Source organism: Ensifer sp., from assembly GCF_035999185.1.
Taxonomy (GTDB): domain Bacteria; phylum Pseudomonadota; class Alphaproteobacteria; order Rhizobiales; family Rhizobiaceae; genus Ensifer.
The window spans coordinates 1-54,245 of the sequence record NZ_DASYHB010000023.1 but is presented as its reverse complement, the minus strand read 5'-3'; the positions used below and the strand labels follow the sequence as shown (position 1 = coordinate 54,245).

Sequence of the window (54,245 nt, the reverse complement as noted above, 5' to 3'; positions counted from 1 at the left end):
GAAGATCTGCCAGTCGGTCGGTATCGGCGTCATGGTCTATAACCGCGACAACTCCGTGCTGCAGGCCGATACGCTCGCCCGTCTTTGCGACGAGTGCCCGAACCTCATCGGCTTCAAGGACGGCACCGGCGACATCGGTCTGGTGCGCCAGGTTACCGCCAAGATGGGCGACCGGCTGACCTATCTCGGCGGCATGCCGACGGCGGAACTGTTTGCCGAGGCCTATCTCGGCGCCGGCTTCACCACCTATTCCTCTGCCGTCTTCAACTTCGTGCCCGGCCTTGCCAACGAGTTCTATTCGGCACTTCGCGGCGGCGACCGTGCCACCTGCGAGCGCATCCTCAACGATTTCTTCTACCCGTTCATGGCCATCCGCAACCGCGCCAAGGGCTATGCGGTTTCGGCGGTCAAGGCCGGCGTGCGCCTGCAGGGCTTCAAGACCGGCTCTGTGCGCCCACCGCTCAAGGACCTGACCGGCGCGGAAATCGAGATGCTTGATGCGCTCATCGGCGCCCACAAGCGCAAGGCGTGATGGGAGGACGGAGAGCCATGAAGATCACCGCCGTCCGAACCCATCTCCTGGAACACCGGCTTGCCGTACCCTTCGAAAGCGCTTCGATGCGCTTCGATCGTCGTGCGCATGTGCTGGTCGAGATCGAATGTGATGACGGGACGGTGGGGTGGGGCGAATGCCTCGGTCCTGCGCGGCCGAACGCGGCTGTGGTGGCGGCGTATTCCCCCTGGCTGATCGGGCAGGACCCGCGCCAGACGGAAAAGCTCTGGGCAATCCTCTACAATGCCTTGCGCGATCAGGGGCAGCGTGGTCTGGCGGTTACGGCGCTGTCCGGCATCGACATCGCGCTCTGGGATATCAAGGGAAAACACTACGGCGCATCCGTTTCGATGATGCTGGGTGGCCGTTGGCGCGAGAGCGTTCGGGCCTACGCGACCGGCAGCTTCAAGCGCGACGGTGTCGACCGTGTCTCCGACAATGCGACGGAGATGGCCGAGCGTCGAGCGCAGGGGTTTCACGCCTGCAAGATCAAGATCGGTTTCGGCATCGACGAAGACCTGCGTGTGATCCGCGCGGTGCGTGAGGCGATCGGCGATGACATGCGACTGATGATCGACGCCAACCACGGCTACACGGTCACCGAGGCGATCCGCCTCGGCAAGGCGGCGGCGGACTACGATATTGACTGGTTTGAGGAACCGGTAGTGCCGGAACAGCTTTCCGCCTATCGCGAGGTGCGCGCCGGACAGCCGATCCCGGTTGCCGGCGGCGAGACATGGCATAGCCGCTACGGCATGTGGCCGGCGATCGAAGGCCGCGCCGTCGACATCCTGCAGCCGGACCTTTGCGGCTGCGGCGGCTTTTCCGAGATGGCGAAGATCGCAAGCCTTGCGACCTTGCACGGGGTTCGCGTCGTGCCGCATGTCTGGGGCACTGGCGTGCATCTTGCCGCGGCGCTGCAATTCATGGCGTCGATGACGCCAGACCCGGTGCGGCTCAATCCGATCGAGCCGATCATGGAGTTCGACCGGACGGAGAACCCGTTCCGTCAGGCGGTGCTGACAAGACCGATCGAGGCCGTCAACGGCGTCGTTGCCATCCCGGACGCGCCGGGCCTCGGCATCGAGATCAATCGCGATGCGCTCGCCGAGTTCAAGATGCCGGAGCTCGCGCGATGATCGAGCGCATTCTGAGCGGCCGCCCGCCGGAGCCACGCCTGCCGAGGGGCACGGTGGACACGCAGATGCATATGTATCTGCCTGGCTTTCCGTCGCTGCCCGGTGGTCCGGGTCTTCCGGTCGAGCCGCTGCCGGACGCCGGGGCCTATCGCCAGGTGATGGATTGGCTCGGCATCGACCGGGTGATCATCACCCAGGGCAATGCCCATCAGAAAGACAACGCCAATACGCTTGCTTGCCTTGCCGAGATGGGTGCCGCCGCCCGCGGCGTCGTCGTCATCGATGAGACCACGTCGGATGCCGAGATGCGAGGGCTGTGCGAAGCCGGTGCTGTCGGCGCGCGCGTCATGGATCTGCCAGGCGGCGCGGTGCGGCTCGACGCGCTCGAGGCCGTTGACGCGCGAGCGTTGGCCGCGGACTGGATGATCGCCGTCCAGTTCGACGGAAACGGGCTGCTCGACCATTTGCCGCGGCTAGAGCGCATCAGGTCCCGCTGGGTGTTCGATCACCATGGCAAGTTCCTGGGCGGCGTCGACCCGGACGGGCCGGAGATCGCAGCGCTCCTGAAACTGATCGACCGGGGCAATGTCTGGTTCAAGTTTGCCGGTGTCTATGAGAGTTCAAGGGACGCCTGGCCGTATGCCGACGTCGCCGCCGTTTCGCGCCGGATCGCCGCACATGCGCCGGAACGCATCGTCTGGGGCAGCAACTGGCCGCACAACATGATCAGGAAGACCGAGGACTATCCCGATGATGCGCGGCTTGCCGAGCTGGTGCTTGGCTGGCTTGCCGACGAGCGTTCACGGCATCTGGCCCTCGTCGAGAACCCTGAACGCCTGTTCAAGCTGCCGGCCTTCGTGGCCGCGTGATTTCAGCGGTCGACAGGGAGCTGGGAGGCTTCCTGTCGGGCTCAACGATACGAGGATTTCGCATGCCGGCCCGGACGGGCAGCAACTTCGGCCTTGGGAGAGGCCGCAGCACGATCACTGGAGGAGGAAAACATGAAGAAAATTGCAGGCATTCTTTGCGTCGCAATGGGGCTGGCGTTTGCCGGCACGGCGGCGCAGGCGCAGGAAATCACCCTGCGTTCGGCGGATATCCACCCGGACGGCTACCCGACGGTCGAAGCCGTCAAGTACATGGGACAGCTGCTCTCCGAGCGCACCAACGGGCGGATCAAGATCGAGGTCATGAACAATGGCGTGCTTGGCGGTGAAAAGGACACCATCGAGCAGACCCGCTTCGGCGTCATCGACATGAACCGTGTCAATGCCGCGCCCTTCAACAACCTCGTCAAGGAGACGATGGTTCTCGGCATGCCCTTCCTGTTCCGCTCGACGGAGCACATGCACAAGACGGTCGACGGCCCGATCGGCGAGGAAGTGCTCGCGGCCTTCGAGCCACACGGCCTGATCGGTCTTGCCTTCTACGATTCCGGCGCCCGCTCGTTCTACACCACCAAGAAGCCGATCGAGAAACTGGCCGATCTCAAGGGCCTGAAGATCCGGGTGCAGCAGTCCGATCTCTGGATCGCCATGATGCAGGCCTTCGGCGCCAACCCGACCCCGATGCCGATGGGCGAGGTCTATTCCTCGCTGGAAACAGGCGTTGTCGACGGTGCTGAAAACAACTGGCCGTCCTACGAGTCCGCCCGGCACTTCGAGGTGGCCAAGAACTATTCGCTCACCGAACATTCGCTCAATCCGGAAATCCTGGTGATCTCCAAGGTGAGCTGGGACAAGCTGTCTTCCGACGACCAGGGCCTGATCCGTCAGGCGGCAAAGGACTCCGTCGGCAAGATGCGTGAACTCTGGAGCGCACGCGAGAAGGTCTCGGAAGAGAAGGTCCGCGCCGCCGGTGCAAACGTCATCAAGGTCGACAAGGAAGAGTTCGCAGCCGCCATGGGGCCGGTCTACGACAAGTTCGTCAGCGATCCGAAGCTGAAGGACCTCCTCGAGCGGGTGAAGGCGGTCAAGTGATGGCAGCGGCAAGACCGGCTCCGACATCGGGGCCGGTCTTTGCCACTCTCCACCGGATCGCTTTGCCGAAGGAGGCAGGGAAATGCGTCGTTTCATGCGGGCGATACGCCCGTTTCTTGGGTGCCTGAGCCGCGCGTCGCTCTATATCGCCGGCATCGGCATGGTCGCCATGACGTTGATCGTCGGCTGGCAGGTCTTTGCCCGCTACGTTCTCAATGACTCTCCAAGCTGGTCGGAGCCGTTATCGCTCCACCTCATGGCGTGGTTCATCATGCTTGGTGCCGCTGTCGGCGTGCGCGAAAGCGTGCATCTCGGCCTCGATGTCGTCAGGCACGTGATGAAGCCGTCGGTGCAGCTGGCCATGGACCTGACAAGTCTCGGCCTGATCGCCGTCTTCGGTCTGGCGATGGCGTATTACGGTGCCCTCCTTTCGGCCGGAACCTGGACCGCATCCATACCGGTGCTCGGATGGCCCGGTGGCGTCGACTTTTTCCCGCTCATCGTCGGTGGCGCGATGATCGCGCTGTTTGCCGCGGAGCGCTTTATCGACCAGCTTCTTGGCGTCGAGCTCGCCGCCGACGTCGCCGTGCAGGAGATGGCCTGAATGGCTTACACAATTCTTTTCGGGGTCTTTACCCTGCTGATGTTCATCGGCATGCCAATCGCCTTCTGCCTTGGCATAGCATCGTTTGCGACCGTGCTCTATCTGGGGCTGCCGCCGGTGGTGGTGTTCCAGCAGCTGAACTCGGGCATGAACGTCTTTGCCATGATGGCCATCCCGTTCTTCATCTTTGCCGGCGACCTGATGGTGCGCGGCGGCATCGCCAACCGGCTCATCCGGTTTGCCGCCGGCCTCGTCGGGCACCTGCGCGGCGGTCTCGGCCAGGTCAACATCGTTGCCTCGACGCTCTTTGGCGGCATTTCCGGCTCGGCGGTGGCAGACGCGTCGGCGGTCGGCGGCCTGATGATCCCGCAGATGGCCAAGCGCGGCTATGACCGCGACTATGCGGTCAACGTCACCGTCAACGCGGCGATCATTGCGCTGATGATCCCGCCGTCGCACAACATGATCCTCTATTCGATCGCCGCCGGCGGCAACGTCTCGGTCGCCGATCTCTTTACCGCCGGCATCATTCCCGGCCTGTTGTTGGCGCTAGCGCTGATGGTCACGGCCTATGTCGTCGCGCGGCGTCGCGGCTATCCGGCCGAACCGTTTCCGGGCTTTTCCAAGGTCTTTTACTACCTGCTCGCATCCTTCCCCGGCATCGTTCTGATCGGCATCATCTTCGGGGGCGTGCGCTCCGGTGTGTTTACGGCCACCGAAAGCTCCTGCATCGCTGTGCTCTACGCTTTCCTCGTCGCCATGCTGGTTTACCGCGAGCTGGACTGGGCGGGCTTCGTCGAGGCCGTGATGGGTGCGGTGCGCACCACCGCCATGGTGCTGCTCGTGATCGGCATGGCGGCGGCTTTCGGCTGGCTGATGGCATTTCTGCAGGTGCAGGCGCTGATGATCAGCGCGATCGGCGCGATCTCGGAAAACCCGATCATCGTGCTGCTTGTCATCAACATCATCTTGTTGATCCTTGGCACCTTCATGGACATGGCGCCGATGGTGATCATCTGCACGCCCGTGCTCCTGCCGGTCGTCAAGGCTTTCGGCATCGACCCCGTGCATTTCGGCGTGGTGATGATCCTGAATGCCGGCATTGGCCTCAACACGCCGCCGGTCGGAACGGTCCTCTTCGTCGGCTGCGCCGTTGGTGGCATCACCATTCGCGAGGCGATGCGCACCATCTGGCCGTTCTTCGGTGCGAGCATCGCCGTCCTGATGGCGGTCACCTACATCCCGGCGCTGTCGCTCTGGCTGCCATCGGTCTTCAAGTGATCTGATCTGCCGAAAGGTCTGAACCGGGCCCGGTCGCACTGGCCGGGCCTGGCAACATTCGCTCATTTGTTATGGTTCGCCGCGGTGCACTGGCGTTCCAGCCGCTTCAGGAACACACCGATCTCGCGTGCGGCCTGCAGGTCGCCCTTTCGTTCCGCGACCGTCCGGCCTTCGCGCCAGACCTGAAGGGCCTCTTCGAACCGTCCCATCTTGTGCAGGATAGCGCCGCGCAGTTTCCAGGCGGCCGAATAGTCCGGGTTGAGCGCGATCGCGCGCTGCACGTGCGCGAGGGCGGTTTCGCACTCGGCGTCCTGCAGGCAGACGTTCGCCAGTGTGAAGCGCAGCAGGGGATCGTCCTTTCCCTCCAGCAACAGTTTCTCGAGAACTTGCCGCATGGCTGGCGTTCCTCCCGTGGTCACCGCCTCAAGCCGCGGGCTTGGCTGCCGCGGAGGACTGGTGGTTCCTGCCCGGCAGCGCAAGCAACGGCTTCGTCTTGTCGAGAGATTGATATTGCCGCCGGCTCCAGATCAAGGGGGCGACATGGTCTGAGGCCTCGGTTGCGACAATTGTTCCGACGAACAACATGTGGTCGCCAGCCTCGATCGCGGCGCTGACCACGCAGTCGAGAGCCGCGGCAGCGCCCAGGAGCCGTGGACGCCCGCTGGGCCAATCGGCCCAGATGCCGACAAGAAAGCGTTGGGCGGCGTCGATCTTGCCGGCAAAGGCGTCCGCGATCATCTCCTGTCCCTCGGCCAGCATGGCGAGGGAGAAACCGTTGTCCGTCGCAATCAGCGTCGCAAGCGGGCTGTCGGCCTTGATCGAAATCACGATCGATGGCGGGTTGGCGGAAAGCGAGAAGGTCGCGGTCACCGTGCGGCCGAGACTGTCGGCGCCCGCGCCGGCGCTCGCCACGCAGACGGTGGCGGCGAGATGCGACAGGGCGTCGGCGAACTCCGGTTTCGACACGGCCAATTCGGCATGGGTGTCGATGTCGACGGAAAGCGGAGGTGTCTGGCGCATGGGACGTGTTCCAACTGAGAATGGCCCGTGGCGACGGGGAGGCGCCACGGGGGTTGCGGAAGCCCCGGTCCAGGCGGGGCGGGGGCTACCACACATTCTTGACCAACCGCGTCGCGAGCCGGTTGCGGATCGCGGCGATCTTCAAGCGGTCAGGCGGACTGCAGTTCCGCTTCGGCAAACTCGTAGTTGGCGAGCTTGTCGAGGAAGTTCGTCGTGTAGTCCGGCCGGCGGTTGCGGTAGTCGATGTAATAGGCATGTTCCCAGACATCGAGGCCGAGCAGGGCCTTGCCTTCGCCTGTTGCGACCGGATTGGAGCCGTTGGCGGTTTTCGTCACTTTGAGCTTGCCGTCCGTTCCGAGCACGAGCCAGGCCCAGCCCGAGCCGAACTGGCCGGTGGCGGCCGCCTTGAAGGCATCCTTGAAGGCAGTCACGCCGCCGAAGTCTTCGGCCAGTTTCTTTTCGAGCGCGCCGGGGATCTGGCCGCCCTTGGGCGAAAGGTTGTTCCAGAAGAGGATGTGGTTCCAATGCTGGCCGGCATTGTTGAACACTGGCGCCAGTTCAGCCTTGCCATGGCTGAGGCGAATGATGTCCTCCAGCGACAGGCCCGCGAGCGACGCGTCCTTCTCGACGAAACCGTTGAGCGCCGTGACATAGGCCTGGTGATGCTTGCCGTGGTGGAACTCGATCGTCTCGGCGCTCATGCCGTTGTCAGAGAGTGCTGTGGCTGCATAGGGGAGGGCGGGAAGTTCGAAGGCCATGGTGATATCCTTTGCGGGCGGGGCACTCTCGATGGATCGCTTGTCTAAGATCGACCGAGAGTGTATTTAGCAAGATAATTCTTTGTAAATCCGTGCGCAGGAATATGTCAAGCGATCACTTGTTAAATCCAGGGCAAAGCAGCGGCCGCACGCCAGGAGAACGCATCCTGCTTGCGCTGAAACTGCATGGGCCGCAGACCGCGGCGGCGCTCGGTAAGCGCCTGGCGATTACCGGTGAGGCGGTACGCCAGCAGCTTGTCCGCCTTTGCGAAGATGGCTCCGTCATCTCGTGGTCGGAGGCAAAAGGCGTTGGTCGTCCGTCACAGTTTTGGGGCCTGACCGCTCTTGGTCACGGAGCGTTTCCCGATACGCATGCCGAACTGACGGTCCAGCTCTTAAGGACAATCCGGCAAACGCTCGGCGAGGACGCAATCGATCACTTGATAGCGGCGCGGGAAGACGAGACCCGGCAGACCTATCGTGCAGCGATGGATGGCAAAAGGAACCTGCGCGAACGACTGGATGAGCTCGTGCGGTTGCGCTCGCAGGAAGGCTACATGGCCGCGTGCGAAGATCCCGGTGACGGCACGTTTCTGTTCGTCGAAAACCACTGCCCGATTTGCGCGGCGGCAACGAGCTGTCAGGGCTTTTGCCGCGCGGAGTTGAACGTGTTTCGCGACGTGCTTGGCCCTGATGTCGATATCGAGCGCGCCGAGCATATTCTCGCCGGCGCGCGCCGTTGTGCCTATGTGGTCAGGATGGCCGATCGGGTCGCCTGACAGGCGCTGTTGCGGCGTGACGCCCCCGTCAGCGCGCGCCCATGCGCAGGGCGCCGTCGAGACGGATGACCTCGCCGTTCAGCATGCGGTTTTCGCAGATGTGCTGCACAAGTGCTGCGAACTCGTGCGGTTTGCCGAGCCGCTGCGGGAAGGGCACGCTCTTGCCGAGCGAGTCCTGCACCTCCTGCGGCATGCCCGCCATCATCGGCGTTTCGAAGATGCCGGGGGCGATCGCAACAACGCGGATGCCAAATCGCGCGAGTTCACGGGCGACCGGCAGCGTCATAGAGACGACGCCGCCCTTGGAGGCGGCATAGGCCGCCTGGCCGATCTGGCCGTCGAAGGCGGCGACCGATGCGGTGTTGACGATCACACCGCGCTCGCCGTCGTCACCTGGGTCTTCCCGTTGGATCGCTTCGGCGGCCAGCCTCAGCATGTTGAAGCTGCCGATGAGATTGATTCCGACCGCGCGCGCGAAACTCTCGAGGCGATGTGGTCCATCGCGACCGAGCACCTTTTCTCCCGGCGCGATGCCTGCGCAGTTCACCAGCCCATGCAGATGGCCGAAGCGGCCAAGTGCTGCCGCAACCGCAGCAGCGCCATCGGCCTCGTTGGTGACATCGGTCTTCTGGAAGAAGGCATTGCCGCCGAGTTCATCGGCCATCTTCTGGCCGGCCTCGGCGTTGACGTCGGCCAGGACAACGCGCCCGCCCGCCCCGTGAAGCTGCCGTGCGACAGCCGCGCCGAGGCCCGAGCCGCCACCGGTCACGATAAAGACTTTTCCATCGATCAGCATCTGAGGCTCCTCCCGCACTGGATCGTGTCGCTGCTAATCGACATAGCGTTGCTGCCCGTCGAAGCCAAGATGGGAAGCCGACCTCGCCGGGCGCGCTCGGGCGTCAGTGGGCGCCTATCGGCGAAATTTCGATGATCTTGATACCGACGGCGTTGGTGGCCTCGTCGAAGACGATTTCGCCCCTGCCGATCACCATGCCGTTGACCTTGAGTTCCACCGGTTCGCCGAAATTGCGGTCCAGGTGGATGGTGTCGTTCTGGTGTAGTTTTGAAATCTGCGACACCGTCAGCTTGGCCCGCCCGATCACGGCTTCGATCGCCAGCGGGATCCCCTGCACGGCGCGCTCGCTCATGACGGAACGGCCTTCGAACGCAGGGCTTTCGTCGAGCTCGACCAGCTCATTCTGTAGCTTGTTGTTAATCATCCTCTACCATCCAAAGCACTGATTCACGACTCTTTAACAAAGAGTTGCGCCAGTTCGCCTCAGGTGGCAACCGTGGCTAAATGGGGGTTCTCGGTGCCTTGCGAGCCAGCGTTAACAAAGTGTTAACATCCACAATCGGGAGAGCGCGGAAGCCCTCAAAGTGTTACCGCCGCCCAGTTTCCGTCCCGTTTCTGGAATCCGATCGTGCGCTTGCCGTTCGGCAATTTGTCGCCGAGGCGGACGACATAGACATAGCCTTCGTAGACCATCAGCCCGCGATCGCCATCGCTGAACAGGATCTCGAAATTCGGCCCGGCGCCTATGGCAGCGTCGATACCGGTTTCGAGCCCCGGCGTTGCGATCGCGGCCATCTCGGCGGGAGGGCCTTTCGGGGACATTAGGAAGTATAGGGTGGACCCGATGGCTGTAATGCCCACAAGAACAGCCGCCGCCCATGGCAGTAGACGGCGCTTGGAACGTGCTGGGCTCGGTTGAGGCGTGGCAACACTCAAGGTCAAATTCCCGATTCGCTGTATTTACCAATCGGAACCGATCGTACTCGGAAAGCGACAGACGCACTCTTATGGGCGCAATCGCCCGAGATGCTGTCGATTTTACTTAGTGGAACCGTTCCGGACTTCAAGCTGCAAAGACGCTCGCTTTGCAGCTTGAAGCAGCATGCCCATTCGCTTGTGGGAGCAACATATGTGCTTGAGCGTTTCCACACCTTTTGAGTGTCGCACCAGAAAGGACCGTTGTGCCTCTGATCGCGCGTGTCACGCGCGATCAGGCTGGCCACGGCTGAAATCGATCAATCTCAGCCAGGGGACGAGATGAAAGGCGGCCATCAGGAGATACATGGCGCTCATCCCGCCAAGCGCTGCTGCACCATCGGCGCAGATCATCGGACCCGCATCGCTGCCCCCGTTGCTGGACAGAAGCGCCATGAGAGTGAAGGTCGGGGCTGCCGCAAGCGTCATCACCGCGGCCACCACCCGCATGAGGCCGCGACGAGTAAGCCGCTCGCCCGGTGGTGCGGAGCGGCCGTCCGTCCTCATGGTGTGGTGCTCGTATCGGCGGTGCGCATGGCCGCTTCGCCGGTGTCCGACACTTCGACCCATTTCTTATCGGGGGCGGCGCCTTCGATATAACTGTCGTTCCAGTTCCACCACTTGTAGCTCGGGGTCTGCGGGTAGCCGGCCGGCGAGTTCTCCCAGACCTCCTGGCGACCAAGCGGCGTAATATCCAGATAATTCCAGGTGCCGCCCATCTGCTCGTCGCCGCGATTGTTCACCAGATAGGTGCGAAACAGCTGGTCGCCGTCGCGGAAGAACACGTTGTGGCCGTGCCACTCGTCGACGCCGAAATCCACGTCGAAGCTGTCGGTGATGGTGTACCACGGCATGGTCCAGCCCATCCGCGCCTTGAGCCGCGCGATATCCGCCTGTGGCGCGCGGGACGCAAAGATGAGGGTCGTATCGCGGGCGTTGAGATGGGAAAGATGCGCGACCTGGTCTGCAACCATCGAGCAGCCCCGGCAGGCATGATCGGGCCAGCCGTAGACGCCGGGCTCATAGAACGCGCGGTAAACGATCAACTGATGCCGGCCATCAAAGAGCTCAAGGAGGCTCTTCTTGCCGTCCGGGCCTTCGAACGCATAGTCCTTGGCAACCGCCATCCACGGCATGCGCCGGCGCTCGGCCGCCAGTGCGTCGCGGGCACGGGTATGGGTCTTCTCCTTGACGAGCATCTCCTGCCTGGCCGCTTCCCACGCCTGCGGTGAAACGACCGCTGGCCTTTGCATCGCCGGTTCGCCGGTCGTCCGTCCGTTCTCGACTGTCTTGTCCATGGCCTTGAACCTCCTCGTTTCTGGCTCGATCCCACGACGTTGGCGCGCCCTTGAGCGCCCATCGTCGCGGCTTTTCAGTCGAGGATAGCTTGGCATTGCCAACCGAATGGCGGGAGTAACAAGTGTGACGGCATTGCGATCGAGCTGGCGTTAGCGTCTGCGCATGGCCGGCGGCCGCGGGGGCGTGAGGCGGCAAAAAACGACGTCAGTTGCCGTTTTGAACCCAAGGACCGGGCACAAGGGCATAGTCTCGACGCTGCGATCGCATGAAGTCGGGCGTGATGTAGGAAACCGCACGGTCGATCGATCGGGTCGTGGTTTTGTCGACACCTGGCAGCAGTCTTTGCTTGAGAGCGGCTACCCTTTTTGCCGCGCGTGCTATCGCTGCCTTGATCTTGGGATCTTGGGCAGCCTCTTGCACAAGGATGTTTGTGACCTTGACGTCGATATCGGGATCAACCGTCTTCGAATTTCCGAAAACAAGCAGATCGTTCCCGGCCAGCACGGAGCTGACGACCGCCTCCCGCAAAGGGAAACGTCCTGCCACGGCGGCCATCTGCAGGTCATCTGTAATGACGGGGCCCTTGTAGCCGATCTGATTGCGGAGGAGCGCCCTTACGATTTGCGCATCCAAGGTCGCCGGCAGCTTGCCGTTGGGCTGGTACTTGGCGTCGAAAGTGTGGCCGACCATGACAAGGTCGGCGAAGTCGTCATCGATCAAGCGTTCAAATACGGTGAGTTCCGAAGGTTTGGACGTCCGGCTCACGTCGACAAAACCGTCGTGGCTGTCAGCGCGCGCCGATCCGTGCCCGGGAAAATGCTTCAGTGCGGTGAGTACACCATGTTCGCGATGCGCATCGACGAATGCCGCCGCGTATTGAACCACCGTTTCCACGTCACGGGAGAAGCTCCTGCCGAGCCTGCCGATAGCCGGGCTCTGCGGGTTGACGTCCAGGTCTGCCACCGGCCCGAGATTGAGATTGAACCCCCATTGGCTGAGAGCAATCGCGAGCGACGAGTATGCTTCATAGGCACGGCGCGGCGACATTTTCGACGCGACGGTTTTTGCCGGAGGAAGTGCGGGAAATCCGAGTGACGGCGGGATGCGCTGGATAGCCCCGCCCTCCTGGTCAATTGCGATCAGAACCGGCGAGGGCGCAACCTTCTGCATGGCGTTGTTCATCGCGGCGGTCGCTTTTTTCGAAGCGATGTTGCGCTGAAGGTAGAGGACGCCGGTTATCTGGCCGTTCTCGATTTTCGTCAGCAGCCGCCGGATGCTGGGGTCGCTGACCCTGGAGCCCTCGAAGCCGATGATGATCATCTGGCCGATCATCTCTCGCAGCGCGACGTCGTCGCCTTTTTTCGCGGCGCTGGCCACAACTGTCGGCTTGGCGGCAGAAACGGTGGCCTGCTGGCGAATGCCGTTGCCGGCTGTCGCCTCAGGCAAATGCGTCTCATGTGGAGCCGCCCGCAATTGATACGGGAAGATCGACAGCGTGAGCAAGGCTATCCCGACGATGGTGCGCAATATCGCCTCCCGTTGGACTGGCTCCTTCACCATAAAGGGATGGTCTTAATCTTGTGTTAACCATGTTAGCCTTTGGGAGTGGCCGGAAGGACCAGGGAAGGGCTCACGGTTTGATTGATGCGACGTGCGGAAAGAACACCCTTCCTCGCCTGCATGCTTTGATTGTACCCCGTCTTCAGCCAGCAGCGATTGCGCTTGAGTTTGCTCGCGAACGAAACGGCCTCGCACTGGGAATTGTTGCGGCAGCTGCGGAAGCACGAAGGGTAGTCAGGATCGTTTGTCGAGCCGAGATCCTGTGAGACGATATCGCCCGCAAGGATAAATTCCCACTCGGCCCTTATGGCGCGCGGCGTGTCGCTTCTCCGTCCCTTGTAGAAAAGCCCTCCGACGACTTCGTTCGCCCGCTGTGCCAGCTCGTAGTCGCCTTTTATGTAACAGCGGTTTACGCGCGCATTGTAGGTGAAGACCCGGCAGGCGAGGTTGTTCCCGCAGGCAGCGGCGCACTGTTCCACGGACGCAACGCGTATGCCTTCCGCGACGAGATCGCCGCCAAAAAAATCGAGGTTCGGATAGATGGCCATCAGCCACTGTTCGGGCTCCAGGCTTTCTTGTGTGGGCATCGCCGCGCGGTCCTGGTCGCTGAGCGAACTGACCTCGGTCTCCGCGACAGGCTCGGTTGTCATCTCCCTGATCCGCCCCTCGGCAAGGGTTGCGTAGATCGTGCCCGGAAACAATCGGACAATGGTCTCAAGATCACTTTTCGACTGGCTGTCTTTGACGGCATTCCACGCTTCCCGGGCAGGTTCGTTCTTGTCGGGCGCCGCGCCGGTCGGTTCGGACGCACGGGCGTCGTTCTTCTCCGCTTGCCCGGCACCGACGACGTTCAAGCTGATCGTTTCTGCCGGCAAGGAGCCATAGTCGAACGGCTCCTGCTGGTTGTTGGTGTCTTTGCGGACGTCATCGCGCACCTTTCTCAGGAGCATGTCCACGTCGAGGTTCGGTGCCTTGATGTACTTGAGCAGCGCCTTGGTGTAGGGGCTGTTCCTGCCCGTTCCGTCGCTGGCGGTGGTGCCGCCCTTCGCGGAAAACGCCACGACCGTTCCATCGGCGGGTTCGACGCCTGCGAGCCCTCGGCCGACAACCGACCTCTTGCCGCCCGAGCGGGACTGCAGCCGCTGTGCAAACGGGTTGTTTCGGCAGGCATCCAGGAAAACCATGCGCAGCCTGGTGGCGCGGCTAACCGCCTCTTCCATGGACTCGAGCTCGATCGTCTTGTAGCGGATCTGGCTCTCTTTCTCCAACGTCGCGTCCGTTGGAATGAGATAGTTCCGGTTGTTGAACTCAATTCCGTGTCCGGCGTAGAAGACGATGGCTACATCGGCATTTTCCGCCTTCTGCGCGAATTCGCTCAGCGCATCGTTGAATGTCTCGAAGTCCGCATTGAGCTTGATGGTTACGTCGAAGCCGATTTCCGACAGAACAACCGCCATGTCCTGGGCGTCATTCTCGGGGTTCGTAAGTGCGACTTCCTTTTCGTACTTCGCATTGCCAATAACGAGCGCAACCTTCTTGGACCCCTCTGCCGATTGCGCGGTCAAAGGACTTGCTATCCAAAGTAACAGAGCGATTGAGAGGCAGAGTAAGTGCACGAACAAGCTCCCACATATAGATAAAAATGGTTCAAAACCGTCGGCGTCAATATCGAATTTATGAAACTATCCCCGGTCGATCCCTTCCAATCAGCCTCCATGATACTACTTTCTGCAAGGGTTGGCGTGCCCAATGGTACATGGCTCAAGCAATCCGAGGTACCGGATGAAGTAAAACGCCTGCGTGATACTCCTGTGAGGGGAATTCGACCGCAGAACTGGAAGCGCGCTTCGTTCGCCAGGCGAGCGTAACTTCGTCGGGGGTGATCGAAGTCATCGTATCGTGGAAATTTGGTTTGTAATGCCTTGCTGCGAACCAGCGCCGCTTCCCTGTCGTCAAGCGACGAAAACTCGGCTCATGACAGGGCTGACATAGCTCAAGGCGCTCTCCGGAGTTTTCGGAAGAGTTGGGCAAATACATAACCTCTAAATTATGATTGGCGCCCCATATTTCATTTTTACATCACCGTTTGGCATGGCAAGCTGATAACTATCAAATCGGCTGGCGTTTGCGAGGAGGATGCGGGTACGGGAGTGGCCGGCATCTCAGGGAGGAAATATGAAACGTGTTATTCTGGCTGCGGTTGCGGCCCTGGCTATGAGCAGTGCTGCCTATGCCGACACAATTAAGATCGGTGTCGTCGGGCCGTTTTCTGGTCCCTTTGCGCTGCAGGGCAAGAATTTCAAGGCCGGCATCGATGCCTACATGGCGCTGAACGGCAGCAAGGTCGGCGACGACGACATCGAGATCATCTATCGCGACGTGCCGCAGGCCGACCCCGCTCAGGCGAAGGCTTTGGCGCAGGAACTGGTGGTCAAGGAAGGCGTGCAGTATCTCGCGGGCTTCTACTTCACGCCGGACGCAATGGCCGTAACGCCGCTTCTGACCCAGGCAAACGTGCCGCTCGTCATCATGAATGCGGCCACTTCGGCGATCGTCACCAAGAGCCCGCTCGTCGTGCGCACCTCGTTCACCACCTGGCAGACGTCGACGCCGATTGCCAAGGTGGCCAAGGACGCGGGCGTATCGAAGGTCATCTCCGTCGTCAGCGACTATGGTCCGGGCGTTGATGCGGAAAATGCCTTCAAGGCGGGTTTTGAAGCCGCCGGCGGCCAAGTGGTCGAGGCGATCCGCATGCCGCTTGCGACCAATGATTTCTCGCCGATCATGCAGCGCATCAAGGATTCCGGCGCTGAGGGCGTGTTTGCCTTTCTGCCGTCCGGCCCGACGACGCTCGGCTTCGTCAAGGCCTTCAAGGACAACGGCCTGAAGGACGGCGGCATCAAGTTTTTCGCACCGGGCGATCTGACGCAGGAATCCGACCTGCCTGCCCTTGGAGAGGCGGCGCTCGGCATCCAGACGACCTTCCACTATGCGGTCTCGCACGATTCACCGGAGAACAAGGCCTTCGTCGAAGCGGCCGGCAAGGCGATCGGCAATCCAGCCGAGCTGTCCTTCCCATCCGTCGGCGCTTATGACGGCATGCATGTCATCTACAAGATGATCGAGGCGACCGGGGGCGAGCAGGATGCGGCCAAAGCCGTCGACGCGGTGAAAGGGCTCTCGTGGACGAGCCCGCGCGGCCCCGTCACCATCGATCCGGAATCGCGCCATATCACCCAGAACATCTACCTGCGCGAAGTGGCGAAGGCTGATGACGGCACCTACTACAACAAGGAAATCCAAACCTTCGAGAAGCAGGGCGACCCTGGGCTTGCAGCCCTGAAATAGGCTCGCTTAGGCGGGCGCTCGGCGCCCACCTAAAACTGATGTCGATCGTTTGGGGAGCGGCGTGCCTGCATGCGACGTCACGGACCCTGGCGCCGGAGCGTGTCGCCGCGTTTATGATGCCGCTCCGAATCCGGCGCAGCGAAACTGGAAGAAAGGGCAGCGGATAGCCCCATGCAAACCGTTCTCAGCATAGCAATCGATGCCTTGGCCTATGGTATGGTCTTGTTCGTCATATCCATCGGCCTTTCGGTCACCATGGGCCTGATGCGCGTCGTCAATCTCGCGCATGGCGCCTTTGCCATGATTGGCGGCTACATCGCCTCCTATGCGGCGCGCGACCTCGGCCTTGGCTACGGATTTGCCGTCCTTCTCGCGGTCTTCGGCACGATCATCATAGCCGTTCCGATCGAGCGGCTGCTTTATCGGCGGATCTATGGCGCGCCGGAGTTGACGCAGGTGCTGATGACGATCGGCATCACCTTCTGCATCATCGGGATCGCCAACTATGTCTTTGGCCCGACGCTGAAGACGGTGCCGCTGCCGAGCGCGTTGCAGGGTTCCGTCGACCTCGGCTTCCGCGCCATCGCCACGCATCGGATCTTCGCAATCGTCTGCGGCTTCGCTGTTGCGGCAGCGCTTTGGTACGCAATCGAAAAAACCGCCTTCGGCGTGAAGTTGCGGGCCTCCGTCGACAATGCGGCGATGGCGGCAGCGCTTGGGGTGCGGACCGAGATTGTCTACGCTGTGAGCTTTGCGGTTGCCGTCGGGCTTGCCGCCTTTGGCGGTGTCGTCGGTGCGGAACTGCTTCCGGTCGAGCCCTATTATGCGCTGCGTTACATGGTGACCTTCCTCGTCGTCGTTTCCGTAGGCGGCGCAGGTTCTATCCCGGGCGCACTGATCGCGTGCCTGCTGCTCGGTGCGATCGACACCACTGGGCGCTATCTCATGCCGGAATTCGGCGAGTTCTTCTTCTATCTGGCCGTCATCGCGATCATCTGCGTCTTCCCGCGCGGACTTGCCGGGAGGGCCAAGGGATGACCATGACGACGACGAACGCGATGATTGCGGCGCCGCCCGCACGCCGGCGCTACGGTGCTGGAGACCTTGTTGGGCTGGCGGTGATCCTGCTGGTGGCCGTGATCGGCTACGTCCTTTTTCCGAACAACCTGGCACTTCTGACGCGGATCATCGCGGCAGCCCTTCTCGTCCTGTCGCTCGATCTCGTCACCGGCTACTGCGGCGTGGCGACGCTCGGGCACGCTGCTCTCTTTGGCGCCGGCGCCTATGCCGCGGGCATCGTCTCGGCGCACTACGGCATCAACGATCCGCTCGCGATGCTGGCCTTTGGCATTGTGGCTGGCGCGGTAGCAGGGCTCGTCTGCGGCGTGGTCATCCTGCGGGCGCATGGCCTGCCGCAGCTGGTGCTGTCGATTGCGCTCATCCACCTCTTTCACGAACTCGCCAACAAGGCGTCCTCCTTTACCGGCGGCAGCGACGGCCTATCCGGGATCGCGCCTTCAGCACTACTCGGTCTCTATGAATTCGACCTCTGGGGGCGCACGGCCTATGTCTTCGGCGTCGCGCTGCTCGCCATCGTCTTCATGCTCTTGCGACTGGTCGTGCGCTCGCCCTTCGGCATGCTTTGCCGCGGCATCAAGGAGGATCCGATCCGCATCCGCTCGATGGGCGCGTCGCCGAAGATCGCCTTGACCAAGATGTATGTCATCTCGGGCGCCGTGGCCGGCGTCGGCGGTGCGCTCAATGCGATCTCCACCCAAGTGGTCGGCCTCGATAGTCTGTCCTTCACGATGTCGGCCGAAAGCCTCGTCATGCTCGTGCTTGGCGGCACCGGTTCGCTGTTCGGTGCTCTCACGGGCACGGTCGTCTTCATGTTCTTCGAGGACGTTGTTTCGGCCGCAAACCCGTTCCACTGGCTGACGATGGTCGGCGCCTTGCTGATTGCCGTCGTGCTCTTCGCGCCGAAGGGGATCTACGGCACCGCCGCTGCCCTTGTCACCCGCCGCCGGGAGGCGCCATGATGCAGCCGATCTTCGAGGTTCGTAACCTGAAACGCGCCTTCGGCGGGCTTGCCGTCACCAACGACGTCAGTCTCAGTATGGCGCCGGGCGACCGGGTGGCGCTGATCGGCCCAAATGGGGCGGGCAAGACCACCTTCGTCAATCTGGTGACCGGCAATCTCAAGCCGGATGCCGGCGCGGTGCTGATCGGCGGCGAAGAGGTGACCAGGATTGACGCCATCGGACGGGTGCGTCGCGGCCTCGTCCGCTCGTTTCAGGTCACGCGGCTCTTTGCCGAGATGACGCCCGCCGAGCATGTCGCGCTCGCGGTGCTGCAACGCTCCGGTCGTGCGGGACGCCTCTTCGGCAATTTCCTTGGCATGCCCGATGTGATGGCCGAGGTAGAGGACCTGCTCGGCAAGCTCGGGCTGAGCGAGTTGATGCACCGCCCGGTAAGCGAGATCGCCTATGGCCAGCAGCGTCTGCTGGAACTCGCCGTCGCGCTGGCGCTGAAGCCCAAGGTGCTGCTGCTCGACGAGCCGGCGGCCGGCGTGCCGCAGAGTGATACCGGTCGCATCGAGCAGGCGCTCGCCGACCTGCCTGCCGATCTCGCCGTGCTGATGATCGAACACGACATGGACCTCGTCTTCCGCTTTGCCAGGCGCGTGATCGTGCTGGCTGCGGGTGCGATCATCTTTGACGGGTCGCCGACGGACGTGACAAAGGATCCGCGCGTGCGGGAAGCCTATCTGGGGAGCTATGCCAATGCCAGCCACGCCGCTTGAGGTGGAAAACCTGTCCGCCGGCTACGGGCCGACGCGCGTGCTCGAAAGCGTGTCCTTTGCCGTTCCAGCGGGTGCCCGGCTTGCGGTGCTTGGCCGCAACGGCATGGGCAAGACGACGCTGCTGGCGACCCTTGCCGGCCAGACGCGGCGCTACGATGGTCGCATCCGCATGGGGGGCACCGACGTGACGGCGCTGCCAAGCGCCTCGCGCGCCATGCATGGCCTCGGTTTCGTGCCGCAGGCGCGCTGCGTGTTTCCGACGTTGACTGTCGAGGAGAACCTGTTCGTCGGGCTGAAAGGGCGTCCGAAGAGCGCCATTCAGGAAGCCTATGACATGTTTCCACGCCTTTACGAGCGTCGGCGCAATCTCGGTAGCCAGCTCTCAGGCGGCGAGCAGCAGATGCTCTCGACTGCGCGTTCCATCCTCGGCCAGCCGACGGTTTTGCTTCTGGACGAACCACTGGAAGGTTTGGCGCCGGTGATCTGCGAAGAGCTGATGAAGGCCTTCGCCGAACTGGCGAAAACCGGCAACATGACGATCCTTCTGGTCGAGCAGCGCATACAGAGTGCGCTGGATTTCGCCGACCAAGTGATCGTGCTCGAGCGTGGCCGCATCGCCTGGGCAGGATCGCCTGACGCATTGGCTGCCGATCACGATACGGTCGAGCGCTTGCTTGGCGTCGGTGGCTTGCATTGACTGACTGCTTGTATTGACCGGCGTCGCGCCTGCTCACTTCGGCCCGCGACGTGACGTATCGAGACGGCTGCGCTCGCGCTCGTAATAGCGCGCAAGCGACGGCAGGGCGCTCTTCATCCGGTCGAAAACCACATCGTGCACGCGCAGAGCGCCGTCGTATTTGGCTTGAACGAAGGCCGCGTGCCGCTCGAGGGCTTCCTTTTTGGCGCCGATGGCCACGGTGAAGACGGGTGACGCCGCGCTGTCGCCCTTGACGGAAATGCGGTCGAGTTCGGCAACCGGGTAGCTTTGCTCCACAAGCCGCGCCGTCTCTTCGCCGAGCAGCAGCCAAACGCCGTAGTCCTTCGATGCGCCTCCGAGGCGCGAGGCCAGATTGACGGCGTCGCCGAGCGCCGAATAGTCGAAGCGATCGTCAGAGCCCATGTTGCCGACGGTGCATTCGCCGGTGTTGATGCCGACCCCGATCTTGAAGCTTCGCGCCGGCCGTCTTTCGCGCTTGCCTTCGGCTTCGAGCGCGTTGTTGACCCGCTCCAGGCGCGCCAGCATGTCAAGTGCGGCGCTGACCGCGTGGACGGCATGATCCGGATCGTCGAGCGGCGCATTCCAGAAGGCCGTCAGGCCGTCGCCGGTGTATTTGTCGACGGTGCCGCCCGCGTCGAGGACAGCCTGTGAGAGCGGCGTCAACAGCCGGTTGACGAGGGCGGTCAGCCGCTCCGGCTCGTCCTTCATTTCGTCGGCGATCGCGGCGAAGCCGCGGATGTCACAAATGAGGATCGTCAGCGTGCGCCGTTCACCGTCGAGCCGAAGTTGTGACGGATTCTTGGCCAGGCGTTCAACGAGGGCAGGGGATAGGTATGGCTGGAAGGCGCGGGTGATCTCCCGCTGCCGCTCTCGTTCTTCGGCATAGTCGAGCGCCGCTTGGCCTGCGGTCACCGCGAGGAAGGCGAGGCCCGGGCCAAGCGGCGATATGAAGATGTGACCGAAGCGCAGCGCCGCATAGCTTGCAAGCACAATGAGGATGGTGGCTGCGACGCCATAGGCAAGCGTGCGCCAGCCCGTCGACCGCAACACCGCAAACGCCGCCAGCATCGCGGCGAACGCAATTGCCGCTACCACCACCGGTCTTGGCGCACGCTGGATGTACAGGTCGTTTGCCAGATTGTCGTAGATCGTCGCCTGCATTTCGACGCCGGAAACGAGTTTGTTGGAATGCACGGTATCCGAAGTCGTAAAGGCATCCGCGCCACCGTCGGCAATCAGCGGTGCGTCCTTCAGGCTGAGGCCGACGAGGACGACACGGCCTTCAAAGGTGCCTGCTGGCAGAAGATTGTCGGGATCGAGCGCCTGGTAGTAGGAGACGGTCGGATAGGTCCGTGCGGGGCCAAACACCTGGAGCAGGGCGTCCTTCGGAGGAGGGTTCGCCCGCGTGCCCGCGATTTCTGCCAGCGTGACGGCAAAACCGTCGGAGTAATCCGGGATCGCGCGCAGGGTTCCGTCGCCGCTGAGGTTGACCGACGCGATGCCTGTTCTGGCGCCCTTTGCCGTGAAACGGGCGAGGGGCTCGGTGCGCACGAACTGGTCCGACTGCGGCTCGGGTATGTTGGTCTGATCGCCGGCAAGGACGACGTCAGGTCCAAGCACCCTTTCCAGATCGTCATCGTCAGCCGGATTGGTCGAAGGTTCGGCGAAGATCACGTCGATGCCGATCGCACGTGCGCCAGCCTTGCGCAGTGCCTCGATCAGCCGTGCGTGCAGAGCGCGGGGCCAGGGCCATCGCCGGCGGATCTCAGTCATCGAGGGTTCGTCTATGGCGACGATGATCGGGCCGTCGTCAGGCAGAGGCGGCGTTTCGATGGTCGAGAGGTAGTCGAAGCTGCGCAGTTCATTGTGCAGCCAGCCGTTGCTCAAGGTCACAAGCGACAGCGCGATGGCGACGGAGACGGAAAGGGCAAGAAGTTTCAGCTGCCGCTGCCAAGGAGCGGCAGGCTCCCCTTGCACGGTTCTATCGCTCGATGCCCGCACGGCGACATGCCCCTCCATCAGAACCGTAGTTTGACCCGCGCCTTGAAAGTGCCCTTGAAGGTCGGGCTCCAGGGAAGTCCTGCAGCAAGCGTCTCGCCGTCGCCCCGCCGCGAGCCGCTTGCGGCCTGCGGCCAAGGCGTATCTGGGTGCGGGAGGAAAACAGAATGGCAGGGGCGTCAGTCGCATTGGCGCGCAACAGACCGCTGGACAAAAGAGCCCGGCAGGGGTCGCCGAAGCTCGAGTTGGACACGCCGACAATGCGAACTTCCATGTCGGGCTTTCGGGTAATGACTGGCCCGACGACGAGCGGCGTTCGTGGAGCTGGAGCAGCAAAGGCGATGCCAGGACAGAGTATTGCCGCCGCTTCGAACAGTACTCGATGCCGCCGCCACCTCATCTGTTCCCTCGCCTCCAGCCGTCTGGAAACAGTGAAAGTCGGCTGCTTCAAAAGGTCAATGCCGGGCGAATGTTCGGAGTTTTTTCCAGGTGATGTGTATTATTCGAGAGACAGGTATCGCGGCAATATTTCTGTACGTTCATGCTGTCGATCGCACAGGGCTATGCTTGCAGTATAGCTGTCGCCGCGTGCCGGAACCCGGATGATCGGCAGCGCCGTGATGTTGCGCCGATCTAAGGGTTCATTTGTCCGGGACCCTCCGGCGGCCTGTCAGACGGACGTTTTTACGCGCTCCCAGGCATTGACCAAGTGGCGGCCGAGTATCTCTGAGAGCTGCGCCTTGTCGCGGGCCTCGAGCGCCACGATCATCTCCTCATGTTCGGCAACTGCCGCCGCCCATTTTTCGGGGCGATCAAGGGCGATGAAACGGATGCGCTTCAGGCGCGTCTGGAGCATTCCATGCGTGTCCGTCAGCGTGGTGTTTGCTGCCAGCTGGACGATGGCCGAATGAATCTGCTGGTTGAGTTTGTAGTACTGCAGCCGGTCGCCGGCGTTGTAGCGGCGAACCATCTCGTCGTGCAGTGCCCGCACTTCGGCGATGCCTGCATCGCTTGCCGCCTCGCAGGCGAGCTTGCCTGCGAGCTCCTCCAGCGTTCGCAGCACCGTTAACATGTCCTGAATGTCCTTGGCGGTGAAGCGTTTGACCACGGCGCCGCGGCTCGGCACGAGCTCCACCAAACCCTCGCTTGCCAGAAACTTGATGGCCTCGCGAAGCGGGGTGCGCGATACGCCGAGCTGCTCTCCGAGTTGGCCCTCGTGCAGTCGCGTGCCGGGCGAAAGATCGCCTTCGATGATCATGTCGCGCAGGTGAGTGACCAGCGTGTCGTGCAATGCCGTGCGCCGGATTGGGCCGGGGCCGCCTTCGGGGCGTTTCTCCAGTGAGGTGATTTCGTTCATCGTTTCGCTTCTGCGCCCGGCTGTCGGCCGTGTGTTCCCATTCGCGCCGATTGAATCAGCGCTGTCTCATTAAAGCATGGAGATGGGCTTCGGTATCGTCAACAGAAAATGCTGCATACAGAATACAAAAGACTTGATGCAGAATTTTGAATAACGTATGACGGCGAGGAAGAATGAAGTGGAGGAAATCTCACATGACGACCAACGGTGCTGCCGGTAACGGCACGCGTCCTGTCATCGCGCTCGCCATGGGCGATCCGGCCGGTATCAGCCCCGAGCTCACGGCAAAGCTGCTGGCGCTCGCCGACATTCGCGAAGCGGCCCACATCATCACGATCGGCGATCGCCGCATTCTGGACGAAGGCGCCCGCATTGCCGGCGTGACCCTGGATCTGGCGCCTTCGACGCCGGAAGGTCTCGACGGCGCCGGGACCGAGCGGCACGTTTTCGTGGATCTTGGCCATCTCGATCCGGCCGATGTCGTGCGCGGCGAGGCGACGCTTGCCGGTGGCACGTTCGCCACCCGCAACTTCCGCGCAGCACTTGAGCTGGCGCATGCGGGCAAGGCCGATGCGGTTTGCTTCACGCCTTTCAACAAGAAGGCGATGCGTTTTGCCTATCCGGGCTATGACGACGAAATCCGCTTCGTCTCCGACGTTCTGAGCTTCACCGGCAAGATCCGCGAGTTCAACGTGCTCGAGAAGGTCTGGAACGCGCGCGTCACTTCGCACATTCCGATCAAGGAAGTGGCCGACAACCTGTCGGTCGACGCGATCCTTGCCGAACTCGAGTTGACCCAGAACTGCCTCAAGGAGGCAGGCTATAGCGAGGCGAAGATTGCCGTCGCAGGTCTCAACCCGCACGCCGGCGACGGCGGCAGCTTTGGCATGGAAGAGATCGATATCATCGAGCCGGCGGTCGAGAAGGCCAAGGCGCTCGGCTTCAATGTCGACGGTCCGTTCCCGGCCGACACGGTCTTCGGTCGTGCGCTGAAGGAAGGCTACAACGCCGTCATGACCATGTACCACGACCAGGGCCAGATCGCGATGAAGCTGATCGGCTTCGACAAGGGCGTGACCATGATGGGCGGTCTGCCGTTCCCGCTCTGCACGCCGGCCCACGGCACTGCCTACGACATTGCCGGCAAGGGCATCGCCGATGTCGGCGCCAGCCGCGAAGCGCTGCTTCTGGCGGTGCGCATGGCGAAGAAAAAGGCCGCGCTCACGGCGGCGGCCTGATTTCCTACGCTTTCAAGCAATAACGGCGCAGGAGGAGGTCCTGCGCCACAACTCACATCAACGGGAGGATACTATGAAGAAATCCGTTTCCATCGCATGCATCATGGCAGCCGCTTTCGGCGTTGCCGCGCCGGCTTCGGCCTTTGAGCCGGATCGTCCGGTTGAATTCGTCGTCACCGCCGGCCCTGGCGGCGGCACCGACATCTTCGCCCGCACGATCCAGGCGATCATCGGCAAGTACGAACTGATGAAGGCGCCGGTCGTCGTCACCAACAAGGGCAGCGCCGGCGGCGCCGAAGGTTTCGTCTACACCGCGACCAACAAGGGCGACGCTTACAAGCTCGCATTCGGCACCAACAATGCCTATCTGCTGCCGGTCCGCGCCAAGGTTCCCTACAAGCTCGAAGACCTGACGCCGGTGGCAGCGCTTGCTTCCGACGAATTCATCCTGTGGGTCAACGGCAAGGCGTCCTACAACACGGCCGCTGATTTTGCCGCAAAGGCCAAGGAAGGCGGTCTGAAGATCGGCGGCAGCCAGTCGAAGGACGTCGACCAGATCCTGACGTCGATGATCAACGAGGCGACCGGCTCGACCATCAACTACATCCCGTTCAAGAGTGGTGGTGAAGCGGCCGTCCAGCTTGCCGGCGAGCACCTCGACGCCAACGTCAACAACCCGAGCGAGAACCTCGGCCAGTGGCAGGCCGGCATGGTCAAGCCGCTCTGCGTCTTCAAGAGCGTCAAGCTCACCAACGACGCAAAGGTTGCCGGCGACAAGGGCTGGAGCGACATTCCGACCTGCAAGGAATCGGGCATCGCCATCGACAACTACTCGATGCCGCGCACCGTCTGGCTTCCGGCCGGCGTTGACCCGGAAGTGGTCAAGTTTTATGCCGACCTGATGCGCAAGGTTTCCGAAACGCCGGAATGGGCGAAGTACCTGACCGACACCTCGCAGTCGCCGTCCTATCTTGCCGGTGACGACTTCAAGGCCGCCATCGAGATGGATGGTGAATCGGTCGGCGAAGTGCTGAAGCGCGAAGGTTGGCTCGCCAACTAACAGGCGGCATATCGGAACGGGTGCCTTCTGGCGCCCGTCTCCGCGTTGAAAGGTCACGATCATGAGCGAGAACGGTGCGAATGGGATTTCCCGCTTCGCGGTTGAGCTTGGCGTTGCCGCGCTGACCGGCGCATTTGGCGCTGCGGTCTGTTACGGATCTCTCGATATCGGTGCGGGATGGACCGAGTTCGGACCCGAGGCCGGCTACTTTCCCTTCTATGTCGGCCTTCTGATCCTTCTCGGAAGCGTCGCCAATGCAATCAACGCATTCCTGAAGCACCGCGGCACCGGTGAGATCTTCATCGATGGACGCCGCGCCAAAGTGGTCGCGTCGTTCCTCTTGCCGCTGATTGCCTTTGCTGGCGTTTCCGCCTGGCTCGGCCTCTATGTCGGCACGGCGCTCTACATCGCCTGCACGATGCTCTTTCAGGGGCGTTACAAATGGTGGATCGCGCTGCCGTCTGGCGTTGCCGTCTCGCTGTTTTTCTTCGTCGTATTCGAGATCGGTTTCAAGGTTCCCCTGCTCAAGGGACCGATTGAGGCCTGGTTCGGGATCTACTGATCCCGACCGCCAAGCTTTCCCGGGAGGAATGACATGGAAAATATCGGTCTTCTGATCGATGGCTTCGGCCACATCCTCAGCTGGAACCATATCCTGCTGATGATGATCGGCGTTACGCTCGGCATTCTCGTCGGCGTGTTGCCAGGCCTTGGCGCGCCGAACGGCGTGTCGCTCTTGTTGCCGCTGACCTTTTCGATGGACCCGATCTCGGCCATCATCCTGCTGTCCTGCATGTACTGGGGCGCACTTTTCGGTGGCTCGACCACATCCATCCTGTTCAATATTCCCGGCGAGCCCTCGTCGGTTGCGACGACCTTCGATGGCTATCCCATGGCGAAATCCGGGCAGGCGAGCCGAGCGCTGACGCTTGCCTTCGTTTCGGCTGGCATCGGCGCGCTTGCCGGCGTCGTGATGATCACGCTGCTTTCCGGCTGGGTGGCAAAGTTCGCGCTGCGTTTCTCCTCGCCGGAATATTTCGCGGTCTATTTCCTCGCCTTCGCAAGCTTCATTTCCATGGGCGCGCAATCGCCGTTCAAGACGCTCGTCTCTATGATGATGGGCTTTGCGCTCGCCTCCGTCGGCATGGACACGATCTCCGGCGACCTGCGTCTGACCTTCGACATCCCCACCCTGATCAAGGGCGTCAGCTTCCTGATTGCCGTCATGGGCCTGTTCGGCATCGGCGAACTGTTGCTGACGACGGAGGAGGGCCTGCGCTTCGAGGGCATCAAGGCGCGCGTCAAACTCGTCGAGATCGGCCGTACGCTGATCGAGATTCCGCGCTACTGGTTCACGATCGCCCGCTCGACCATCATCGGCATCTGGATGGGCATCACGCCGGCCGGCCCGACAGCCGCGTCCTTCATGAGCTATGGCGTTGCCCGTCGCTCGGCGCGCGACAAGTCGATGTTCGGCAAGGGTGATCCACGCGGCGTTGTCGCGCCTGAAACCGCCGACCACTCGGCCGGCACCTCGGCGCTCTTGCCGATGCTGGCGCTCGGCGTGCCCGGTTCGGCAACGGCAGCCGTGATGATGGGCGGCCTGATGATCTGGGGCCTGACCCCCGGCCCCATGCTCTTTACCGAGCGGCCCGATTTCGTCTGGGGCCTGATCGCGTCCATGTATCTCGGCAACGTCGTCGCCGTGTTCCTGGTGATCGCAACCGTACCGCTTTACGCCTCGATCCTGCGGGTGCCGTTTGCGATCATCGGACCGATCATCGTCGCCGTCATCTTCTCCGGCGCCTACCAGGTGGCAAACTCGGTCTCCGACATCTTCCTGGTCATCGGCTTCGGCGTGCTCGGCTATGTCTTCAAGAAGCTCGACTATCCCTTGGCGCCGCTGGTTCTCGCCATGGTGCTTGGCGACAAGGCCGAGGACGCCTTCCGCCAGTCGATGCTGCTTTCAAGTGGCAGCCTCACCATCTTCTGGTCGAACCCCTTGGTTTCTTCCTTGATGGCGCTGGCCCTTGCCCTTCTGCTGTCACCGCTTGTCTTCGGGCTGGTCGGCCTGGTCCGCAAGCGCAAGCAAGATGCGGCCCACCCCGCACAGTGACGGCAGCGCGGCGGCTTGACGGAGCCGCCGCACCCAACCAAAAAGTGAAGTAATGGTGAGGAGAGCCATGGCGAACACAACGCGCAAATGGAACCGGGAAACCTGGCCGATCGCAGCCGCGATGATCCAGTATCCGAACGTGCTTGCCGATGGCAGCTCGGTGCAGGACCAGTCGGCCGAGCAATGGGCCGAGACGCTGGCCGATGTCGTCGATGCCGGTTTCACCGCCCTCGACCCGACCGATAGCTGGATCCGGCTGGCCGATCTCTCGCCCGCGCGGCTTGACGACTTCGTCAAAGTCACGCGCGACCTCGGTCTCACCATGCCGGCAATCTCGACCGCGCGGCGCAGCGTCATCGACCCCGAGCATGGTGACGCGTACCTGGCCTATGGCCATAAGGTAATCGATACCGCAGCGGCGATCGGAGCGGGCTCCGTATCGTTCGGTTTCTTCGGGCCGCTGACCGACGCGCAGAAGAAGGCGCTGTGGTTCTGGACAGTCGACGGCGTCAAGAACCCCGACGACCCGGCGATCTGGCAAAAGGCGGTCCAGCGCATCCGCGAACTCGGCCGCCACGCCGAAGAACTCGGCATCGAGCTCGCGCTCGAAATGTACGAGGACACCTATATCGGCTCTGCCGACAGCGCTGTGCGCTTCGTCACCGACGTCGGACTGGCCAATGTCGGCATCAATGCCGATCTCGGCAACCTCGTGCGCCTGCACCGGCCGGTCGAGCATTGGCAGCAGATGATGGCCAAGGTCGCGCCTTTTGCGAAATACTGGCACGTCAAGAACTACTACCGCACCGAGGACGAGACATCAGGACTGGTCGTCACCCATCCGGCGCCGCTGGAGCTGGGTGTGATCAGCTACCGCGCCGCGATCCGCATGGCACTGGCCCACGGCTTCAACAGCCCGTTCCTGTGCGAGCATTATGGTGGCGACGGTCTCTCGGTCAGTGCCGCCAACCGAGACTATCTGAGGCGCATTCTGCCTCGCGACTAAGGGAAGAGACGCGATGACCACAATTTTTGACGCTCCGGAAGAGTTTGCGACCACTGCGCTTGCCGGCTTCAGTTCGATTTACGCACGCAACGTTCGTCTCGTGAAGGGTGGCGTCGTTCGTTCGACCAAGGTGCCGAAGGGCAAGGTCGCCGTGGTCGTCGGCGGCGGCTCCGGCCACTATCCGGCCTTTGCCGGTTATGTCGGCCCGGGCATGGCGGACGCAGCCGTTGCCGGCGACGTCTTCGCTTCGCCGTCGACCGCAGCCGTGGCCCGCGTCTGCCGCCACGCCGACCAGGGTGGCGGCATCCTTCTCGGCTTCGGCAACTATGCCGGCGACGTCCTTAACTTCGGTGTTGCGGCCGAGCGTCTGCGCGCCGAGGGCATCGACGTGCGCATCGTGCCGGTCACGGATGACGTTGCCAGCGCCTCTGCCGAAACGCCGGCCAAGCGCCGCGGTATCGCAGGTGACCTCGTCGTCTTCAAGATCGCCGGCGCTGCCGCAGAAGCCGGCCTTTCCCTCGACGAAGTCGAACGCGTCACGCGTCTTGCCAATGACCGTACCGTCTCCTTCGGCGTCGCCTTCGGTGGCTGCACGCTGCCGGGCGCGAAGGCACCGCTCTTCACGGTCCCGAAGGGCGAGATGGCCCTTGGTCTCGGCATCCATGGCGAGCCGGGCATCCGCGAAGAAACGATGGTTTCGGCGACCGAGTTTGCCAAGCTTCTGGTCGGCAAGCTTCTTGCCGAGCGTCCGGCCGGCACCCTCAAGGTCGCGCCGCTCGTAAACGGTCTCGGTTCGACAAAGTATGAGGAGCTCTTCGTCCTCTGGGTCGCAATCGAGCAGGAACTGAAGGCAGCCGGCCTTGAAATCGTCGATCCGGAATGCGGCGAGTTCGTCACCAGCCTCGACATGCAGGGCTGCTCGCTGACGCTGATGTGGCTGAACGACGAGCTCGAAACCTTTTGGCGCGCGGCCTGCGATGCGCCGGCCCTGCGCAAGGGCACGATCATCGACACCGAGCCCGCAACGGATAGCCTGAGCGACGATGATATCGCCGTTGCCTTTGGGCCGGCTTCGGACGAATCCAAACAGAGCGGCGCGTGCATCTCCCGCCTGATCGGTGAGCTCGCCGAAACCCTGAAGCAGCACGAAGACGAACTCGGCCGCATCGACGCCTTTGCCGGCGACGGCGATCACGGGCAGGGCATGCGCCGCGGTTCGGCGGCAGCCAGCGACGCCGCAAAAGCGGCGGTTGCAGCCGGCGCCGGTGCGGCAAGCGTGCTTGCCGCTGCCGGTGACGCCTGGGCCGACCGTGCCGGTGGCACGTCCGGTGCTATTTGGGGCCTGCTGCTGCGCGCATGGAGCAACGCGTTCAGCGACGCTGCCGCCCCGAGCGAAGCGGCGACTGTCGATGGTGCCCGCCGCGCACTTGATGGCGTCACGCGCCTCGGCCGCGCCCGCGTCGGCGACAAGACGCTCGTCGATGCGCTGGTGCCCTTCGTCGAGACCCTCGAGCGCGAATTTGCCGCGGGCAAGATCCTTGTCGAGGCCTGGAAGGCTGCCGCCAAGGCCGCGACCGAAGCCGCGGAGGCGACCTCCAGCCTGACCCCGAAGCTCGGCCGGGCACGTCCGCTCGCCGAAAAGAGCATCGGCCACCCGGATGCCGGCGCCGTCTCGCTGGCGCTGACGGCCCGCGTTTCCGGTGATTTTCTCGCTCAAGCGGCCAAAGCCTGAGACGATAGCGATACAATCGGGCGGCAGCACTGCTGTCGCCCGATCGCAGATGATGGCGCGCCGGTGAACAATTGTCTGCGCTGCCCGCTTTGCCCGCTGAAGGCGGCATGGTCGCGCGTTCTGCACATGTCTGTCGCCTGCAATCCGCCTGCGAAGAGCACCGCGCCGAGACCATTGCGAAAGCTTCCTGCTCCATTTCGCCACCTCTCACTCCGGTTCTGAGCCGAAACGGCGCCGCAGATGGCCCCTTTCGTGGCTTTTTCATCACAATCCCAGGTGATTGTTGGGGAAACCCGGACGATTCACGCGTCGAGCGCCGGCCTGCCACGGAATTGCCCGATGCCGGGCTATGGCTGGTCTTTCCTGCAGCGTGCGCTATGTGTTTGAGTTCGTGTGCCGCCGGTCAAATGCCAATCATTTCTTACGTTCCGAGAAGGAGACAAGAATGAAAAAGAGTTTTGCCGTGAAGGTGTCCGCAGCGTCTCTGGTTCTCGCTAGCGCGATCGCCGCAAACGCCGCCGATCTCGCGACTGCCCAGCCGCAGCCCGAGCCCGACACCAGCAACGGCGTCAAGATCGGTTACCTCGATTGCAACATTGCCGGCGGCGTCGGCTATGTGCTCGGCTCGGCCAAGGAAGTCGATTGTGTCTTCCGTTCGACGATGGGCGCGGAAGCTTCCGACCACTACGCCGGCGCTATCCGCAAGATGGGTGTCGACGTTGGCTTCACGACGCAGAGCCGCCTGATCTGGGCCGTATTCGCACCGACCGCCGGTTATCACCGCGGCTCGCTCGGCGGCCTCTACCAGGGAGCAACCGCCGAGGCGACTGTTGGCGCCGGCATCGGCGCCAACATCCTCGTCGGCGGCACGTCTGGTTCGATCCACCTGCAGACTGTGAGCGTGACCGGCCAGATCGGCCTCAACCTCGCGGCCACGGGCACGTCCATGACGCTGACGGCCGTCAACTAAGGCCTTTTGCCCGTTTCGTTGCACCTCCCACAACGAACCGGCCAGGATCAGCTAAGACACAAAGACACCGCACGCCCAGACGGCGTGCGGTGTCTTTGTTTTTTGACCTGTTGTCATCGGCCGATTCGCGTTTGGATCATTTCATTGTTTCGTCGAAACATTGAAATGATCTAACTCTCTGATATTACGCAATTCCGGGCGGAAAACCGTTTCACACATTTCCTGGGATTGCTCTAAGGAAAGTGGCAGTCGTCCGTGCCGCCGGGAAGGCGAGTTTAAAGGGGTTGGATTGAACAAGAGCCTTTGCCTGGGTGTCTTTGCCCTTTGCCTTGCGAGCGTACCACGAAGCGCCTTTGCCGAATGGCAGGCGGTCGAAAAGGAAGCGCCCTACACCGTCACCGGACAGACCGGTGCTGAACTCTACGCCTCGATCGGCAATCGCGGCCCCAAGGCCGGGCTCGGCCGGGCGATCGCCCACACCAATTTCAAGCTGACCTGGACGCGGAAGTACGAACAGCTGAATGGCGCCTGCGTGCTGACGACGGCAAAGCCCAAGCTGATCATCACCTATACGCTGCCGAAGCCGGCAAAGCCGCTGCCCTCAGGCGTGCGCGAAAACTGGGACATCTTCATCGACGGCGTGCGCAAGCACGAACTCGTGCACGGCGATTTCATCAAGGAGATGGTGCGCGCGATCGAGCAGGTGACGCTGGGATTGTCTGTTCCCGATGATCCGAAGTGCCAGAAGATCCGGGCAGAAATGACCAAGCGCCTCGGTGCGCTCTCGCAGGCGCAACGCCAGCGCAGCCGCGACTTCGACCAGGTGGAGCTGACCGACGGCGGTAATATCCACCAACTCATTTTGAGGTTGGTGAACGGCCCCTAGCCGTGCGTTCGCATGAACGCAAAGGACGCGATAACCGCGTTCAGGTATCTTTGCTGACGGTGAACGCTGCTATAACGCCTTTACGAACGCAACGACTGCCAATGTCCCGGCGACGAAGATTATGAAGGGATAGCCGAAAAACAGCTTTCCGCGAGGCTTCATTTCTCGCTCGGGCGAGACGTACTCTCCGCTGTACACCTTCGGGCCGAAAGCCACCGAGAAATCCCAGCCGTTGTTCCTGTAAAACCGCAGTGCTTTGACGAACCAGTACGCGTAGTAAACTGCGACGGCGAAAAATATCGCCGCTATAGGCCCATCCAATTCCATCACAAATCGCCCTGATTCAAGCCGGCCGCACGAACGGCAACGAAGGCAGAGAGCCGCCTCCGTTGTCAATTGTTCAGGCGTACCTCACCAAAAATTCTTCCGCCGTTAGCTCGCGGAAATCGTCGAGCGCGCGGCGCAGGCGCTGGTGGTCCCAATCCCACCAGGAGAGCGCGTCCATGCGTTCGCCGATGCCCTCGTTGAACCGGGTCCGGATGAGCTTGGCCGGGACGCCGCCGACGATGGTGTAGGGATCGACATCCTTGGAGACGACCGCGCCGGCGCCGATCACGGCACCGTTGCCGACGGTGACGCCCGGCAGGATGGTGGCGCCGTGGCCGATCCAGACATCGTGGCCGATCGTCACCCGATTGGACCGACGCCAGGCGAAGAGGTCGTGATCGAGTTCGGTATCGTCCCAATAGTTGGGCGCGCGGTAGGTGAAGTGGTGCAGGGTCGCACGCCAGGTCGGGTGGTTGGTGGCGTTGATGCGGACGGCTGCAGCGATGTTGACGAACTTGCCGATCGTCGCGCACCAGATCGAACCGTCCTGCATGATGTAGGAGTAGTCGCCGAATTCGACCTCGTCGAGCCGCGAGCGCTCCTGCACTTCTGTGTAGCGGCCGAGCGTCGAATTGTTGACGCTCGCCGTCGGATGGATGAAGGGGTCAAGCCCGAGTTTCTGGCTCATGCGGCAGCCTTTCTGGGGGAGAAGGCCGAGACATCGAGGATGCGATCGGCAACGGCGTCGCGGACTTCTTCGTCATGGAAGATGCCGATCAGCGCCGTGCCCTTGGCCTTCTTCTCGGCGATCAGCTCTACGACGACGGCGCGGTTCTTCGCGTCGAGCGAGGCGGTCGGCTCGTCGAGAAGCAGGATCCGGTGGTCGGTGATGAAGCCGCGGGCGATGTTGACACGTTGCTGCTCACCGCCGGAAAAGGTTGCCGGCGGCAACGACCACAATTCCTTCGGCAGGTTGAGCTTCGACAGAAGCTCGGCGGCGCGGGCGCGTGCATCCTCGATTGCGACGCCGCGCGCCTGCAACGGCTCGGCAACGATGTCGAGCGCCGACACGCGCGGTACGACACGCAGGAACTGGCTGACATAGCCGAGCGTCGTGCGGCGAACTTCGAGTACCGTGCGCGGCTCGGCGGTCGCAAGGTTCACGAGCTTGCCGTCGTGATCCATCAGGATCTGGCCTTCGTCGACGCCGTAATTGCCGTAGAGCATTTTCAGGATCGAGCTTTTGCCGACGCCGGACGGGCCGCCGAGGACGACGCATTCGCCGGCCTTTACGGAGAAGGAGACATTGGCGACGACGGGCCGGCGGATACCGTCGCGCAGATGCATGGTGAAGCTCTTTGCGACTTCGGAAACAACAAGGGGCGTAGCCATGGATTACACCTGCAGGATGGATGAAACGAGGAGCTGGGTATAGGGCTCGCGCGGATCGTCGAGCACCCTGTCGGTCAAGCCCTGCTCGATGACCGCACCATCCTTCATCACCATCATCCGGTGCGAGAGAAGGCGGGCGACGGCAAGGTCATGGGTGACGATGATGGCGGCGAGGCCGAGGTCATGCACGAGGCCGCGCACGAGATCGAGCAGGCGCGCCTGCACCGAGACGTCGAGGCCGCCGGTCGGCTCGTCCATGAAGACGAGGCGCGGGGAGGTCACGAGGTTGCGGGCGATCTGCAGGCGCTGGCGCATGCCGCCCGAAAACGCGCGCGGCTGGTCGTCGATACGGTCGACGCCGATTTCCACCCGCTCCAGCCAGTCGCTGGCGGCAGCGCGAATGTTGCCGTAGTGGCGGTCGCCGACGGCCATCAGCCGTTCACCGACATTGGCGCCGGCCGAGACCGTCATGCGCAGGCCATCGGCCGGGTTCTGGTGCACGAAGCCCCAGTCGGTGCGCATCAGGAAGCGGCGTTCGGCTTCGCCCATGCGGGCAAGGTCGCGATACTGGCCGTCGCGCATATGATATTCGACGATGCCCGAGGTCGGCATCAACCGGGTCGACAGGCACGAGAGCAGCGTCGTCTTGCCCGAGCCGGATTCGCCAACGATCGCGAGCACTTCACCCGCATAAAGCTCGAAGGAGACGTTACGGCAGCCGATGCGGCTTCCGTAGAACTTCGAGACGTCGTTCACTTTGAGAAGCGGTACGGTACTCATTCTGCGGCTTCCTTTCGGGCGAGCATGTGACCTGCATGGCCGCAGGCGCGACGGTCTTCACAATGGTCGGTGTCGGAGCAGACGAACATGCGGCCGCCCTTGTCGTCGAGGATCACTTCGTCGAGGTAGACGTCCTCAGCGCCGCAAAGTGCGCAGGGCTTGTCGAAGCTCTGGATCTCGAAGGGATGATCGTCGAAGTCGAGGCTGACGACGTCGGTATAGGGCGGAACGGCATAGATGCGCTTTTCGCGGCCGGCGCCGAAGAGCTGCAGCGCTTCCGACATGTGCATCTTCGGATTGTCGAACTTCGGCGTCGGCGAGGGGTCCATGACGTAGCGGCCCTCGACCTTGACCGGATAGGCATAGGTCGTGGCGATGTGGCCGTTGCGGGCGATGTCCTCGTAGAGCTTCACATGCATCAGCCCGTATTCCTCGAGCGCATGCATCTTGCGCGTCTCGGTCTCGCGCGGCTCGAGGAAGCGCAAGGGTTCCGGAATCGGCACCTGGTAGACGAGGGTCTGGCCTTCGGTGAGCTTCTCTTCCGGGATGCGGTGGCGCGTCTGAATGATCGTCGCTTCCTTCGTCCGGGTCGTGACCGCGACATTGGCGACCTTCTGGAAGAAGGCGCGGATCGAGACCGCATTGGTGGTGTCGTCCGCACCCTGGTCGATGACCTTCAGAACGTCTTCCGGTCCGAGGATCGAGGCGGTCACCTGGACGCCGCCGGTGCCCCAGCCGTAGGGCATCGGCATTTCGCGCGACGCAAAAGGAACCTGATAGCCGGGGATGGCGATCGCCTTCAGGATCGCGCGGCGGATCATGCGCTTCGTCTGTTCGTCCAGATAGGCGAAATTATAGGTAGCAAGGTCGTTCATTGCTGATTACCCTTGAGAGTGTCGACCGTGGATGGAGCCAGGCTGTGACCGAGCTGTTCTCCCGCTTCGTATTGATCTGCATCGCGTGCTTCGTCGTCGCCCGTGTTTCGAACGAGGTTCGGCGCGCTTGGCGCGAGCGAGGCGATAGCGCCCGCAATGGCAAGAACGGCAGTTTCGTCGGTTTCGACGGAGGCGCTGGCAGCGATTGCGGCGGTGGAGATGGTGGCGGCGGCGATTGAGCCGCCAGGGCTGGCGTTATGCCCGATCATTCGGCCGCCTCCCGTTGTTCTTTCGCCGTCTCGCCCGAATTCGCGGCGTCGTAGTCGCGGCGCATGCGGCGGACGAGATCAAGTTCCGCCTGGAAGTCGACATAGTGCGGCAGCTTCAGATGCTCGACGAAGCCGGTCGCCTGCACGTTGTCGGCATGCGAGATGACGAATTCCTGGTCCTGGGCGGGGGCGACGATGTCCTCGTTGAACTCGTCGGTCCGGAGCGCCCGGTCGACAAGCGACATCGACATCGCCTTGCGTTCGCTCTGACCGAAGACGAGGCCGTAGCCGCGGGTGAACTGCGGCGGCTGTTTGGCCGAGCCCATGAACTGGTTGACCATCTGGCATTCGGTGACGCGGATCGTGCCGAGCGAGACGGCGAAGCCGAGTTCGGGCAGATCGAATTCGACTTCCACCTCGCCGATGCGGACTTCGCCGACGAAGGGATGAGTACGGCCGTAGCCGCGCTGGGTGGAGTAGGCGAGCGCCAGCAGGAAACCTTCGTCACCGCGAGCGAGCGCCTGCAGGCGGAGGTCGCGGGCCATCGGAAACTCCATCGGCTCGCGGGTGAGGTCGCCCATGATGTGGCCTTCAGGCATCTGGCCGTCGCCTTCGATCAGGCCTTCTCCGTCGAGAATATCGGAGACCCGCATCACGTGTTCGCCGGGTTCCTTGGTGGCCGGCTCGGCCACCGCTTCGTCAGCAATCAGCGACGGGTCGAGCAGGCGGTGGGTGTAGTCGAAGGTCGGGCCGAGCAACTGCCCGCCAGGCAGATCCTTGTAGGTCGCCGAAACGCGGCGCTCGACCTTCATGTTGGCGGTGTCGACCGGTTCGGAGTAGCCGAAGCGCGGCAGCGTCGTGCGATAGGCGCGCAGGATGAAGATCGCTTCGATCATGTCGCCGCGCGCCTGGCGGACGGCGAGCGCTGCGAGCGCGCGATCGTAGAGCGAGGCTTCTGCCATCACCCGGTCGACGGCGAGGCCGAGCTGCTCGACCACCTGCTCGATGGTGATCGACGGAAGGTTGCGGTCGCCACGACGGCGATCGGCGAGAAGGCGGTGCGCATTGGCAATGGCGGCTTCCCCGCCCTTGACGGCTACATACATGGATTACGCTTCCTTCTGCGAAAGACGGGTGGTGCGCGGCAGGCAAAGCAGTTCATCACCTGCGGTCAGCACGAGATCGACGCCGCGCGGGAAGATGACGCGGTTGGCGTTCCAGAATTCCAGGAACACATCGGGCAGCCCCTTTGGCGACAACGCGGCCTCGGTCTTGATGCCCGGCCCCTTTGCGACGAGCGGCACACCGCCTGACAGCGCCTCGATCTCGATGACGAGGGTGGTGGAGCGATCCGGGTATTCCTGGGTGCCGAGCGAGAACTGATCGAAGCTCGGAATGGCTGAGCCCTTCTCGACGAAGGCGAAGCGGGCTTCGGTCTTGCTCGTCGTCATCGATGCGCCAGTGTGAAAAGCAATCCATTGCGGAACGGCGGATTTGGAGAGCGCCGGCGTCAACCAAACGGGCGTGTCGTGGTCGCAAAGCGTCAGTGCCACGGCTCCGGCTGCGGCACCGAGCGGAGCGGGGGGAACGCTTTTGGCGGAGAGCGTCTTGATCGTGCCCGGGCGTGCAAAGCTGTCCATCAGGTCGCGAAAGACGGACTGAGCGGCAAAGACCGGTTCGGCGAAGGCGCCGGTGTAAATCTGCGATTGGCTGGCCATCAGTCGTCTCCCCGGACCATGGTGAAAAAGTCGACGCGTGTGGCCGCGGTCTCCTCGGCCTTGCGGCGCTCATCCTGTGTGAGTCGCTCTTCGATGCGACCGAGCAGGCCCTCGACATCGGCCTTGTCGCCGTCGCGCTGGGAAAGTGCATCGAAGATCGCAGCCAGCCGCGCGCGATGCTTGTCGGTGCCCAGCAACTGCCCATGGCCGATCTCGCCGGTCGAAAGGCGGATGGTCGCGCGCGAGACCGTCGCTTCGCCAAGATTGAAGGCATCGCCGCCGCCGCCGATGCGACCGCGCACCATGACGAGACCCGTCTCCGGGCCGCGCACCGGATGCACCTCGGGCTTGTCGGCAAGTGCTTCCCAGGCCGAGCTCAGCTCATTGAGTGTTGCCTGAGCGAGCAGCCGCATGCCTTCCTTGCGTGCCGGATCCGGCGGGCTTTCCTGTTTCACCTTCGCATCCATCATTTTCACCTCAAATGTCTATTGATCTAGACAACTATACATCTTATACTTTTTCATAGCGTCGGCAAATGACAGGCTTGTGACATGGCAATGCGAAAAGACCCGGCAATGCGAAAAGTGGTGGAGCGCCAGACAGGCGTCGCTCTGTGGCGGCAAATAGCCGACCGGATTCGCCTGGCGATCAGCAACGGCGACTATGACGCAACGGGCATGGTGCCGCCTGAAACTGCGCTGGCGGCTGAGTTCGGGGTCAACCGTCATACGGTGAGAAGCGCACTCGCCGCACTCGCTGAGGAGGGGCTTGTGCGCGCCGTCCAGGGGCGCGGCACCATGATTGAGCGCAAGGAGCGGGTGAGCTACCCGATCTCGAAGCGCACGCGCTTTTCGCAGGGGCTTGGGCTTCAGGTGAGGGAGATTGGCACCCGCCTGCTCGGCCATGCCGAATTGCCGGCATCCGGTGAAGTGGCGAAAGCGCTGGAGATTATGCCTGGCGATCCCGTCATCGAGCTGAGGACTGTGAGCAGCGGTGACGGACGGCCCCTGTCGGTTTCATCGAGCTACTATCCGGCACGCCGATTCCCGCGCATGGCCGAGGAATTCGAGAATCTGCACTCCGTCACCAAGGCGTTTGCCGCCCAGGGTCTCGACGACTATGTGCGCATCTCGACGGAGATCGTTGCCCGTCATGCCGATGCGGAAGAGCTGTCGATGCTGAAGCTTTCCCCTGGCGCGATCGTTCTTGAAGCGCAGTCGGTCAATGCCGATCTCGACGGCAAACCAGTGGAGTACTCTCGCAGCCGATTTGCGGCCGATCGAATGAAGCTGCGGATCGAAACATAGAGCGCCCACGGCCGGCGTCCACGCTTGGCGGCATCCACGTCATGCACAGCTTCAAGTGCTGAATGGTGAAATGTGGCAACAGGCCGCATTTCCGACGCGTTTTTGCCGCATGACCGGAACCCACATCAGGAACCGCGCATTTAGAGTTCTCGCAGGGGAGAATGGCAATGGCGACGTGGCGACCCGATCCTTCCTTCTATCCATCACCGCGCATGGCGGCCAAGGCGCCAAAAGAGACGCTTGCCTATGTGGCGGCGTTCGACCCGGACCGAAAGAAGCCCGATGCGATCGCGGTCGTCGATGTCGATCCGGCATCCCCGAGCTACTCGCAGATCGTCGGGCAGGTCGACATGCCGAATGTTGGCGACGAACTGCACCATTTCGGCTGGAACGCCTGCTCGTCCTGCCTCTGCCCCAACGCGCCGCACCCGCATGTCGAGCGTCGCTATCTGGTGGTTCCGGGCTTGCGGTCTTCGCGGTTGCACATCATCGACACCAAGCCGGACCCGCGCAATCCGAAGATCGTGCGCGTCATCGAACCGTCTGAAATCGCCGAGAAAGCGAACTACTCGCGGCTGCACACCACCCATTGCGGGCCTGAAGGCATCTACGTCAACGCGCTCGCCGATCGAGACGGCAAGGCGCCCGGCGGCATCTTCCTGCTCGACCACCAGAGCTTCGATGTGCTTGGCCAATGGGAAATGGATCGCGGACCGCAGAAGCTCGCCTATGATTTCTGGTGGCATCTCGGCCATGACACGATGATCACCAGCGAGTGGGGCACGCCCGATACCTTCGAAAACGGGCTGGTTCCCGAGGTGCTGCTCGGTTCGAAATACGGCCGCCGCCTGCATTTCTGGGATCTGCACAAGCGCAAGCACGTGCAGGAGATCGACTTCGGCGAGGAGCACCAGCTCGTCTTCGAACTGCGTCCCGCGCATGACCCGACCAAAGCCTATGGTTTCGTCGGCTGCGTCATCAGCCTCAAGGATCTCTCGGCCTCGATCTGGACCTGGTATCGCGACGGCGACAAATGGGCGGTCAAGAAGGTGATCGAGATCCCGGCGGAGCCTGCCGATCCGGATCTGTTGCCGCCGGTGCTGAAAGGCTTCAGCGCCGTTGCGCCGCTCGTCACCGACATCGACCTGTCTATGGACGACCGCTTCCTCTACGTTTCCTGCTGGGGCACCGGCGATATGATCCAGTACGACGTCTCCGACCCCTTCGCGCCGAAGGAAACGGGACGTGTCAGGATCGGCGGCATCGTCTCGCGGGCCACCCACCCGAAGACCAAGAATGATGCGCTGAACGGCGGGCCGCAGATGGTTGAGATCAGCCGCGACGGCAAGCGGGTCTATTTCACCAATTCGCTCTATGGCGCAATTGACCCGCAGTTCTACCCCGAAGGCATTGACGGGTGGATGGTCAAGCTCGACGTTGCCGATGGCGGCGGCATTGCCTTCGACGAGAATTTCTTGGTCGAATGGCCGAAAGGCCATCGCCCGCACCAGGTTCGTCTTGAAGGCGGTGACTGCTCGTCCGATTCCTACTGCTATCCATGAGGAGGGGGTGACCGTGCGGCCCTGTCAGAGCGAATGACGACGTTCTGGCCGTGGCTTTCGCTTGCCGGTCTCGGCGCCTTTCACGGTGTCAATCCGGCGATGGGCTGGCTCTTCGCCGTTGCGCTCGGGCTCCACCGGCAAAGCCGGCGGGTCGTCTGGCTGTCACTCATTCCGATCGTTATCGGCCACGCCCTTTCGGTCGCGACCGTGCTGGCGGTGGTCGTTGCATTCGGCTCGACCCTGGACCCAAGCGCATTCAGGGTTGGTGCGGCCATCCTTATTCTTGGCGTCGCCGCTTACATGGCCCTTTATGGGCATCGCCACCGCGTTCGCGTGGGAATGACGACCGGGCTGGCCGGTCTTGCGCTCTGGTCCTTCCTCATGGCGACGAGCCACGGGGCGGGGCTGATGCTGGTGCCAGCGGTCCTTAGTCTTTGTGTTGCCGATCATGCGGGCGAACTTGTCATGGCGAGTTCGCTGCCGGTGTCGCTCGCAGCCGTCGCTGTTCACAGCGGGGCAATGCTTATCGTTACCGCTGTGCTTTCGCTCGCCGTATTCACCTGGTTCGACCTTGCGATCCTGCGTTCCGCCTGGATCAACTTCGATCGCCTCTGGACGCTGGCACTCGGGGTAACCGGCGTGGCACTTCTCATCCAGTGACGAACGCCCCGCTGCCGGTGTTTATTGCCGCTGCGATTTCACATACGCGATGTAGCCGCGGACGTCGGCAGCGGGCTCGGCGTAAGCCGTGCCGAGCGTTTTCTCTATGTTGCTCACGTAGGTCTTTGCCCAGTCCGGCAGGGTGTAGTCGATCGCCGCCAGGAACTCGAGCGTCGCTGCAAGCCGGATATCGGCAATCGATGGTTTGGTGCCGCCGATGAAGGGTTTGTCGCCGATATAGAAAGTCCGGAAGACCTCAAGCGGCTCGGCAAGCGCTGCAACGGCCGCCTGGCGGGCAGTTTCCTTGGTCGCTGCGTCCGCGTCGCTACAGCCGACCTCGCCCGCATAAAGCGGAAAGTTCAGCACCGGATAGGTTGCGCGTGCGAGGTAGGGATAGAAGGTGCCGATCAGGTAGAACATGGCGCTGTCGATCATGGCGCGGGCTTCGGGGTCTCTCGGATAGAAGTCATCGAGCCCGTGCTTGTTGCAGAGGTACTGCATGATCGCGCAGCTTTCCCAAAGCGCGCCCTTGGGCAAATCTGCCGTCTCGATCATCGGCGTCAGATGCGACGGCGCTCGCGCAAGGTATTCCGGCGTGCGCGTCTGGCCGTAGACGTCGTTCTCGCTGAAATCGAGCTGGGCTGCTCTCAGGAAGACGCGCGCCGTCATGTTGTTGACGCTGGGTTTGATCACGTTGAGCTGGATTACTGACATGCCATTCCTCCCTGTTGCGCGTCGTTCAAGCGGCGCTGGCTCTGGCGTCAGCCGCCGACACCTAGCTGCAGATCCTTCCAAGCGGCCCCTATCGCCGTCCGTATGGATCCTTCGGTTCGCGATCCGGCGAAAGCGTCGGCCGTGAGCGCTCGGTCAGCACTTCGATCGCATCGGCAAGGTGCACTTCGGCAATGTTGTAGTCGCCGCGGTCGACCCTGATCCTGTGCGCTTCCATCAACACTTCGGCGTGGCTGTGACCGGCCGGCGGCTCGAAGCGATAGGAGGCCAGTTCGACCAGCAGCCCAAGCGGATCTTCGAAGTAGATCGAATCCATGAAGCCGCGATCCTTGACGCCGCTGTGCTTGATCTTGCGCTCGTCGAGCCGTTCGACCGCCTGCGAGAAGGTCGCGCGGGACACGGCGAAGGCGATGTGGTGTACGCAGCCACTGTCCGTCGGAGTTCGCCGCTGCACCGGTTTGCGGTTCTCGTCGGTGAAGATGGTGATCAAGCGGCCGTCGCCCGGGTCGAAATAGAGATGGCTCTCACTCGCCCGATCGAGATTGGGTTGCTCGAAAATAAAGGGCATGCCGAGCAGGCCTTCCCAGAAATCGATTGACGTCTGACGGTCCGCTCCGACGAGCGTGATGTGGTGAACCCCTTGCGATTGCAGCTTTCGCATCGAAGGTCTCCCTGAAGCGCGCCGCAATTCCGCGGCCAGCGATCTTTTCCGATCCTGTTGATTGTCGCCCGACACGTGCAGAACGCAAGCACCAATACCGGGCACCGGAAAACCTGCCTTGCTTTTGACCAAACTGCCTGCTTTCTTCCGGTTGTAGGGTGGATTTAGCACAAGCTATTTGTGTATGCCCCGCGGCAGAGCAATGCGGCCAGATAGGGTCAGGGAGGTGAGGGCGTGAAGTTGCTGGGTGGAGCCGGAGTTTTCGTCCTCTTGGTCCTTGTTTTTACCGGGGCAGCGCGCGCTGATGATTATACCTTTGCCGGGCAATGGCGACAAACGGTGTCGACCGCCGGACGCTGCGACGATTGCTACATCGGCATAGTCATGCACGGGGAGGTGCTAACCGTCACCAGCAACAATGGTTGGGAGGCTGTTTTGAACATTCAGTCGCTTGTGGGCCGCGATTTTGCTGTCGGCACCGGGCATTGGAAGGCGACGGTCGGCGGCGCCTATGGCGGCAAACATTTCGACATCCAGCTTGTTCGGAGTGGTGCGAACCTCCAGATGTTTATGGTGGTGTCGCAGGAAAAAGGCGCTCCCATCTCACTTCGCGCGACGTTCGAAAAGGGACGTCCGCTCAAAAACTCGCGCTATGTGTCGCCGGTCGAAATATACTGGATCTAAAAGGGCGCTTTCGGGCGGTGCGTGGTCTGACTTTCGCCGCCGCCGCCGGCCGAGGTTCCATGCGTGACAACGGTCTATGGACGCCGTGAGCCAGGGACCGGTCACGCATGTGATGGCGGACGGGACGACTGCGGCCGTCGACGTCGTTCTTCACACGCGCAACCACCGGCGACGATAGTCACGTGGAGCAGGAGGATGCCTGTCACTGCCGGTTTGCCCTCCCGAGGCTCAAATATTGCGGCGTTTGCCCTCGATCAGGTCGAGCACGGCGCGCGCCGCGTCGAGCACGTTGGTGCCTGGGCCGAAGACCGCTGAAACCCCGTTCTCCATCAGGTAGTCGTAGTCCTGGCGCGGGATGACGCCGCCGCAGATGACGATGACGTCCTCGCCGCCGCGTTTCTTCAGAGCTTCGGCAAGCTGCGGCATCAGCGTCTTGTGGCCGGCCGCCAGCGACGAGACACCGATGACGTTGACCTTGCTGGCGAGCGCCATGTCAGCGGCCTCTTCCGGCGTCTGGAACAGTGGGCCGGCGAGCACGTCGAAGCCGATGTCTCCGAAGGCGGACGCGATCACCTTGGCGCCGCGGTCGTGTCCATCCTGGCCGAGTTTGGCGACCATTATCTTCGGCTTGCGGCCGAGTTTCGCCGAGACCTCGTCGAGGCGCCCCGAGAGCACGTCGAGTTCAGGCTCGCCCTCATAGGCCTTGCCGTAGATCTTGCTGACGACCTTGGGCGTTGCGGCGTGGTCACCGAAAGCGCCACGCATGGCGTCCGAAATTTCGCCGACGGTGGCGCGCGCCCGCGCCGCCTCGACGGCGGCTGCCAGCAGATTGCCTTCGCCCGTTAAGGCAATCTGCGAAAGCGCATCAAGGGTCTTCTTGACCTCGGCGCTGTCGCGTCGCCGTTTCGTCTCCTCGATCCGGCGGATCTGGGCGGCGCGCACGGCCGTGTTGTCGATCTCCAGGATGTCGATCGGCTCCTCGTTGTCGAGCCGGTACTTGTTGACGCCGACGATCACTTCTTCGCCCTTGTCGACGGCCGCCTGGCGACGGGTCGCCGCCTCCTCGATCAGCCGCTTCGGCAGGCCGGCGTTGACAGCACGGGTCATGCCGCCCATCGCCTCGACCTCCTCGATCAGCGCCCACGCCTTTTCGGCGAGTTCGTTGGTCAGGCTCTCGACGTAGTAGGATCCGGCGAGCGGATCGACGACATTGGTGACGCCGGTCTCATGCTGCAGGATCAGCTGCGTGTTGCGAGCGATGCGGGCAGAAAACTCGGTCGGCAAGGCGATCGCCTCGTCGAAAGAGTTGGTGTGCAGCGATTGCGTGCCGCCAAGGGCGGCCGACATTGCCTCAAACGCGGTGCGGATGATGTTGTTGTAGGGGTCCTGTTCCTGCAGCGAGACGCCGGAGGTCTGGCAATGGGTCCTGAGCATCAGCGAGGACGGCTTCTTCGGCTCGAACTCCTTCATGATGCGGGTCCAGAGCAGCCGCGCTGCACGAAGCTTGGCCGCCTCCATGAAGAAGTTCATGCCGATCGCGAAGAAGAAGGAAAGGCGACCGGCGAATTCGTCGACATTCAGCCCCTTGGCAATCGCTGCCCGGACATATTCGCGCCCGTCGGCGAGCGTGAAGGCAAGCTCCTGCACCAGCGTCGCGCCGGCTTCCTGCATGTGATAGCCGGAGATTGAGATCGAGTTGAACTTCGGCATCTCCCTCGCCGTGTACTCGATGATATCGGCGACGATGCGCATCGAGGGTTCCGGCGGGTAGATGTAGGTGTTGCGGACCATGAACTCCTTGAGGATGTCGTTCTGGATGGTGCCTGACAGCTTGTCGCGCGAAACGCCCTGCTCCTCGCCGGCGACGATGAAGGAGGCGAGGATCGGGATGACCGCGCCATTCATGGTCATCGACACCGACATTTCCTCAAGCGGAATGCCGTCGAACAAGATCTTCATGTCCTCGACCGAGTCGATCGCCACGCCCGCCTTGCCGACATCGCCCTCGACGCGCGGATGATCGCTGTCATAACCGCGATGGGTCGCCAGATCAAAGGCGACGGAGAGGCCCTTCTGGCCAGCCGCCAGGTTCTTCCGATAGAATGCGTTGGAGGCTTCGGCCGTCGAGAAGCCGGCATATTGCCGGATCGTCCAGGGGCGGCCAGCATACATGGTGGCGCGAGGCCCGCGCACGAAAGGCTCGAAGCCGGGCAGGGACGCGAGATGCTCGATCCCTTGCAGGTCGTCGGCCGTGTAGAGCGGCTTTACCGCGATGCCCTCGGGTGTCTGCCAGGTAAGGTTTTCCGGCGCTGCCTTGAGTTCACGCTCGGCGAGCGCTTCCCAGTCTTTCACGGTCTTTTGGCTCATCGCTAGCTCCTTGCCCAAAAAGGGCGCCTTCCTTGCCTCATCCCTGTGCTTGTCACAGGGATCCAGCCATGCGAAGTCCTTCGCGTGAAAGACTGGATTTTCCGCGTCACCGACGCGACGCAGCTGGATTCCTGTGACGAGCACAGGAACGAGTACGGCTATGACAGGTCGTCATTCAAATTCCATGATCAGTTCGTCGACGGCGAGGCTGGCGCCGGCTGAGACCGCCACGCGTTTGACCACGGCCTTCCTCTCGGCACGCAGGATATTCTCCATCTTCATCGCCTCGACGACCGCCAGCGCCTGTCCGGCTTCGACCGTTTCGCCAGCCTTGACCGTAACCGAAGTGATGACGCCCGGCATTGGGCAAAGCAGCATGCGTGACGTGTCGGGCGGCAGCTTCTTCGGCATCAGCCGCGCGAGTTCCGCAACCCGCGGGCTTCTGACATGCGCAAGCACGTCGATGCCGCGCCAGCGCAGCCGAAGAGCGGTGCCGACAAGATCGACTTTGACGCTCAAGGGCTCATTGTCGATGTTGAAGGTGGCAAGCGTGCGACCGGGCGCCCAGTCGCCGGCACTGGCAACGGATCCTCCCTCGGAAAACCGGACATAGGCGCCATCGGCGGACGCGCCGGCCGTGACCGCGAACTCATGATCGCCGAGGCTCACGACCCAGTCGTGGCCGATGACGCGGCGATGATTGCCGATCGTGCCGGAAATCTGGCTCGCGCGCTCCTGCAGCGCCTGGTTGAGCGATACAGCGATGGCGGCGAGCTTGCGCAGCGACCGCTCGTCTGCATCCACACCATGGAAGCCGTCGGCGAATTCCTCAGCGATATAGGCGGTCGTGAGCCGCCCGTCGCGAAAACGCTGCTGCTGCATGACGGCGGAAAGAAATGGCAGGTTGTGGCCGATGCCTTCGACTTCGAACCGGTCGAGAGCCTCCGCCATCGCGTTGACGGCCGTCAGGCGGTCCGGCCCCCAGGTGCAGAGCTTGGCGATCATCGGGTCGTAATACATGGAGATCTCGCCGCCTTCGAAGACGCCGGTGTCGTTGCGCGTCACCGTTCCATCCTCACGCCGGCCTTCGACCGGCGGGCGGTAGCGCGTCAGCCGGCCGATCGACGGCAGGAAGTTGCGATAGGGGTCTTCGGCATAAAGGCGGCTTTCGATCGCCCAGCCGTTGAGCTTCACATCCTCCTGGCCAAACGCGAGCTTTTCGCCGGCTGCAACGCGGATCATCTGCTCAACCAGGTCTAGCCCGGTGATGAGTTCGGTCACCGGATGTTCCACCTGCAGGCGGGTATTCATCTCGAGGAAATAGAAGTTGCGCTTGCCGTCGACGATGAATTCGACGGTGCCGGCCGAATGGTAGCCGACGGCCTTGGCGAGTGCGACTGCCTGCTCTCCCATGGCCTTGCGGGTCTCGGCATCGAGGAAGGGCGAGGGCGCCTCTTCGATGACCTTCTGGTTACGCCGCTGGATCGAGCATTCACGCTCGCCGAGGTAAAGCGTGTTGCCGTGTTTGTCGCCGAGCACCTGGATCTCGATGTGTCGCGGCTCGGTCACGAACTTTTCGATGAAGATGCGATCGTCGCCGAACGAATTCTTCGCTTCGTTCTTCGAGGATTGGAAGCCTTCGCGCGCCTCCTGGTCGTTCCAGGCGATGCGCATGCCCTTGCCGCCGCCGCCGGCAGATGCCTTGATCATGACAGGGTAGCCGATCGATCCGGAGATTTTCACCGCTTCGTCGGCGTCGGCGATCAGACCCATGTGGCCGGGCACTGTCGAAACGCCCGCTTCGGCCGCGAGCTTCTTGGAGGTGATCTTGTCGCCCATCGCCTGGATCGCACCGACAGGCGGGCCGATGAAGGCGACGCCCTCCTTTTCCAGCGCGGCGGCAAAGGCGGCGTTTTCCGAAAGGAAGCCATAGCCCGGATGTACGGCATCGGCTCCGGTCTTGCGGATCGCGTCGATGATCTTGTCGATGACGATGTAGGACTGGGCCGAGGGTGAGGGACCGATATGCACCGCCTCGTCCGCCATGCGCACATGCATGGCCTCGCGATCGGCATCCGAATAGACGGCAACGGTGGCAATGCCGAGCTTCTTTGCCGTCTTGATGACGCGGCAGGCGATTTCACCACGGTTGGCGATGAGGATTTTCTTGAACATTTCTTATCTCTTTCAAATCCTGCGACAGCGCGTCAGCGTTTGAATTTGCGGCGATAGGGCAGAAGCGCGATCGACGATGCGGCGGCAGCACCGCCGAAAAGCAGCGCGAAGGGCACGACGACCATAAGGGTGGCGAGCACCGGGCTCGTCGAGCGGGCGATATGGATGCCGACCGCACCAATGTTGAGCCCGATCAGCACGCCGGCCGTTATCGCCCCGATCACGACGCCGATCAGCGCGTTAACGGCCATGTAGCGCAGCATCTCCCAGTGGTCGCGTTTTGCATCCTCCGGCGTCATGACGCCCTCCGGCTCGCGTTCCATCGCAGCCTCCATCAGAGCGGGATCGTGTCATGCTTGCGCCAGCGGACATCGACCTGCTTGTTGCGCAGCGATGCGAAGGCGCGGGCGATGCGGCGGCGCGACGAATGCGGCATGATCACCTCGTCGATGAAGCCGCGCTCGGCCGCCACGAACGGATTGGCAAAACGCTCCTCGTATTCCTTGGTTCGCGCGGCGATCTTTTCGGCATCGCCGAGTTCCGAGCGGTAGAGGATCTCCGTCGCGCCCTTGGCGCCCATGACGGCGATCTCGGCCGTCGGCCAGGCATAGTTGACGTCGGCGCCGATGTGCTTGGAGGCCATGACGTCATAGGCGCCGCCATAGGCCTTGCGCGTGATCAGCGTCACCATCGGCACGGTCGCCTGGCTATACGCAAAGAGCAGCTTGGCGCCATGCTTGATGACGCCGCCATATTCCTGCGCGGTGCCGGGCAGGAAGCCGGGAACGTCGACAAGCGTCAGGATCGGGATCGAGAAAGCATCGCAGAAACGCACGAAGCGTGCCGCCTTGCGCGAACTGTCGATGTCGAGGCAACCGGCAAGCACCATTGGCTGGTTGGCGACGACGCCGACCGTCTGGCCCTCCATCCGGATAAAGCCGGTAATGATGTTTTTGGCAAAGCTCTGCTGCAACTCGAAGAAATCGCCCTCGTCGGCGAGCGCCAGGATCAGTTCCTTCATGTCGTAAGGCCTGGTGGCGCTGTCGGGGATCAGGCTGTCGAGGCGCATTTCTAGCCGCGACGGATCGTCGTGGAAGGGGCGGACCGGCGGTTTCTCGCGATTGTTGAGCGGCAGGAAATCGAAAAGAAGTCGGGTCGCTTCCAGCGCCTCGATATCGTTTTCGTAAGCGCCGTCGGCGACGGAGGATTTGGAGGTGTGAGTACGCGCGCCGCCGAGCTCTTCCGCCGTGACGATCTCGTTCGTCACGGTCTTTACGACATCCGGCCCGGTCACGAACATGTAGGAACTGTCACGCACCATGAAGATGAAGTCGGTCATGGCAGGCGAATAGACGGCGCCACCGGCGCAGGGGCCCATGATGACGGAGATCTGCGGGATGACGCCGGAAGCTTCGGCGTTGCGGCGGAAGACCTCGGCATAGCCGGCAAGCGAAGCGACGCCTTCCTGGATGCGGGCGCCACCACTATCGTTGAGGCCGATCACTGGCGCTCCGTTTCTGACCGCCATATCCATGATCTTGCAGATCTTCTGGGCATGCGTTTCCGACAGCGAACCGCCGAGCACGGTGAAGTCCTGGGAGAAGACGTAGACCTGACGGCCGTTGATCGTGCCCCAGCCGGTGACGACGCCGTCGCCGGCGACCGTCTGTTCCGCCATGCCGAAATCGACGCAGCGGTGCGTGACATACATGTCGTATTCTTCGAACGAGCCTTCATCGAGCAGCACATCGATTCGTTCGCGCGCCGTCAGCTTGCCCTTGCCGTGCTGGGCGTCGATCCGTCGCTTTCCGCCGCCGGCCCGTGCTTCCGCCCGACGGGCCTCGACCTGTTCTAGTATGGCGCGCATGGTGCTCTCCCGGATTTTCTAAGTGCCCGTCTTTGTGAACGATTGTGCAGAGGCGCTTGACGCTTCGCAATAGCGTCGAAGTCGGCATGGAAAAACGTCTCTTCATGTGCAAATGTGAAATAGAGAAATTTGTGAAACGTAAATTGCAAAGTTGCAAACATGGCGATCGGCAAGCTTTATATCGGCCGCAAGGTCAGGGAATTGCGGGAAGCGAACAAGGCGACGCAGGGCCAGTTTGCCGAGCGTATCGGCATCTCCACCAGCTATCTCAACCAGATCGAGAACAACCAGCGCCCGGTCTCGGCGGCCGTACTTCTGGCGCTGGCGGAAAAATTCCAGATCGACATCGCCGAGCTTTCGACCGGGGAGGGGGATCGCCTGCTTTCGGCGCTCTCTGAAGCATTGAGCGACCCACTGTTCGAGACCTATTCGGCGAGCCTGCAGGAGTTGAAGCTCGTTGCCCAGAATGCGCCGGGGCTGGCGCATGCGCTGATCACCTGCCACCAGGCCTATCGCCGCAACAGTGAGCAGCTCGCAAGCATCGACGACACCATCGGCCGCGGTGGGCCGTTCGTCGAAACGACGCCCTACGAGGAAGTGCGCGACTTCTTCCATTTCGTGGACAACTACATCCATGAGATCGACCTGCTCGCCGAGCGTCTTGCCGGCGAACTGGGGCTCGGTGAAGGCGACAACCACGCGGCCCTCGCAAGCCATCTGGAGCAGCGGCACGGCGTGCGGGTCGTGCGCGGTGCAGCCGGCGACGAGGCGATCCGGCGCTTCGATCCGCGTGCCCGTATCCTGACGCTCAATCCTTATGCGCCGACGGCGACGCGCGATTTCCAGATCGCGCTGCAGATCGCCCAGCTCCACGCCCGCGAGGAGATCGACCGGGTGGCCGGCAGCGCCGGATTTCGCACGGAAGAGGCCTATGAGATTTGTCGGATCGGCCTGCAGAACTATTTTGCCGGCGCGCTGATCCTGCCCTACCAGGCCTTTGCAAAGGCGGCCCGCGACCTGCGCCATGATATCGAGCTGCTTGCCGCCCGTTTCGGCGCCTCGCTGGAGCAGGTCTGCCACCGCCTTTCGACCTTGCAGCGGCCGGGGCAGAAGGGCATCCCGATCTTCTTTGCCCGCATCGATCGCGCCGGCAACATTACCAAACGCCACAGTGCCGCCAAGCTGCAATTCGCCCGCTTCGGTGCCGCCTGTCCGCTCTGGAACGTGCATCAGGCCTTCGAGACGCCGGGACGGATCATAAGGCAACTGGCCGAAACGCCTGACGGAGTTCGCTATCTCTGTCTTGCCACCCAAATCACCAAGGGTGGCGGCGGTTTTCGTGCCGCCCAGCCCCGCTACGCCTTGGCACTGGGCTGCGAGGTCTCCTATGCCGATGCCTTCGTCTATGCCGACGACATGGACCTCGGCAACCGCGCCGCCTTCGATCCGATCGGCATTTCCTGCCGCATCTGCGAGCGGACGAAATGCGCCAGCCGCGCCGTGCCGCCGTTGAAGCGACGCCTGATCGTGGACCATGACTTACGCGGCGCTCTGCCGTATCGTCTAAGCGAGAGCTGATGATGGCCGTCTGTTCATTTTTGAACAGACCCTGTGAGAAGTTGCACCTGTGCCCGTACGAAGTTTGGTGTAACTAGGCCCCCATCAGTCAGGTATGCGGTCAGGGAGGACGTGCATATGGATTTTCGCCTGTCGGAGGAGCAGGAGGCCATTCGTCAGATGGCGCTCGATTTCGCCCGCGACGAGATCGCCCCTCATGCGATCGACTGGGATCAGCAGAAGCACTTTCCGGTCGACACGCTGCGCGGTGCCGCAGCGCTCGGCATGGCCGGCATCTATGTCCGTGACGATGTCGGTGGCACGGGACTGACCCGGCTTGACGCCGCCATCATCATCGAGGCGCTTGCGACCGGTTGCCCGGCCGTTGCCTCCTTCGTTTCGATCCACAACATGTGTTCAGGCATGATCGATCGCTACGGTACGGAAGAGCAGCGCCAGCGGCTGCTGCCGAAGCTGCTGACCATGGATGTGCTTGCGAGCTATTGCCTGACCGAGCCCGGCTCGGGCTCGGATGCGGCCGCACTCAAGACCAAGGCGGTGAAGGACGGCAACGATTACGTTTTGACCGGCCAGAAGCAGTTCATCTCTGGCGCCGGCACGTCCGGTCTCTACGTGATCATGGCGCGGACCGGCGAGGATGGCCCCAAAGGCATCTCGACTTTCGTCGTCGAGAAGGACACACCGGGCCTGACCTTCGGTGCCAACGAGAAGAAGATGGGTTGGCACGTCCAGCCGACCCGCGCCGTCATGCTCGACGGCGTGCGCGTTTCGGCTGAAAACCGGCTCGGCGCGGAAGGCGACGGCTTCAAGATCGCCATGGGCGGCCTCGATGGCGGGCGATTGAACATCGCCGCGGCCTCGCTCGGTGGCGCCCAGGCGGCGTTCGACAAGGCGCTCGCCTACGTCCAGGAGCGCCGCGCCTTCGGCAAGGCGATCGGCGAGTTCCAGGCGCTGCAGTTCCGGCTTGCAGACATGGCGACCGATCTCGAGATCGCCCGCACGTTCCTCTGGCGTGCCGCTTCGGCGCTCGACGCAGGCGATCCGGAAGCGACAAAACTCTGCGCCATGGCCAAGCGCTTCGTCACCGACCGCTGCTTTGCCGTCGCCAATGATGCGCTGCAGCTCCATGGCGGCTACGGCTATCTTGCCGATTATGGCGTCGAGAAGATTGTCAGGGACCTGAGGGTGCACCAGATCCTTGAAGGCACCAACGAGATCATGCGCCTGATCGTTGCGCGCTCGCTCATCGGCCGGAAATAGGCCGGACCTAGGAAGGACCTTTCATGGAAATGCAGACGCCAGCGCCTGAAGTCATCGTCGAGCGCCAGGGTGCGCTCGGCCGCGTCAGGCTGAACCGGACACGGGCCCTCAACAGCCTCAACGTGCCGATGATCCGCTTGATCGCTGAAGCGCTGACTGCGTTTGAGAGTGACCCGGCGGTGGCCGCCGTGCTGGTGACGGGCGAAGGCGAGCGCGGGCTTTGCGCCGGCGGCGATATCCGCATGATCTATGAAAGCGGCCGCGAACGACCGGAGGAGGGCGCCCAGTTCTGGCGCGAGGAGTTCGTCGTCAACAGCCGCATCTCCCACTATCGCAAGCCCTATGTCGCCATCATGGACGGCATCGTCATGGGCGGCGGCGTTGGGATTTCGGCGCATGGCAGCCACCGCATCGTCACGGAACGCACCCGGCTTGCCATGCCCGAAACCGGGATCGGCTATTTCCCCGATGTCGGCGCCACCTGGCTTTTGCCCAAGGCGCCCGGCGAATTCGGCACTTATCTCGGGCTGACGGGCCGGGATATCGCTGCTGCAGACGCCATCCATGCCCGGCTCGCCGACAGTTTCGTTGCGTCGGACAGGCTCGAAACCCTGATTGCCGGCCTTGCAGCACTTCCGCCTTCAGCGGCGCGCGCCGATGTCGATGCGGCGATCGCGGCGGTCTCGACCGCGGCCCCGGCGACGCCGCTTCAGGGCCAGCTTGGCTTGATTGATCGCTGTTTCGCATTCGATACGATCGAAGAAATTCTGGCAGCGCTTCAGGCCGATGGCTCCGGGTTCGCAAGCGAGACGCTCGCCCTGCTCAACTCCCGCTCCGCCCTCAGCATGAAGCTGACCCTTGATCTCCTGCGCGCCGCCCGAAACAGCCGCTCGCTCAATGAATGCCTCGAGCGCGAATATTCCGCGACGCTCGGCATGCTGGCGAATGAAGAATTCTATGAAGGCGTGAGGGCGGCTGTCATCGACAAGGACCGCAATCCGAAATGGTCCGTGGGGCTGGCCGATATCACGCCCGACATGCTCGCGCGGTTCGCCAGGAAAGATCACCCGCCTTTGTTCTAGCGGTACTGGCGCCCATGGGCGGATGCATTTCGGCACAGCCCGAGTTTTATGCGAGGAGGAATGACATGACGAAGATCGCCTTTATCGGGCTCGGCAACATGGGCGGACCGATGGCCGCCAATCTGGTGAAGGCAGGCCATTCGGTCAGCGGTTTCGACCTATCGGAAACCTCGCGCAATACGGCAGCCAAGACGGGCGTTTCCGTCGCCGGATCGATCGCCCATGCCGTTCGCGGTGCGGAATGCGTAATCACCATGCTGCCCGCTGGCGCCCATGTTCTTTACGTCTGGGATGAGCTGCTCGGCTTCGTCGATCCCGGCACGCTTTTGATCGACAGTTCGACGATCGATGTCGACAGCGCCCGAAAGGCGCATGCGCTTGCCGAAAAGATCGGTTGCCCGTCTCTCGACGCGCCGGTGTCCGGCGGCACGGGCGGGGCTGCGGCCGGTACGCTCACTTTCATGGTCGGCGGCAGCGATGATGCTTTTGCCCGCGGCAGGCCGCTGCTCGATGCCATGGGCAAGAAGATCGTGCATTGTGGCGGCGTCGGCGCCGGCCAGGCGGCGAAGATCTGCAACAACATGATCCTTGGCATTTCCATGGCTGGTGTGTGCGAAGCCTTTGTGCTGGCCGAACGGCTCGGCCTGTCGCATCAGGCGCTGTTCGATGTTGCTTCCACCTCGTCCGGCCAGTGCTGGTCGCTGACCAGCTACTGCCCGGTGCCGGGACCGGTTGCGACGTCCCCCGCCAACAACGATTACAAGCCGGGCTTTGCCGCAAGCCTGATGCTGAAGGACCTGAAGCTCTCGCAGCAGGCGGCAAGTGCGGCCGGCGCAACGACGCCGATGGGTGCGCAGGCGGCGCAACTGTATTCGCTGTTCGAAAAACTCGGGCATGGCGGCGACGACTTTTCGGCGCTGATCCACCTGTTGCGTGGCAACGACGAGGCGAAGGCCGGGTGACGCTGCGATAGA

At 62.6% G+C, this 54,245-nt stretch carries 54 protein-coding genes and 1 pseudogene; 28 read left to right on the top strand and 27 right to left on the bottom strand.

Annotated features, from left to right (window positions below):
* From VGO04_RS02240 to VGO04_RS02215, 6 genes are all read left to right on the top strand, one after another.
* Nucleotides 1-532 (top strand): dihydrodipicolinate synthase family protein (locus tag VGO04_RS02240; protein WP_327494331.1); only part of this gene is annotated, 532 nt, incomplete at its 5' end.
* Nucleotides 533-549: 17 nt separating this feature from the next.
* Nucleotides 550-1,692: a mandelate racemase/muconate lactonizing enzyme family protein gene (locus VGO04_RS02235; RefSeq protein WP_327494330.1), complete on the top strand. Its 1,143-nt coding sequence runs from the start codon at nucleotides 550-552 to the stop codon at nucleotides 1,690-1,692.
* The gene (locus VGO04_RS02230) at nucleotides 1,689-2,561 is read left to right on the top strand and encodes an amidohydrolase family protein (RefSeq protein ID WP_327494329.1); all 873 of its coding nucleotides are present in this window, start codon (nucleotides 1,689-1,691) and stop codon (nucleotides 2,559-2,561) included. The genes VGO04_RS02235 and VGO04_RS02230 overlap by 4 nt, the downstream gene beginning before the upstream one ends.
* Before the next feature lie 132 nt (nucleotides 2,562-2,693).
* Nucleotides 2,694-3,671 carry a TRAP transporter substrate-binding protein gene (locus tag VGO04_RS02225; RefSeq protein ID WP_327494328.1) on the top strand — a complete coding sequence of 326 codons (978 nt, stop codon included), beginning with the start codon at nucleotides 2,694-2,696 and terminating at the stop codon, nucleotides 3,669-3,671.
* A gap of 82 nt (nucleotides 3,672-3,753) precedes the next feature.
* Complete coding sequence (locus VGO04_RS02220) at nucleotides 3,754-4,275, top strand: TRAP transporter small permease (RefSeq protein WP_327494327.1); 522 nt, start codon at nucleotides 3,754-3,756, stop codon at nucleotides 4,273-4,275.
* On the top strand, nucleotides 4,276-5,556 hold the full coding sequence (locus VGO04_RS02215) for a TRAP transporter large permease (protein ID WP_327494326.1): 1,281 nt from the start codon (nucleotides 4,276-4,278) through the stop codon (nucleotides 5,554-5,556).
* A 62-nt stretch (nucleotides 5,557-5,618) separates the two neighbouring features.
* Here VGO04_RS02215 and VGO04_RS02210 read toward each other — a convergent pair whose 3' ends face one another.
* The 3 genes from VGO04_RS02210 to VGO04_RS02200 form a co-directional block, all read right to left on the bottom strand.
* Complete coding sequence (locus tag VGO04_RS02210) at nucleotides 5,619-5,951, bottom strand: tetratricopeptide repeat protein (protein ID WP_327494325.1); 333 nt, start codon at nucleotides 5,949-5,951, stop codon at nucleotides 5,619-5,621.
* Between the two features lie 28 nt (nucleotides 5,952-5,979).
* Nucleotides 5,980-6,576, bottom strand: coding sequence for a flavin reductase family protein (locus VGO04_RS02205; protein ID WP_327494324.1), 597 nt, complete (start codon nucleotides 6,574-6,576; stop codon nucleotides 5,980-5,982).
* Nucleotides 6,577-6,725: 149 nt separating this feature from the next.
* Complete coding sequence (locus VGO04_RS02200; RefSeq protein ID WP_327494323.1) at nucleotides 6,726-7,334, bottom strand: superoxide dismutase; 609 nt, start codon at nucleotides 7,332-7,334, stop codon at nucleotides 6,726-6,728.
* 11 nt (nucleotides 7,335-7,345) lie between these two features.
* Here VGO04_RS02200 and VGO04_RS02195 point away from each other — a divergent pair, with 11 nt between their 5' ends.
* Nucleotides 7,346-8,113: a metalloregulator ArsR/SmtB family transcription factor gene (locus tag VGO04_RS02195; protein WP_327494322.1), complete on the top strand. Its 768-nt coding sequence runs from the start codon at nucleotides 7,346-7,348 to the stop codon at nucleotides 8,111-8,113.
* Between the two features lie 28 nt (nucleotides 8,114-8,141).
* Here the strand turns inward: VGO04_RS02195 and VGO04_RS02190 are convergent, their stop codons facing one another.
* The 7 genes from VGO04_RS02190 to VGO04_RS02160 all read right to left on the bottom strand — a co-directional run bounded on the left by VGO04_RS02190 (nucleotide 8,142) and on the right by VGO04_RS02160 (nucleotide 14,308).
* Complete coding sequence (locus VGO04_RS02190; protein WP_327494321.1) at nucleotides 8,142-8,909, bottom strand: 3-hydroxyacyl-CoA dehydrogenase; 768 nt, start codon at nucleotides 8,907-8,909, stop codon at nucleotides 8,142-8,144.
* Between the two features lie 103 nt (nucleotides 8,910-9,012).
* Nucleotides 9,013-9,333, bottom strand: a complete 321-nt coding sequence (locus tag VGO04_RS02185; RefSeq protein ID WP_327494320.1) for a FliM/FliN family flagellar motor switch protein — start codon at nucleotides 9,331-9,333, stop codon at nucleotides 9,013-9,015.
* 155 nt (nucleotides 9,334-9,488) lie between these two features.
* Nucleotides 9,489-9,704, bottom strand: a complete 216-nt coding sequence (locus tag VGO04_RS02180; protein ID WP_327494319.1) for a hypothetical protein — start codon at nucleotides 9,702-9,704, stop codon at nucleotides 9,489-9,491.
* A gap of 405 nt (nucleotides 9,705-10,109) precedes the next feature.
* Entirely contained in the window at nucleotides 10,110-10,391 is a 282-nt protein-coding gene (locus tag VGO04_RS02175) for a hypothetical protein (protein ID WP_327494318.1), read from the bottom strand.
* Nucleotides 10,388-11,182: a DUF899 domain-containing protein gene (locus tag VGO04_RS02170; protein ID WP_327494317.1), complete on the bottom strand. Its 795-nt coding sequence runs from the start codon at nucleotides 11,180-11,182 to the stop codon at nucleotides 10,388-10,390. The genes VGO04_RS02175 and VGO04_RS02170 overlap by 4 nt, the downstream gene beginning before the upstream one ends.
* 205 nt (nucleotides 11,183-11,387) lie before the next feature.
* A complete protein-coding gene (locus VGO04_RS02165; protein ID WP_327494316.1) occupies nucleotides 11,388-12,710 on the bottom strand; it encodes a glycoside hydrolase family 3 N-terminal domain-containing protein in 1,323 nt (440 codons plus the stop codon).
* A 65-nt stretch (nucleotides 12,711-12,775) separates the two neighbouring features.
* Nucleotides 12,776-14,308: a caspase family protein gene (locus tag VGO04_RS02160; RefSeq protein ID WP_327494315.1), complete on the bottom strand. Its 1,533-nt coding sequence runs from the start codon at nucleotides 14,306-14,308 to the stop codon at nucleotides 12,776-12,778.
* A gap of 610 nt (nucleotides 14,309-14,918) precedes the next feature.
* Between VGO04_RS02160 and VGO04_RS02155 the strand changes: the two genes are divergently transcribed.
* The 5 genes from VGO04_RS02155 (at nucleotide 14,919) to VGO04_RS02135 (ending at nucleotide 19,591) form a co-directional block, all read left to right on the top strand.
* Nucleotides 14,919-16,091, top strand: a complete 1,173-nt coding sequence (locus VGO04_RS02155) for an ABC transporter substrate-binding protein (RefSeq protein ID WP_327494314.1) — start codon at nucleotides 14,919-14,921, stop codon at nucleotides 16,089-16,091.
* 171 nt (nucleotides 16,092-16,262) lie between these two features.
* Nucleotides 16,263-17,129 carry a branched-chain amino acid ABC transporter permease gene (locus tag VGO04_RS02150; protein WP_327494313.1) on the top strand — a complete coding sequence of 289 codons (867 nt, stop codon included), beginning with the start codon at nucleotides 16,263-16,265 and terminating at the stop codon, nucleotides 17,127-17,129.
* 2 nt (nucleotides 17,130-17,131) lie between these two features.
* Nucleotides 17,132-18,130: a branched-chain amino acid ABC transporter permease gene (locus tag VGO04_RS02145; protein WP_327494312.1), complete on the top strand. Its 999-nt coding sequence runs from the start codon at nucleotides 17,132-17,134 to the stop codon at nucleotides 18,128-18,130.
* Complete coding sequence (locus VGO04_RS02140; protein ID WP_327494333.1) at nucleotides 18,130-18,894, top strand: ABC transporter ATP-binding protein; 765 nt, start codon at nucleotides 18,130-18,132, stop codon at nucleotides 18,892-18,894. The genes VGO04_RS02145 and VGO04_RS02140 overlap by 1 nt, the downstream gene beginning before the upstream one ends.
* Entirely contained in the window at nucleotides 18,875-19,591 is a 717-nt protein-coding gene (locus tag VGO04_RS02135; protein WP_327494311.1) for an ABC transporter ATP-binding protein, read from the top strand. The genes VGO04_RS02140 and VGO04_RS02135 overlap by 20 nt, the downstream gene beginning before the upstream one ends.
* A 33-nt stretch (nucleotides 19,592-19,624) precedes the next feature.
* On the opposite strand, the gene VGO04_RS02130 is transcribed toward VGO04_RS02135, so the two are convergent.
* Both VGO04_RS02130 and VGO04_RS02125 read right to left on the bottom strand, forming a co-directional pair.
* On the bottom strand, nucleotides 19,625-21,589 hold the full coding sequence (locus VGO04_RS02130; protein ID WP_327494310.1) for a CHASE2 domain-containing protein: 1,965 nt from the start codon (nucleotides 21,587-21,589) through the stop codon (nucleotides 19,625-19,627).
* Between the two features lie 691 nt (nucleotides 21,590-22,280).
* Nucleotides 22,281-22,967 (bottom strand): GntR family transcriptional regulator, encoded by a 687-nt coding sequence (locus VGO04_RS02125; RefSeq protein WP_327494309.1) that lies wholly within the window; start codon nucleotides 22,965-22,967, stop codon nucleotides 22,281-22,283.
* Nucleotides 22,968-23,161: 194 nt separating this feature from the next.
* On the opposite strand from VGO04_RS02125, the gene VGO04_RS02120 reads away from it, so the two are divergent.
* The 8 genes and pseudogenes from VGO04_RS02120 to VGO04_RS02085 all read left to right on the top strand — a co-directional run bounded on the left by VGO04_RS02120 (nucleotide 23,162) and on the right by VGO04_RS02085 (nucleotide 31,975).
* A complete protein-coding gene (locus VGO04_RS02120; RefSeq protein WP_327494307.1) occupies nucleotides 23,162-24,205 on the top strand; it encodes a 4-hydroxythreonine-4-phosphate dehydrogenase PdxA in 1,044 nt (347 codons plus the stop codon).
* A gap of 73 nt (nucleotides 24,206-24,278) precedes the next feature.
* Nucleotides 24,279-25,265, top strand: coding sequence for a tripartite tricarboxylate transporter substrate binding protein (locus tag VGO04_RS02115; RefSeq protein WP_327494306.1), 987 nt, complete (start codon nucleotides 24,279-24,281; stop codon nucleotides 25,263-25,265).
* Between the two features lie 61 nt (nucleotides 25,266-25,326).
* Nucleotides 25,327-25,827 (top strand): tripartite tricarboxylate transporter TctB family protein, encoded by a 501-nt coding sequence (locus VGO04_RS02110; RefSeq protein WP_327494305.1) that lies wholly within the window; start codon nucleotides 25,327-25,329, stop codon nucleotides 25,825-25,827.
* A 33-nt stretch (nucleotides 25,828-25,860) separates the two neighbouring features.
* Nucleotides 25,861-27,400: pseudogene (locus VGO04_RS02105) on the top strand (tripartite tricarboxylate transporter permease).
* 48 nt (nucleotides 27,401-27,448) lie between these two features.
* The gene (locus tag VGO04_RS02100) at nucleotides 27,449-28,387 is read left to right on the top strand and encodes a sugar phosphate isomerase/epimerase family protein (protein ID WP_327494304.1); all 939 of its coding nucleotides are present in this window, start codon (nucleotides 27,449-27,451) and stop codon (nucleotides 28,385-28,387) included.
* A 13-nt stretch (nucleotides 28,388-28,400) separates the two neighbouring features.
* On the top strand, nucleotides 28,401-30,119 hold the full coding sequence (locus tag VGO04_RS02095) for a dihydroxyacetone kinase family protein (protein ID WP_327494303.1): 1,719 nt from the start codon (nucleotides 28,401-28,403) through the stop codon (nucleotides 30,117-30,119).
* Nucleotides 30,120-30,564: 445 nt separating this feature from the next.
* Nucleotides 30,565-31,089 (top strand): DUF992 domain-containing protein, encoded by a 525-nt coding sequence (locus tag VGO04_RS02090; protein ID WP_327494302.1) that lies wholly within the window; start codon nucleotides 30,565-30,567, stop codon nucleotides 31,087-31,089.
* 289 nt (nucleotides 31,090-31,378) lie between these two features.
* Nucleotides 31,379-31,975 carry a DUF922 domain-containing Zn-dependent protease gene (locus tag VGO04_RS02085; protein WP_327494301.1) on the top strand — a complete coding sequence of 199 codons (597 nt, stop codon included), beginning with the start codon at nucleotides 31,379-31,381 and terminating at the stop codon, nucleotides 31,973-31,975.
* A 69-nt stretch (nucleotides 31,976-32,044) separates the two neighbouring features.
* Here the strand turns inward: VGO04_RS02085 and VGO04_RS02080 are convergent, their stop codons facing one another.
* From VGO04_RS02080 to phnG, 9 genes are all read right to left on the bottom strand, one after another.
* Entirely contained in the window at nucleotides 32,045-32,302 is a 258-nt protein-coding gene (locus VGO04_RS02080) for a hypothetical protein (RefSeq protein ID WP_327494300.1), read from the bottom strand.
* Nucleotides 32,303-32,375: 73 nt separating this feature from the next.
* Nucleotides 32,376-32,990: a DapH/DapD/GlmU-related protein gene (locus VGO04_RS02075; RefSeq protein WP_327494299.1), complete on the bottom strand. Its 615-nt coding sequence runs from the start codon at nucleotides 32,988-32,990 to the stop codon at nucleotides 32,376-32,378.
* The gene (phnL, locus tag VGO04_RS02070; protein WP_327494298.1) at nucleotides 32,987-33,694 is read right to left on the bottom strand and encodes a phosphonate C-P lyase system protein PhnL; all 708 of its coding nucleotides are present in this window, start codon (nucleotides 33,692-33,694) and stop codon (nucleotides 32,987-32,989) included. The genes VGO04_RS02075 and phnL overlap by 4 nt, the downstream gene beginning before the upstream one ends.
* A 3-nt stretch (nucleotides 33,695-33,697) precedes the next feature.
* Nucleotides 33,698-34,474: a phosphonate C-P lyase system protein PhnK gene (gene phnK / locus VGO04_RS02065; RefSeq protein ID WP_327494297.1), complete on the bottom strand. Its 777-nt coding sequence runs from the start codon at nucleotides 34,472-34,474 to the stop codon at nucleotides 33,698-33,700.
* Nucleotides 34,471-35,349: an alpha-D-ribose 1-methylphosphonate 5-phosphate C-P-lyase PhnJ gene (locus tag VGO04_RS02060; RefSeq protein WP_327494296.1), complete on the bottom strand. Its 879-nt coding sequence runs from the start codon at nucleotides 35,347-35,349 to the stop codon at nucleotides 34,471-34,473. Before VGO04_RS02060 ends, phnK begins: the two co-directional genes overlap by 4 nt.
* Nucleotides 35,346-35,618: a hypothetical protein gene (locus tag VGO04_RS02055; protein WP_327494295.1), complete on the bottom strand. Its 273-nt coding sequence runs from the start codon at nucleotides 35,616-35,618 to the stop codon at nucleotides 35,346-35,348. The genes VGO04_RS02060 and VGO04_RS02055 overlap by 4 nt, the downstream gene beginning before the upstream one ends.
* Nucleotides 35,615-36,724 (bottom strand): carbon-phosphorus lyase complex subunit PhnI, encoded by a 1,110-nt coding sequence (locus VGO04_RS02050; protein WP_327494294.1) that lies wholly within the window; start codon nucleotides 36,722-36,724, stop codon nucleotides 35,615-35,617. Before VGO04_RS02050 ends, VGO04_RS02055 begins: the two co-directional genes overlap by 4 nt.
* A gap of 3 nt (nucleotides 36,725-36,727) precedes the next feature.
* Nucleotides 36,728-37,336: a phosphonate C-P lyase system protein PhnH gene (gene phnH / locus VGO04_RS02045; RefSeq protein WP_327494293.1), complete on the bottom strand. Its 609-nt coding sequence runs from the start codon at nucleotides 37,334-37,336 to the stop codon at nucleotides 36,728-36,730.
* Nucleotides 37,336-37,803, bottom strand: a complete 468-nt coding sequence (phnG, locus tag VGO04_RS02040; RefSeq protein ID WP_327494332.1) for a phosphonate C-P lyase system protein PhnG — start codon at nucleotides 37,801-37,803, stop codon at nucleotides 37,336-37,338. Before phnG ends, phnH begins: the two co-directional genes overlap by 1 nt.
* 108 nt (nucleotides 37,804-37,911) lie before the next feature.
* On the opposite strand from phnG, the gene phnF reads away from it, so the two are divergent.
* The 3 genes from phnF (at nucleotide 37,912) to VGO04_RS02025 (ending at nucleotide 40,865) form a co-directional block, all read left to right on the top strand.
* Entirely contained in the window at nucleotides 37,912-38,643 is a 732-nt protein-coding gene (phnF, locus tag VGO04_RS02035) for a phosphonate metabolism transcriptional regulator PhnF (protein ID WP_327494292.1), read from the top strand.
* 167 nt (nucleotides 38,644-38,810) lie between these two features.
* Complete coding sequence (locus VGO04_RS02030) at nucleotides 38,811-40,205, top strand: selenium-binding family protein (protein ID WP_327494291.1); 1,395 nt, start codon at nucleotides 38,811-38,813, stop codon at nucleotides 40,203-40,205.
* Between the two features lie 33 nt (nucleotides 40,206-40,238).
* Nucleotides 40,239-40,865 carry a hypothetical protein gene (locus tag VGO04_RS02025; RefSeq protein ID WP_327494290.1) on the top strand — a complete coding sequence of 209 codons (627 nt, stop codon included), beginning with the start codon at nucleotides 40,239-40,241 and terminating at the stop codon, nucleotides 40,863-40,865.
* Nucleotides 40,866-40,886: 21 nt separating this feature from the next.
* Here VGO04_RS02025 and VGO04_RS02020 read toward each other — a convergent pair whose 3' ends face one another.
* Nucleotides 40,887-41,579, bottom strand: coding sequence for a glutathione S-transferase family protein (locus VGO04_RS02020; RefSeq protein ID WP_327494289.1), 693 nt, complete (start codon nucleotides 41,577-41,579; stop codon nucleotides 40,887-40,889).
* A gap of 88 nt (nucleotides 41,580-41,667) precedes the next feature.
* A complete protein-coding gene (locus VGO04_RS02015; protein WP_327494288.1) occupies nucleotides 41,668-42,258 on the bottom strand; it encodes a VOC family protein in 591 nt (196 codons plus the stop codon).
* Nucleotides 42,259-42,492: 234 nt separating this feature from the next.
* Between VGO04_RS02015 and VGO04_RS02010 the strand changes: the two genes are divergently transcribed.
* The gene (locus tag VGO04_RS02010; protein ID WP_327494287.1) at nucleotides 42,493-42,942 is read left to right on the top strand and encodes a hypothetical protein; all 450 of its coding nucleotides are present in this window, start codon (nucleotides 42,493-42,495) and stop codon (nucleotides 42,940-42,942) included.
* A 228-nt stretch (nucleotides 42,943-43,170) separates the two neighbouring features.
* Here the strand turns inward: VGO04_RS02010 and scpA are convergent, their stop codons facing one another.
* The 4 genes from scpA to VGO04_RS01990 all read right to left on the bottom strand — a co-directional run bounded on the left by scpA (nucleotide 43,171) and on the right by VGO04_RS01990 (nucleotide 49,351).
* Nucleotides 43,171-45,309, bottom strand: coding sequence for a methylmalonyl-CoA mutase (gene scpA, locus VGO04_RS02005; RefSeq protein ID WP_327494286.1), 2,139 nt, complete (start codon nucleotides 45,307-45,309; stop codon nucleotides 43,171-43,173).
* A 171-nt stretch (nucleotides 45,310-45,480) separates the two neighbouring features.
* On the bottom strand, nucleotides 45,481-47,484 hold the full coding sequence (locus VGO04_RS02000; protein ID WP_327494285.1) for an acetyl/propionyl/methylcrotonyl-CoA carboxylase subunit alpha: 2,004 nt from the start codon (nucleotides 47,482-47,484) through the stop codon (nucleotides 45,481-45,483).
* A gap of 32 nt (nucleotides 47,485-47,516) precedes the next feature.
* Nucleotides 47,517-47,807, bottom strand: a complete 291-nt coding sequence (locus VGO04_RS01995; RefSeq protein ID WP_327494284.1) for a hypothetical protein — start codon at nucleotides 47,805-47,807, stop codon at nucleotides 47,517-47,519.
* 11 nt (nucleotides 47,808-47,818) lie between these two features.
* Nucleotides 47,819-49,351 (bottom strand): acyl-CoA carboxylase subunit beta, encoded by a 1,533-nt coding sequence (locus tag VGO04_RS01990; protein WP_327494283.1) that lies wholly within the window; start codon nucleotides 49,349-49,351, stop codon nucleotides 47,819-47,821.
* A 159-nt stretch (nucleotides 49,352-49,510) separates the two neighbouring features.
* Here VGO04_RS01990 and VGO04_RS01985 point away from each other — a divergent pair, with 159 nt between their 5' ends.
* The 4 genes from VGO04_RS01985 to mmsB all read left to right on the top strand — a co-directional run bounded on the left by VGO04_RS01985 (nucleotide 49,511) and on the right by mmsB (nucleotide 54,233).
* Nucleotides 49,511-50,929, top strand: a complete 1,419-nt coding sequence (locus VGO04_RS01985; protein WP_327494282.1) for an XRE family transcriptional regulator — start codon at nucleotides 49,511-49,513, stop codon at nucleotides 50,927-50,929.
* A gap of 117 nt (nucleotides 50,930-51,046) precedes the next feature.
* Nucleotides 51,047-52,189, top strand: a complete 1,143-nt coding sequence (locus tag VGO04_RS01980) for an isobutyryl-CoA dehydrogenase (protein WP_327494281.1) — start codon at nucleotides 51,047-51,049, stop codon at nucleotides 52,187-52,189.
* Nucleotides 52,190-52,212: 23 nt separating this feature from the next.
* Nucleotides 52,213-53,271: an enoyl-CoA hydratase/isomerase family protein gene (locus VGO04_RS01975; RefSeq protein ID WP_327494280.1), complete on the top strand. Its 1,059-nt coding sequence runs from the start codon at nucleotides 52,213-52,215 to the stop codon at nucleotides 53,269-53,271.
* A 65-nt stretch (nucleotides 53,272-53,336) separates the two neighbouring features.
* A complete protein-coding gene (gene mmsB, locus VGO04_RS01970) occupies nucleotides 53,337-54,233 on the top strand; it encodes a 3-hydroxyisobutyrate dehydrogenase (RefSeq protein ID WP_327494279.1) in 897 nt (298 codons plus the stop codon).
* The last annotated feature ends 12 nt before the right edge of the window (nucleotides 54,234-54,245 follow it).

What these genes read in the sequence shown, in the direction of transcription:
- VGO04_RS02235 (WP_327494330.1), top strand. Translation starts at nt 550, where the DNA reads ATGAAGATCACCGCCGTCCGAACCCATCTCCTGGAACACCGGCTTGCC.
- VGO04_RS02230 (WP_327494329.1), top strand. Translation starts at nt 1,689, where the DNA reads ATGATCGAGCGCATTCTGAGCGGCCGCCCGCCGGAGCCACGCCTGCCG.
- VGO04_RS02225 (WP_327494328.1), top strand. Translation starts at nt 2,694, where the DNA reads ATGAAGAAAATTGCAGGCATTCTTTGCGTCGCAATGGGGCTGGCGTTT.
- VGO04_RS02220 (WP_327494327.1), top strand. Translation starts at nt 3,754, where the DNA reads ATGCGTCGTTTCATGCGGGCGATACGCCCGTTTCTTGGGTGCCTGAGC.
- VGO04_RS02215 (WP_327494326.1), top strand. Translation starts at nt 4,276, where the DNA reads ATGGCTTACACAATTCTTTTCGGGGTCTTTACCCTGCTGATGTTCATC.
- VGO04_RS02210 (WP_327494325.1), bottom strand. Translation starts at nt 5,951, where the DNA reads ATGCGGCAAGTTCTCGAGAAACTGTTGCTGGAGGGAAAGGACGATCCC.
- VGO04_RS02205 (WP_327494324.1), bottom strand. Translation starts at nt 6,576, where the DNA reads ATGCGCCAGACACCTCCGCTTTCCGTCGACATCGACACCCATGCCGAA.
- VGO04_RS02200 (WP_327494323.1), bottom strand. Translation starts at nt 7,334, where the DNA reads ATGGCCTTCGAACTTCCCGCCCTCCCCTATGCAGCCACAGCACTCTCT.
- VGO04_RS02190 (WP_327494321.1), bottom strand. Translation starts at nt 8,909, where the DNA reads ATGCTGATCGATGGAAAAGTCTTTATCGTGACCGGTGGCGGCTCGGGC.
- VGO04_RS02185 (WP_327494320.1), bottom strand. Translation starts at nt 9,333, where the DNA reads ATGATTAACAACAAGCTACAGAATGAGCTGGTCGAGCTCGACGAAAGC.
- VGO04_RS02180 (WP_327494319.1), bottom strand. Translation starts at nt 9,704, where the DNA reads ATGGCCGCGATCGCAACGCCGGGGCTCGAAACCGGTATCGACGCTGCC.
- VGO04_RS02175 (WP_327494318.1), bottom strand. Translation starts at nt 10,391, where the DNA reads ATGAGGACGGACGGCCGCTCCGCACCACCGGGCGAGCGGCTTACTCGT.
- VGO04_RS02170 (WP_327494317.1), bottom strand. Translation starts at nt 11,182, where the DNA reads ATGGACAAGACAGTCGAGAACGGACGGACGACCGGCGAACCGGCGATG.
- VGO04_RS02155 (WP_327494314.1), top strand. Translation starts at nt 14,919, where the DNA reads ATGAAACGTGTTATTCTGGCTGCGGTTGCGGCCCTGGCTATGAGCAGT.
- VGO04_RS02150 (WP_327494313.1), top strand. Translation starts at nt 16,263, where the DNA reads ATGCAAACCGTTCTCAGCATAGCAATCGATGCCTTGGCCTATGGTATG.
- VGO04_RS02145 (WP_327494312.1), top strand. Translation starts at nt 17,132, where the DNA reads ATGACGACGACGAACGCGATGATTGCGGCGCCGCCCGCACGCCGGCGC.
- VGO04_RS02140 (WP_327494333.1), top strand. Translation starts at nt 18,130, where the DNA reads ATGCAGCCGATCTTCGAGGTTCGTAACCTGAAACGCGCCTTCGGCGGG.
- VGO04_RS02135 (WP_327494311.1), top strand. Translation starts at nt 18,875, where the DNA reads ATGCCAGCCACGCCGCTTGAGGTGGAAAACCTGTCCGCCGGCTACGGG.
- VGO04_RS02125 (WP_327494309.1), bottom strand. Translation starts at nt 22,967, where the DNA reads ATGAACGAAATCACCTCACTGGAGAAACGCCCCGAAGGCGGCCCCGGC.
- VGO04_RS02120 (WP_327494307.1), top strand. Translation starts at nt 23,162, where the DNA reads ATGACGACCAACGGTGCTGCCGGTAACGGCACGCGTCCTGTCATCGCG.
- VGO04_RS02115 (WP_327494306.1), top strand. Translation starts at nt 24,279, where the DNA reads ATGAAGAAATCCGTTTCCATCGCATGCATCATGGCAGCCGCTTTCGGC.
- VGO04_RS02110 (WP_327494305.1), top strand. Translation starts at nt 25,327, where the DNA reads ATGAGCGAGAACGGTGCGAATGGGATTTCCCGCTTCGCGGTTGAGCTT.
- VGO04_RS02100 (WP_327494304.1), top strand. Translation starts at nt 27,449, where the DNA reads ATGGCGAACACAACGCGCAAATGGAACCGGGAAACCTGGCCGATCGCA.
- VGO04_RS02095 (WP_327494303.1), top strand. Translation starts at nt 28,401, where the DNA reads ATGACCACAATTTTTGACGCTCCGGAAGAGTTTGCGACCACTGCGCTT.
- VGO04_RS02090 (WP_327494302.1), top strand. Translation starts at nt 30,565, where the DNA reads ATGAAAAAGAGTTTTGCCGTGAAGGTGTCCGCAGCGTCTCTGGTTCTC.
- VGO04_RS02080 (WP_327494300.1), bottom strand. Translation starts at nt 32,302, where the DNA reads ATGGAATTGGATGGGCCTATAGCGGCGATATTTTTCGCCGTCGCAGTT.
- VGO04_RS02075 (WP_327494299.1), bottom strand. Translation starts at nt 32,990, where the DNA reads ATGAGCCAGAAACTCGGGCTTGACCCCTTCATCCATCCGACGGCGAGC.
- phnL (WP_327494298.1), bottom strand. Translation starts at nt 33,694, where the DNA reads ATGGCTACGCCCCTTGTTGTTTCCGAAGTCGCAAAGAGCTTCACCATG.
- phnK (WP_327494297.1), bottom strand. Translation starts at nt 34,474, where the DNA reads ATGAGTACCGTACCGCTTCTCAAAGTGAACGACGTCTCGAAGTTCTAC.
- VGO04_RS02060 (WP_327494296.1), bottom strand. Translation starts at nt 35,349, where the DNA reads ATGAACGACCTTGCTACCTATAATTTCGCCTATCTGGACGAACAGACG.
- VGO04_RS02055 (WP_327494295.1), bottom strand. Translation starts at nt 35,618, where the DNA reads ATGATCGGGCATAACGCCAGCCCTGGCGGCTCAATCGCCGCCGCCACC.
- VGO04_RS02050 (WP_327494294.1), bottom strand. Translation starts at nt 36,724, where the DNA reads ATGTATGTAGCCGTCAAGGGCGGGGAAGCCGCCATTGCCAATGCGCAC.
- phnH (WP_327494293.1), bottom strand. Translation starts at nt 37,336, where the DNA reads ATGGCCAGCCAATCGCAGATTTACACCGGCGCCTTCGCCGAACCGGTC.
- phnG (WP_327494332.1), bottom strand. Translation starts at nt 37,803, where the DNA reads ATGGATGCGAAGGTGAAACAGGAAAGCCCGCCGGATCCGGCACGCAAG.
- phnF (WP_327494292.1), top strand. Translation starts at nt 37,912, where the DNA reads ATGCGAAAAGTGGTGGAGCGCCAGACAGGCGTCGCTCTGTGGCGGCAA.
- VGO04_RS02030 (WP_327494291.1), top strand. Translation starts at nt 38,811, where the DNA reads ATGGCGACGTGGCGACCCGATCCTTCCTTCTATCCATCACCGCGCATG.
- VGO04_RS02025 (WP_327494290.1), top strand. Translation starts at nt 40,239, where the DNA reads ATGACGACGTTCTGGCCGTGGCTTTCGCTTGCCGGTCTCGGCGCCTTT.
- VGO04_RS02020 (WP_327494289.1), bottom strand. Translation starts at nt 41,579, where the DNA reads ATGTCAGTAATCCAGCTCAACGTGATCAAACCCAGCGTCAACAACATG.
- VGO04_RS02015 (WP_327494288.1), bottom strand. Translation starts at nt 42,258, where the DNA reads ATGCGAAAGCTGCAATCGCAAGGGGTTCACCACATCACGCTCGTCGGA.
- scpA (WP_327494286.1), bottom strand. Translation starts at nt 45,309, where the DNA reads ATGAGCCAAAAGACCGTGAAAGACTGGGAAGCGCTCGCCGAGCGTGAA.
- VGO04_RS02000 (WP_327494285.1), bottom strand. Translation starts at nt 47,484, where the DNA reads ATGTTCAAGAAAATCCTCATCGCCAACCGTGGTGAAATCGCCTGCCGC.
- VGO04_RS01995 (WP_327494284.1), bottom strand. Translation starts at nt 47,807, where the DNA reads ATGGAACGCGAGCCGGAGGGCGTCATGACGCCGGAGGATGCAAAACGC.
- VGO04_RS01990 (WP_327494283.1), bottom strand. Translation starts at nt 49,351, where the DNA reads ATGCGCGCCATACTAGAACAGGTCGAGGCCCGTCGGGCGGAAGCACGG.
- VGO04_RS01985 (WP_327494282.1), top strand. Translation starts at nt 49,511, where the DNA reads ATGGCGATCGGCAAGCTTTATATCGGCCGCAAGGTCAGGGAATTGCGG.
- VGO04_RS01980 (WP_327494281.1), top strand. Translation starts at nt 51,047, where the DNA reads ATGGATTTTCGCCTGTCGGAGGAGCAGGAGGCCATTCGTCAGATGGCG.
- VGO04_RS01975 (WP_327494280.1), top strand. Translation starts at nt 52,213, where the DNA reads ATGGAAATGCAGACGCCAGCGCCTGAAGTCATCGTCGAGCGCCAGGGT.
- mmsB (WP_327494279.1), top strand. Translation starts at nt 53,337, where the DNA reads ATGACGAAGATCGCCTTTATCGGGCTCGGCAACATGGGCGGACCGATG.